The organism is Streptomyces sp. NPDC058221 (assembly GCF_042882365.1).
Lineage (GTDB): Bacteria > Actinomycetota > Actinomycetes > Streptomycetales > Streptomycetaceae > Streptomyces.
On the sequence record NZ_JBHVWF010000046.1, the window covers coordinates 1 to 52,551 of the forward strand.

The following is a 52,551-nucleotide window of genomic DNA, read 5'->3' on the forward strand; positions in this document are numbered from 1 at the left end:
CGACTTCCTCCACAGCTACAACTACCATCGCTGCCACACCGCACTCGGAGGCCAGCCCCCGATCAACCGAGTCAACAACGCTGCGGGTCAATACATCTAGCCGCCGCCTCGGGGCGGCCCGTCACCTCAGGGCGGCCCGCCGCCTCAGGTCAGTCGCCGCCCCGGGGATGTGCCGCTTCACTCCGCTCCCATGCTTCTCCCGGTTCGTTCTGCGTTGATCCACGGGATTGCGGACGGGGAGGATCCACCTGGCCCGGCGGCACGCATACTCGGGGCATGACCGCGTATGACGCCATCGTTCTCGCCGGCGGTGCCGCGAAGCGGCTCGGCGGTGCCGACAAGCCCGGGTTGCAGGTCGGTGGCCGTGCGCTGCTCGACCGGGTGCTCGCGGCGTGCTCCGACGCGGGGACCACGGTGGTGGTCGGGGGCAGACGGCCCACCGTGCGCGCTGTGACCTGGGCGCGCGAGGAGCCGCAGGGCGGCGGCCCGTTGGCCGCGCTCGGCGCGGGGGTCCGGCACACGGCCGCGGAGCGCCTTCTGGTGCTCTCCGCCGATCTGCCGTTCCTCGGAGCGGACACGGTCGGATCGCTGCTGGCGGCTGCCGGGCGGGGGGACCTGGAGGGCGCAGTCTGCACCGATCAGGCCGGCCGTGACCAGCCGTTGGTGGCCGTCTACCGGGCGGAGCCGCTACGCAGGGAGCTGGCACTGCTCGCCGCGGAGCACGGCGGTCTTGCCGGACTGCCCCTGCGGTTGCTGACGCATGAACTGCGGCTTTCCCGGGTGGCGGCGGACCCGCTCGCCTCGTTCGACTGCGACACCTGGGAGGACATCGCTTCGGCCCGGGCCCGGATCAGAGAACATGGGACCGTGCTGGACGAATGGATCACCGCAGTCAAGAACGAACTGGGCATCGAACTCGACGTCGACACCGCCGTCCTGCTCGACCTCGCCCGTGATGCCGCCCACGGTGTCGCCAGACCCGCCGCGCCCCTGACGACCTTCCTGGTCGGCTACGCGGCGGCGAAGGCGAGCGGTGACGGGGGCGGACCCGAGGCAGTGGCCGAGGCGGCCCGCAAGGCCGCCGCGCTCGCGCTCCGGTGGGCGGACGAGACCGGGACGCCATGACGGGCCGCAGCGGCAGTACCGGTCGGCCCCAGGCGCCTGCCCAGGCTGCCCCACCGCCCGCCCGGGCCGCATCGGCCCCTGACCTGCCCGCCGGGGACGGCCGGGGTACAGGGGACTACGGCGGCCGGGGCACGGGAGACGAACGCGGGTCTGCCGATCGGAAGAACCCGGCCGACGCGGCGAACCGGGCTGCCGACGGGAAGGCCCGGGCCCACGCCGACGGGGGGACCGCCGCCGATGCCGCCGCTGCGGACCCGGATGCGACTCGCGCCGCCCGGGAGGCCCGCGCCGTTGCGGCGGCGAGCCGTGCGGCCGAGGCCGAGGCGGACGAGGAGCGAGCCGTTGCGCAGGCCCTCGCGCTGGTCGGCCGGCAGCCGTACCGAGATCCGGTGCCTGAGCCAGGCCCCGGGAACCCCGGCCGGTCACCGGACCTGACGCCGCAGCCGCAGCCGTCCGGCCTGCCGTCGTCGGGTCTGTCCCCGTCGAACCCGCCGCCGGCGGATTCGTCCCCGGCTGACCCCGCCCACCGGGCTGCCCCCACCGTCCCCCAAGCTGACACAGCCCCCTCGGCCAGTGCCGACCGATCCGGCCGAACCGCCCCCTCGGCCAGTGCCGACCGATCCGGCCGAACCACCCCCTCCGGTCAGCCCGGCGCCAGTGAACGCGACACCGCCCCACCCGCGGACCGCCCCACCCGGCGCGATCAAGGCACCCCGGATGACCGTCCCACCCCCCACGACCGCCCCACCCCTCACGACCAGCGGCCCGCGCGTGCGACTCCGTGGGGTGAGGCCCGTGCTGTCGCGGCCCGGGCCGGTCGCGGGGTTCCTCTTCGCAGCGCGCCTCTCCCCCTCGATCACGCGCTCGGACATGTGCTCGCCGAGCCGCTTGCCGCGCTCACCGATCTCCCGTCCTTCGACACCTCCGCCATGGACGGCTGGGCCGTCGCGGGCCCGGGGCCGTGGAACATCCGGGAGAGCGAGGGCGTCCTCGCCGGCCACGCCACGCCCACCGCGCTCCCCGACGGCGACGCTGTACGCATCGCCACCGGCGCCCGTATCCCGGCGGACGCCACTGCCGTCATCCGCAGCGAGCACGCCCACGCCGACGAGGCCAAGGGCGTGCTGCACGCGCAGCGACAGGTGAGTCCGGGGCAGGACATCAGGCCGCGTGGACAGGAGTGCCGCTCGGGCGAACAACTCCTCCCCGTCGGAGCGCTGGTGACACCGGCCGTTCTCGGGCTGGCCGCCGCTGCCGGTTACGACGCGTTGCTCACCCGCCCCCGCCCCCGCGTCGAGGTGCTGGTCCTGGGCGACGAACTGCTCTCGGCAGGGCTGCCCCACGACGGGCTGATCCGTGACGCGCTCGGCCCGATGATCGGTCCCTGGCTGCGCGCGCTGGGCGCCGAGGCCTCCGCGCCCCGGCGCCTCGGTGACGACGCGGAGGCTCTCCGGGAAGCGCTCGTCGCCTCCGATGCCGATCTCGTCATCACCACCGGCGGCACCGCAGCGGGGCCGGTGGATCACGTGCACCCCGTCCTCGCCGGAATCGGGGCCGAGCTGCTCGTCGACGGTGTCGCCGTGCGCCCCGGTCACCCCATGCTGCTGGCTCGGCTCGGTGCCGGAGGGCCGTATCTGGTGGGGCTGCCCGGCAACCCCCTGGCTGCGGTCTCCGGTCTGCTCACGCTTGCCGAGCCGCTGCTCAGCGGACTGGCAGGCCGAATGGCGGAGGAGCTCTACCGGGTCGCGATCCGTGATGATGTGCACGGCCATCCGCACGACACTCGGCTGGTCCCCGTGGTCCATCGCACCGCGGCCCCCCGCGAGTTCACCGGACGAGGCGGGATCGGAACCGACGGCGGGACCGATCACGTCGTACCGCTGCACTACAACGGTCCCGCCATGCTGCGTGGGATCGCCGCCGCAGACGGGCTGGCCGTCGTGGCGCCGGGCGGGGTACGGTCCGGCACCGAGGTGGAGATCCTCGATCTACCGTGGGCCCCGGCGACGCCGGGGGCTGAAGGGTGTTTCACGTGAAACTTCCCGGCCATGACGCGATGGCCAGGCGCGCTGACGAGCAGGTCGTACCCACCCGGGTGATGCTCCCGCGCCGGGTCGTCGCCGGACCGGCGCGCCAGGTCGCCAAGCGGCTGATGATGGCTCTGATGGTGCTTGCCGTCACGGTGCTGATCGTCTGGGTCGACCGTGGCGGCTACCACGACGCGGCCGACGGCAAGGTCGACTTCCTGGATGCGGTGTACTACGCGACGGTCACCCTCTCGACCACCGGGTACGGCGACGTCACCCCCTACGGCGACGCAGCCCGGCTCGCCAATGTGGTGCTCGTGACACCGCTGCGGGTGCTCTTCCTCATCATCCTGGTCGGCACCACTCTTGAGGTCCTCACGGAACGGACCCGCGAGGACTTCCGGCTGAAGCGTTGGAGAACCAACTTGCGTGACCACACCATCGTCGTCGGCTTCGGCACGAAGGGCCGTTCGGCCATTCAGACCCTGTGTGCCACCGGCCTGAAGAAGGACCAGATCGTCATCGTCGACCCGGCGTCCAAGGTGATAGAGATCGCCAACGCCGAGGGGTTCACCGGGGTGCTCGGTGACGCGACGCGCAGCGATGTGCTGCTGCGGGCCGAGCTGCAGAGGGCGCGTCAGGTCATCATCGCCACTCAGCGCGACGACACGGCGGTCCTGGTCGCCCTCACCGCGCGCCAGCTCAACCGCGGCGCGAAGATCGTCGCCGCGGTACGCGAGGAGGAGAACGCCCCACTGCTCCGGCAGTCCGGTGCCGATGCCGTGATCACCAGTGCGAGTGCGGCAGGCCGGCTGCTCGGTCTCTCCGTGCTCAGCCCCAGTGCGGGCACGGTGATGGAGGATCTGATCCAGCAGGGCAGCGGGCTCGATCTGGTCGAACGGCCGGTGATAAAGGCCGAGGTGGGCAAGAACGTCCGGGAGACCGACGACCTCGTGGTCAGCGTTCTGCGCGGTCACCGGCTCCTCGGTTACGACGATCCGGCGGCCAGCCCCCTCCAGCTGACGGACCGGCTGATCACCATCGTGCGGGCCACGAACGAGCCGCCCACGAGCCATACCCCGCCGACAGCCCTGCGCCCCTGACCCGAGCGGCCGTCGGACCCTCGTCGGACCTCTGCCGGACCCCGTCGGACCCCCGTCGGACCTCTGCCGAACCCCCGCCGAACCCCACCGTTCCGTGCCGCACCGGTCCTGCGGCACGGCACGGAGTAGCCTCGCGGCCATGCATGCGATCACGATCCCCGAACCCGGTGGCCCCGAGGCGCTCGTGTGGGCCGAGGTGCCCGATCCCGTACCAGGCGAGGGCGAGGTCCTCGTCGATGTCGTCTCCAGCGCCGTCAACCGTGCGGATGTGCTCCAGCGGCAGGGCTTCTACAACCCGCCGCCCGGCGCCTCCCCCTACCCGGGCCTGGAGTGCGCGGGCCGGATCTCCGCGGTTGGGTCCGGTGTCACCGGCTGGTCGGTCGGCGACGAGGTGTGCGCGCTTCTGGCGGGCGGCGGTTACGCGGAGAAGGTCGCCGTGCCCGCCGGGCAGCTGCTTCCCGTGCCGGCCGGGCTGGACCTGGTCCTCGCCGCGGCGCTGCCCGAAGTGACCGCCACGGTCTGGTCGAACGTGTTCATGGTGGCCCATCTGCGCCCCACCGAGACGCTGCTGGTGCACGGCGGATCCAGTGGCATCGGCACGATGGCGATCCAGCTGGCCAAGGCGGTCGGCGCCCAGGTGGCGGTGACCGCGGGCGGACCGGGGAAGCTGGAGCGCTGTGCGGAGCTCGGCGCCGACGTCCTGATCGACTACCGGGAGCAGGACTTCGTCGAGGAGATCGACAAGGCGACGGACGGGGCGGGAGCCGACGTCATCCTCGACATCGTCGGTGCCAAGTACCTGGAGCGGAACGTGCAGGCGCTCGCCGTCAACGGCCGGCTCGCGATCATCGGTCTCCAGGGCGGCGCCAAGGGCGAACTCAACCTGGGCGCCCTGCTGAACAAGCGCGCCGCCGTCACGGCGACCTCGCTGCGCGGACGCCCGCTCGCCGAGAAGGCCGCGATCGTCGCGGCCGTGCGCGAGCACGTCTGGCCCCTCATCGCCGACGGCGTCGTGCGGCCGGTGGTGGACCGTGCGCTGCCGATGCAGGACGCGGCCGAGGCGCACCGGGTGATGGAGTCCAGCACACACATCGGCAAGGTGCTCCTGCGGTCGCCCGCAGCGGCCTGAGCCTGCTACGCCCGTCCGAACCACGACCGCCACCGCACGACACGGTCGCCACCGCACCACACGGTCCCCACCGCACGACACGGTTGCCACCGCACCACACCCGAAGGGCCCGGCACACGGAGATCGTGTGCCGGGCCCTTCGGGTTCGGGCGTTGGGTCGGTGTACGTGTACGGGGTGACAGGCCCGGGCTACAGGTACGGGCCGGAGCGGATCGCTCCGTGCGGGTCCGCGCCGCCGCCGCCTTCCTCCTCGTCGTGACCGCTGCCGGGCGGAAGGGCGCGGCGCATCTGCTCCAGCTGTGCCCGCGCCGCCATCTGCTGGGCGAACAGCGCGGTCTGGATGCCATGGAAGAGGCCTTCCAGCCAGCCCACCAACTGGGCCTGCGCGATCCTGAGTTCCGCCTCGGAGGGAATCGACTCCTCGGTGAACGGCAGCGAGAGCCGCTCCAGCTCCTCCACCAGCTCCGGCGCGAGACCGTCCTCCAGCTCCTTGACCGAGCTGGCGTGGATCTCCTTGAGGCGTACGCGGCTCGCCTCGTCGAGAGGAGCCGCCCTGACCTCCTCCAGGAGCTGCTTGATCATGCTGCCGATGCGCATGACCTTCGCCGGCTGTTCGACCATCTCCGTCACCGGGACCTCGCGCGACTCGTCGTCAGTGCCACCGCCGCCGATCGCCATGCCGTCCTGCCCCACTACGAGGACCTGGGGGTGCTCCTGCGACCGTTCATTCCTCGGCATCTCCATGCCGTCCATTGTCTCGCACACCTGCCGTACAACACGGTGGTGCCCCCGGGAACGGATGATCCACCGTTTCCGAGGGCACCGATTTCGTACCGAGGCCACCAGGTCAGCCCGTTGCCGGGGCCGCCCGTCCGGTCATCCGGCGCGCCGCGAGAGCGTCAGCCGGGAGCGGGTGAACACCGCCGCCAGCAGCCCGGCCAGCACCGGGACGACCACGGCCAGCATCCCGATGGTCGCCCAGGGCAGCACGATCGGGGTGTACGCCGACTCCATCGGGTCCAGCCGCATCTCCTGAAGGGCCTTGCGCAGGTCGATCAGGCGCAGCGCCACCGCGGGCACCAGTCCCGCCGCCGTGCCGAGCAGCACCCCGGTGAGCGCCACCACCACGCACTGGAACCCGGACAGGCTCCGGCGCACCCGTGGCGGCGCGCCCACCGCGCTGAGCGTCGTCAGATCGGCCTCCGCGTCGGCCTTGGCCAGCCCCGTCGTGATCGCGGCGGCGCCCAGTGTCACCACCCCGGCGAACAGTGTCAGCACCAGCAGCATGATGTCGTCGCGATCGGCGGAGCCGGCGCCGGTCTGCAGGTAGACGTTGCCGCCGGCCTGCTCGATCGCTGCGTCGGTCCGCTGCTCCTCGGCGTCGGTCGGCCGGTGCGGGACGGCGTACACGCTGCCGTACACCGCGGTGTGCAGGCCGATCCGCTTGGCGGTCCGCTCCGGCATGATCATGCGGATTCCGGGTGTCTCCGCGTACTTCGCGTCGGCGACGTACACCTTCATCCGGTCCGTGGTCGTCCTGGCCGCCCCCGGGTGCAGGGCGCGGTTCTTCTTGTCCTCGGGGTTGTAGCGGTGGACCGCCTTGACCGTGACCTGGCCGTCCTTGGCGTACGCCCGGTTGAGCAGCACCGGGATGCCCGCGTCCAGCGCCTTCGCGGCGGCCGGGTCGTCGAGCTTCACGTAGGTGCTCAGCAGAGCTGCGTCGCCCACGACGATGTTGCTCCCGCCGCTGCCGAACGTGTCTATCGTGTAGCGCTCGTCCATGCAGGCGGGGGAGTGCATCATGCTGCGGTGCTCATCGGCGCTCAGCCGCGCGGCCAGCTCCTTGGCGCCCTTGGTGTTGAGGGGGCAGGTGTGGTCCTTGCCGGTGGGCTTGACCAAAGCGATCGAGCCGCAGCTGTCGTCGTCCCCGTAGTAGACGTTGCAGTCGCTGCCCGCCCAGGCCCGGGAGATCCCGGCAGGCTGTCCGACGGGTTTCATGTTCCGCTCCACCGCCGACCGGGCCAGCGGGAGCTCGGCGACGCCCTTGCTCTCCATGGTGGAGAGCACGACGGCGTTCTCGCTGAGCATCGGCGTGTAGGCGTACTCCCCCTCGGCCGACTGGCTGGACATGTATGTGGCGATGGCGACCGATCCCGCGACGGCGGCCATGATCGCCGCGACCGCAGGGGCGGTCCTGCCGCGGTTGCGGGCCGCGTCGCGCAGCGCCATACGGGGCGAGAGCGGGAGCCTGCGGCCGAGCCGGCCGAGCATTCCGACGATCACCGGGATACAGCCGAGAAGGCCGAGCTCGGCGATCACGGAGCCGGCGGCGACCAGCGTGGAGTTGCCGGTGGTGCCGCCGAGTACGGCGATCCCGATGCCGAGGGCCAGGGCGCAGGCGCCCACGATCGGCAGGACCCGGGAGCTGCGGCGGACTCCGCGGCGGCCGGTGAGCGACTCCAGCACGGACTGGCGGCTCGCCACGATCGCCGGGGCGAGCGCAGCCAGCAGTCCGGTGATCAGGCCGATCACGGCGACGGCCAGCAGCTCCTTCGGGTGCAGCGACAGCGAGCCGAACCGGTGTCCGGCCTGTTCCTCGATGAGCGGCCGGAACACCATGGTCAGCACCAGCCCGGCCGCCACGCCCAGCACGGCTCCGGCGCCGCCGAGCACCAGCCCGCTGGAGAGCACCACGGCCCGTACATGGCGCCGGTCCCCGCCGCAGGTGCCGACGAGTCCGAGCTGACGGCGGGACCGGCGCGCACCTACCGCGAAGGCCGGCCCGGCGAGCAGCACGACCTCCAGGACCGCCATGGCGACGACCGTGATGAGGGCCGCGCTCAGCTCACCGGAGTCTCCGGACATGGGGCGGTTGTCGATGATGCGGTTGAGGGGGACCTCGGAGTCCGGCGGCGGGCCGGCGATGACCTGGCGGGAGACGACGAGGGCGCCCTTCTTGTTGGCCGCCAGCACGTCCGGCCAGCTGACGCCCTTTCCGTTGTTCGCCTTCACCAGCCAGGTCGTCTCGCCGGCGTTGGGCGGCAGCACCTTCTTGTCGTGGGCCGCGGTGGCCTTCCACGGGGCGATGACCGCGCCCGGGTCGGCGTAGAGCGCCTTGGCCTTCAGATCGTCCGGCTGTTCCACCGTCCCGGTGATGGTGTACTTCTGCTCCGGTCCGCGCACGGTGAGGCGGGAACCGATGTGCAGGCCGGCCGACTTCAGGAACGGCTCGGTGGCCACCATGTCGCCGGTGCCCTTCGGGAACGAGCCGTCGACGAGGTCGAGCTTGCCCCGCGCCATCTCGTCCGAGGTCCGGAACTCCAGGATGTCGGCGTCCGTGATGCCGTAGTCGGTGGTGACGCTCGCGGGCACGGACTGGATGCTGATGCCCCGCGCACCCTGCGGGAACGCGGTCCGCAGGTCGAGTGGCGGCACGTCCTCGGGCAGCGGGTCGTCCTTGACGGTGCCGTAGTTGTCCCCGTTGACCGACTGGGCCATCGGGCCCGCCCCGGGGTCGCTGAACAGCGCGTCGGCCGAGCCGATCTGGGCCGTCAGCTTCTCGGCAGCGGTGGGCTCCACACTGCGGAACGTGACATCGGCGGCCGTCACCCCGAGCACCGGCAGCGCGATCATCGCGACCACCAGGGCGCTGCGGCCCTTGGCCCGCATGGCATCGCGCCGGGCTATCCGCAGGGCGGCGCGCCAGCCCGTGAAGACGCTCATTCGGCGCCCCCGGCGGCCAGCAGCGAGTCGGCGCCGGCGGTCAGCGTCTGGTCGACGATTGAGCCGTCCCGCAGGAAGACGACCCGGTCCGCCCAGGCCGCGTAGCGCGGTTCGTGCGTCACCATCACACCGGCCGCACCCTGGTCGCAGCGGTTGCGCAGCAGTGCGAGGACGGTCTCACCGGTCTCGGAGTCGAGCGCCCCGGTCGGCTCGTCGGCGAGGACCAGGCGCCGGTCCCCCACCAGCGCGCGGGCAATCGCGACGCGCTGCTGCTGGCCGCCGGACATCTCGTCCGGGAAGCGGTCGGCGATCTCCGTCAGGCCCATCTCCTCCAGTGCGGCGCGGGCCTCCTTGCGCGCCTTGCGCACCGAGACCCCGTCGAGTTCGCGCGGCAGCGCGATGTTCTCGGCGGCGGTCAGGGCGGGGATCAGGTTGTAGTCCTGGAAGACGTAGCCGACGCTGCGGCGGCGCAGCGCGGCCACGCCCTTGCGGCCGAGCGTGGAGATGTCCTGGCCCTCGATGACGACCTGGCCCGAGGTCGCGGTGTCGAGTCCGCCGGCGATCGTCAGCAGGGTGGACTTGCCGGAGCCGGAAGGGCCCATCACGGCGACGAGTTCACCGGCGTGCACCGACAGGTTGATGCCGCGCAGGGCGTGCACCTCGGCGATGCCGGTGCCGTGGGTACGGGTCAGCGCGCGGAGTTCGAGCACGGGCGCATCCACCGACAGGGGTGGGGCGGCTGGGGACGGGACGTGCAGGGACATGACGGTTGTTCCCCCTTGGAACGGTTCTGTGGTCGGTGCCGGGGTGCCTGGTGGCGGCGGCCGGGTGCCGGGCGGGATACCGGCGACGTGCTCCGGGCCGGGCGGGGTTACGAGGGACGTGCTCCGGGCCGGGCGGGTTACGGGCGACGCGCGCCGGGCCGGGCGGTGCGGGCGGGGCCGCGCACCGTCGTGCTCGTCTCCGGCTCCTTCGCGGCGGCCTCGGCGAGACGGACCAGCCGGGCCTCGCAGTGATCCAGCCAGCGGGCCTCGGCCTCGGCCTGGAAGATCAGCTGTTCCAGTACGAGCAGCCAGGCGACCTCGTCCCGGTTGGCGGGCACGTCGGTGAGGGCCTGCGCCTTGAGGCGCGTGTAGTCCTGCATCGCCTTCACGGTGTGGTGGCGCTGGGACTGGATGACGGCCCGGATGTCCACGCCGGGAGCGCCGACGGCCATGGCGAGCTTGATGGCCAGCTCGTCGCGCGGCGGGCTGCTCCGGTCGACGGGGGTCTCGAACCAGTTGCGCAGCTCCGTGCGGCCGTCGTCGCTGATCGAGTACAGGGCGTGGCCCTGGTCGTCCTCGCCGTCCTGGGCGACCAGGCCGTCCCGCTCGAGTCTGCTCAGCGTCGTGTACACCTGCCCGACGTTGAGTGGCCAGGTGGAGCCGGTGCGCGACTCGAATTCGGTGCGGAGCTGGGAGCCGTACCGCGGCCCCCGCTCCAGCAGGGCCAGCAGCCCGTGACGGATCGACATACTGAGTATGTATACCCAGTATGTTGCCGGGCGCAAGTTCCGTGACCCCGGTGCGCAGGGGCCGGGCGGCCGAGGTGGGGTGGTCAGTCGGTGCGGCGCATGCGCAGCCCGAGGAAGCCGAGACCCAGTCCGACCAGGGCGACTCCCACCCCGAGCGACATCTGCCGGACCTGCGCCATGGTCCGTCCGTCGAGGGCCTGCGGCGAGAGCCGGCCGTTCTCGGGCGAGGCGCTCGCGTCAGGGGTGACGGCCGGAGCGACGGCGGGGTCCGTCGCGGCGGACTCCTCCTCGTCCGAGTCGGCGGCCTCGTCCTCCTGCGCGATCTCCTGGGGCGTCAGCTGCCGTCCGGGCCGCTGGTGCCCCTCCCCGGCGGGCAGCCCCGCCAACGGCGACTGCATGTCCTCCGGCCGCGGCGATCCGGCACTCGGCGAAGGCGCTGCGGAAGAGCCGGAGGCATCAGAGGCGTCGGAGGCATCAGAGGCACCAGAGACGTCGGAGGCGCCAGAGACGTCGGACGCATGGGACGTGTCGGACGGGGAGGCCGAGGGCGGGGACGTTGGCGGCGCGGGTGGCGCGGGCGGCGCGGGAACGGCCGAGGCGCCGGCGGATGCGCCGGGCCCGTGCGGGGCGGAAGGACCGGCCGACGGCGGGACCGTGGGAGTGGCGGACGGTGCCCCTCCGGAAGGGGGAGCGGAAGTGGAGCCGGACGGGCCCGGCGCGGTGGCGGAGGGCTCCGCGCCGGCCGTCGCACGCGCCGCCACGATCACGCCGGCCGGTGCAGGTCCCCCGGCTGTCGCCTGCCGGACCGCGTCCGCGTGCGCCTCACCACCCGTCATGACCCCCAGTGCCGCGGCTGCCGTCACTGCCAGGCAGACCGCGCACCGTGAGGGCCGCGAAGGGAGATGTCCTGAAGCCATGTGGTCAGCGTCACATGTGATGGTATGTCCGGCATCTCAGGTGATGCGGACGGATGGCCCACCGTCAGGTGCCGCACCGCCGCGCCGACCGGCGGGGCGCCCGCTGACGGAACGTCCGCCGACAGCCCCCGAACCGAAGGGGCCCGTTACCGCTAAGCCGGGTCGCCCGTCGCGATACGCAGCTCGAAGTGGGCACCCGTCTCCGGCACCGCGGTACCGGACGTCGGGAACTGGTCGACGACCTGGTCCTCCGCGTACGCGTTCCCCGGCACCTTGATCTGCTTGATCGTCCAGCCGGCCGCGTCCGCACAGGCCCGTGCGGAGAGGATGTCCTTGTAGAGGAAGCTCGGGGCGTCGACCTTGTTCGGGTCGTCGTCGTCCTCGCGCGCGTCCGTGCAGTCCTCGGTCTTCATCGTCCGGTTCCGCTCCGGGTCCTTGTGATCCACGGACGGGGACTCGCTCGACGAGGCGTTGGCGCCCCCGTCGTCGCGTCCATTGATCACCTGCACCGTGATCAGTCCGCCGATCGCGACGAGCGCCACCACGATCGAGCCCACGATCACCGGCATGTTCCGCTTGGAGCCGCCGCCGGACGAGTGGGACACCGGCTGCGGCGACATCGTGTACGGCGGCGGGGTCTGCTGCTGCATCGGCGACATCGACGCCGGGGTCTGATACGCCGGGGCCGACTGCGGATAGCCGTAGGACGGGGCGGGCGCCGGGGTCGGCGCGCCGTACGGGCCGGGCTGCTGCTGCGACTGGTACGGGCCGGGCTGGTACGGCGTCTGGACGCTCTGCGGCGCCGAAGTGGACTGGTCGACCGGCGGGAACACCGCCGAACCGACACCCGAGCCGCTGTTCGCGGGTGCGCCGGCGCCGCCGACGATCACCGGGGCGCCCGTCTGACCGCTCGCGCCCAGCACGCGGGTGATCTCGTCCTGCATCGCGGCGGCGCTCGGGAAGCGCTCGTTCGGGTTCTTCTTCAGCGCGCGGGCGACGAGCGCGTCCATCGCCGGGGTGAGCGAGCGGTTGATGGTGGAGGGCGCGACCGGCTCCTCCTGCACATGCGCGTACGCGATGGCCAGCGGCGAGTCCGCGTCGAACGGGATGCGGCCGGTGAGCAGCTGGAACAGCATGATGCCGACCGAGTACAGGTCGGAGCGCGCGTCCACCCCGCGGCCCAGGGCCTGTTCGGGGGAGAGGTACTGCGGGGTGCCGACGACCATGCCGGTCTGCGTCATCGACGTGACACCCGACTGCATGGCACGGGCGATGCCGAAGTCCATGACCTTCACGATGCCGCGCTTGGTCACCATCACGTTGCCGGGCTTGATGTCACGGTGGACCAGGCCCATCTCGTGGCTGGTGTCCAGGGCGGCCAGCACATCGGCCGTCACCTTGAGCGCCTTGTCGGCGGGCATCGCACCGTGGTTGGTGATGTCCGCCTGGAGCACGGAGCCCAGCGGCTGTCCCTCGACGTACTCCATGACGATGTACGGCATCAGCGCGCCGCCGAGCTCGTCCTCGCCGGTGTCGAAGACGGAGACGATGTTGGTGTGCTGCAGCTTGGCGACCGCCTGCGCCTCGCGCCGGAAGCGCTCGCGGAAGGACTGCTCGCGCCCGAGCTCCGTGTGCAGCGTCTTGATGGCGACCTGCCGGTCGAGCGCGGAGTCGTACGCCAGATATACGGACGCCATCCCGCCTTCGCCGAGCAGGTCACGCAGCTGGTAGCGGCCGCCGGCGACCGAACCGCCCGCGTAGCGACCCTGGGCCCCTTGTGCGCCGTCCTGGCTCATGACTTGCTTCCCCCTCGGGCCGCGCTGCTCACGCGAAGATCCGTATTACGCGCCAAGTCTGCCCGAGGGGTACGACACGTCAAGCCGGGTGCCCGTTCCGTGACCCTACGCACAAGAAGCGTCTCGGAAGCGTTACAGGAACAGCATGTAATTTGCGCGGGCGGTGCGCATGCCGGTTGGATGGCCGGTCCCTCTCGAAAACGGTGTGTCCGACGAAGGCTGTAGCGTGACGTGGCAATGCAGCGGGGGTCTTCCGAACGAGAGGCCCCGGACACCGTGAGAACCCGCGGACGCGCGGACAGATACGACGGCGAGGACTGATGGCACCCGAACCCGAAGCAAACGGCGGCGGAGTTCCGGATGGCACCGACTCCTGGGGCATCGGCGGTGTTGTCGGCGACGGACGGTACCGGCTGACCCACAGGCTCGGCCGGGGCGGAATGGCCGAGGTCTTCGCGGCCGAGGACGTCCGGCTCGGGCGGACGGTCGCGGTGAAGCTGCTGCGCTCCGATCTCGCCGAGGACCCGGTCTCCAAGGCCCGGTTCACGCGGGAGGCCCAGTCGGTCGCCGGGCTCAACCACCATGCGGTCGTGGCGGTGTACGACTCCGGCGAGGACACCGTCGCCGGCCAGACCGTCCCCTACATCGTGATGGAGCTGGTCGAGGGCCGCACCATCCGTGACCTGCTGCTCAACGCCGAGGCTCCGCCTCCGGAGCAGGCGCTGATCATCGTCTCCGGGGTGCTGGAGGCGCTCGCCTACTCGCACCAGCACGGGATCGTGCACCGGGACATCAAGCCGGCGAACGTGATCATCACGCACTCCGGTGCGGTCAAGGTGATGGACTTCGGCATCGCCCGCGCACTGCACGGCGCGCAGTCGACGATGACCCAGACCGGCATGGTCATGGGGACGCCGCAGTACCTCTCCCCCGAGCAGGCGCTGGGCAAGGCCGTCGACCACCGCTCCGACCTGTACGCCACCGGCTGTCTGCTGTACGAACTCCTCGCGCTGCGGCCCCCGTTCACGGGTGAGACGCCGCTCTCCGTCGTATATCAGCACGTTCAGGACATTCCGGTCCCGCCGTCCGAGGTGTCGGACGTGGTGCCCGCGGAGCTCGACGGCCTTGTCATGCGCTCGCTCGCGAAGGACCCGGACGACCGGTTCCAGAGCGCCGAGGAGATGCGCGGGCTCGTCCAGTACAGCCTGCAGATGCTCCAGGTGCAGGGCGGTCACACCGGTACGTGGAACACCGGCCCGGTCATGCTGCACGAGGGTGGTGCCACCCCGCCGCAAGGTGTGACCGGCGCCAACCGTACGACGGGATACCCGCAGTACGGCGACACCTCGCAGGGCCCGATCCTGCCGCCGATGAACCCGGACGACGGCGGTTACGACGGCGGCGGCAGCAGTCGACGGGGCGGCGGCGGTGGCCGCGGCAAGCTGTGGCTGTTCGTCGTGCTGGCGCTGATCGCGATCGGCGCGGGCGTGGCCATCGCGCTCAACGCGGCGAAGGGCGACGGCGACAAGCACGAGAAGACGCCGACGTCGACGTCCAGCTCTCCCTCCCCGACGAAGAGTTCCCCCTCGCCGACCGAGACGGAGACCGAGGACACCGAGCAGCCGGGCAATTCGACCGGCGATCAGCAGGAGACCCCGAACCAGCCCTCGTACACCCCGTCCCCCACCCCGACCGAATCCGACGAGCGCCCCTCGCCCACCCAGTCCGAGACGGATCCCGGCACCTCGACGGACGGCGGCACGGGCAGCGACGCGGGCGGCGGTGCGGCGGACGGCGGCGCGGGCGGTGACGACACCGGCGGCACTCCGCCCGACGGCGGGACCGGCGACGCCACGGGCGGCACGCCGCCGACCGGCGGAGCGGACGGCGGCAACCCGGGCGGCGCCGCCCAGGGCGCCAGCACCGGAACCACCGCCGGCACGGCGGCGGGCCCCACCACGTAGGGCCTGCCCGGCGGATCAGGGCCGGACAGCCCCGGTCCGCCCGCACCCTCACCCCGTGAAGGCCTCGCACACCGCCTCGTACTCACGGGTCCACCAGACCGCCAGGGCCGACACCGCAGGGAACTGCGGGTCGGCCCTTCGGTCGTTCAGGCAGTAGCGCCAGCGGAGTATCCAGAAGTCGTTGAGCCGCTCCCACCACACCCGGTGCACCGCGGCGGCCAGTTCGGCGGCCCCGGCCCCCGCCGCCGCCCGGTACGCCCGCGCGTAGGCCCGCACCTTCGCCAGGTCCAGCTCACCGGCCGGCCGGACGAAGAAGATCGCCGCCGCCCGTACGGCCTCCTCCGCCCTGGGCTGCACGCCCAGCCGGTCCCAGTCGAGGATCGCCACCGGGTCGGCGCCCCGGTAGAGCACGTTCAGCGGGTGGAAGTCACCGTGCACCCAGCCGGTCGCGGGGACCCCGGGCGGCGGCGGGCGGTTGTCCGCGTGCCGGTCCAGCAGGGTGCGCCGTTCCAGGAGCCGGTGCTCGGCCAGCTCGTCGAAGGAGTCCCGGGTCCGCCGGCCGCGCGCCGCGGCGAGCAGCTCGTCGATCAGCGCGAAGGTGTCGGCGGGATCCGGACTCGCGTATCCGGGACCGGCCGGGGCCCCGGGGCCCGACTCCATCACCTGTTCGAGGCCGGTGTGTACGGCTCCGAGGAGCGTCCCGAGCCGGACCGACTGGTCGACGGTGAGTTCGGCGCCGGCCCGGTGCAGCCCGTCGACCCAGGGGTGCAGGGCGTAACAGCGGCCGCCGATCTCGGTGACGGTGCCACCCTCGGTGTCCTCGACGGGCGGAGCGACGGGCACACCGAGTGACTGGAGCCGCTGGGTGGCCCGGTGCTGGCGGACGATCGTGGCGCGGTCGCCCGTGGAGTCGTCCAGATGGTGCTTGAGGAAGTAGGAACCGCGGGTGGTGGAGACCCGGTAACCGTGGTTGAGCAGGCCCTGGTCCAGCGGCTTGCAGGTGAGCGGCTCACCCGCGTCCGGGTAGCGCCGAAGCACCTCGCCGACCGGAGGAACAGGCGGAAGGGTTACAGATGAGCGCGGCACTCACCAGATGTTAGATCACGCTGTGTTGCGGGCCGTACGAGTTTGCGTGGAAGCCCAGAGTGTGCACGCTGACGAAATGCGGGTCGAGCCGGAGGTAGGCCGGAGTGAAGGGCTCCCCGTTCACCTCGACGGGCAGCGGGCCGAAGAGCTCGCGCTGGGCGCAGGTCGGTTCGACGGTCTCCGCGGGCCCGGTGAACTGCACGGACCACAGGTCGCGCCCGCCCGCCGACGCGGCCGCGTTGAAGTTGTCCGCCCCGTAGGCCACGACCGTGCCGTTGCAGGCGTCGTGGTAGCCGAGGCCGCTGTGCATCCGCAGAACGACCCGGCCGTCGATCACGACGTGCCGGGCCACGGTCAGGAACGGAAGGGCTCGCATGCTCGTCGCCAGCCGGCCGTACGGGACCCGGCCGAGCAGGTCGATTGCGCGGAGTTCTTCCTCGGTGGACATGAGCTCCACTGTCCGTCACCACGGAGGACGGAAGAAGAGGCCGCCGCCCCGGGCTGTACGGGACCAAAGTCCCGAGAAGATCCCGGTCGTCGGGTTCAGCGCTTTTCGGCCTGCAGTCGCGCCACATAGGCGGCTGCCTGCGAGCGGCGTTCCATTCCGAGTTTCGAGAGCAGGCTGGAGACGTAATTCTTGATCGTTTTCTCGGCGAGATGCAGCCGCTCCCCGATCACCCGGTTCGTCAGCCCTTCCCCGATCAGATCCAGGATCTTGCGTTCCTGCTCCGTGAGTCCGGCGAGTTTGTCGTCGCCGCGGCCCTTCTTCCCGTCGCGCAGCCGCTCCAGCACCCGCGCCGTGGCCACCGGGTCGAGCAGCGACTTCCCCGCCGCCACGTCCCGTACGGCGTTCAGCAGCTCGTTGCCGCGGATCGCCTTGAGCACATATCCGGAGGCGCCCGCCATGATCGCGTCGAAGAGCGCCTCGTCATCGGCGTACGAGGTCAGCATCAGGCAGTTGATGGACTCGTCGCGGGACCGGATCTCCCGGCAGACCTCCACCCCGCTGCCGTCCGGCAGCCGTACGTCCAGGACGGCGACATCGGGCCGGGTCGCGGGGATGCGGACCAGCGCGTCCTCGGCCGTGCCGGCCTCGCCGACCACCTCGATGTCGTCCTCGACGGAGAGGAGCTCATGGACTCCGCGGCGGACGACTTCGTGGTCATCCAACAGAAAAACGGTGATTTTTCCTTCTTTGCGCACAAACGCAGTCTCACACACTCCCCCCTTCCCTGCCGCTGTCGGGCGGGATAACGTGCCGTTGTTCCGGCGGCCTGCAAGGCTGTTACCAGTGCTGTGACCAGCGAGTGTTCCCGAATTCCTCGATTTACTTGGATATCCAAGCAAAATCGCAGGTCAGATAGGGTTTCGCAGTTACGCGAGGCACTGGGTAACGTGCCTCGTACAGGGCGCTCGCCGGGGCACCTGTCACGCCTGTTCCCGGACCGAGCGGCACCCACCCCGTGCACGGGTACGGACACAGGCGAGCCGCACTGGTCTCCCGGCAGACCCCGGGGGCCGGACCGACGGAGGAGCACGCACGTGACCGTGGAGAGCACTGCTGCCGCGCGTAAGCCGCGACGCAGCAGCAAGCGGACCAGCGCCGCGAAGACGCCCGCGAAGACGCCGGAGACATCCGGTCCCGAGCTCGTACAGCTGCTGACGCCCGAGGGCGAACGCGTCGAGCACCCGGACTACTCGATCGACCTGACCGCCGACGAGCTGCGCGGTCTGTACCGGGACATGGTCCTGACCCGCCGCTTCGACGCCGAGGCCACCGCGCTGCAGCGCCAGGGCGAGCTGGGCCTGTGGGCCTCGCTGCTGGGCCAGGAGGCCGCCCAGATCGGCTCCGGCCGGGCACTGCGTGACGACGACTACGTCTTCCCGACCTACCGCGAGCACGGCGTCGCCTGGTGCCGCGGGGTCGACCCGACCAATCTGCTCGGGATGTTCCGCGGTGTGAACCACGGCGGCTGGGACCCGAACACCAACAACTTCCACCTGTACACGATCGTCATCGGCTCGCAGACGCTGCACGCCACCGGTTACGCCATGGGTGTGGCCAAGGACGGCGCGGACTCCGCCGTGATCGCGTACTTCGGAGACGGCGCCTCCAGCCAGGGCGATGTCGCCGAGGCCTTCACCTTCTCCGCGGTCTACAACGCCCCCGTGGTGTTCTTCTGCCAGAACAACCAGTGGGCGATCTCCGAGCCGACCGAGAAGCAGACCCGGGTGCCGCTCTACCAGCGCGCCCAGGGCTTCGGTTTCCCCGGCGTCCGGGTCGACGGCAACGACGTGCTGGCCTGCCTGGCCGTCACCAGGTCCGCCCTGGAGCGGGCCCGCCGCGGCGAAGGCCCCACGCTCGTTGAGGCGTTCACCTACCGGATGGGCGCGCACACCACCTCCGACGACCCGACGAAGTACCGGGCCGACGAGGAGCGCGCCTCCTGGGAGGCCAAGGACCCGATCCTGCGTCTGCGGACGTACCTGGAGAAGCAGGGCGCCGCCGACGAGGCGTTCTTCACCGCCCTCGACGAGGAGAGCGAGACCCTCGGCAAGCGGGTGCGTGAGGCGGTACGTGGCATGCCCCAGCCGGACCGGATGGCGATCTTCGACCACGCCTACGCCGACGGGAGCGCCCTCGTCGACGAGGAGCGCGCCCAGTTCGCCGCCTACCAGGCATCGTTCGCCGAGGAGGGCAAGTAACCATGGCCGTGGAAAAGATGTCGATCGCGAAGGCGCTCAACGAGTCGCTGCGCAAGGCCCTCGACACCGACCCCAAGACCCTCATCATGGGTGAGGACGTCGGCAAGCTGGGCGGGGTCTTCCGGATCACCGACGGTCTCCAGAAGGACTTCGGCGAGGGCCGGGTCATCGACACCCCGCTCGCCGAGTCCGGCATCGTCGGTACGGCGATCGGCCTGGCGCTGCGCGGCTACCGGCCGGTCGTGGAGATCCAGTTCGACGGTTTCGTCTTCCCCGCGTACGACCAGATCGTCACGCAGCTCGCGAAGATGCACGCCCGCTCGCTCGGCAAGATCAAGCTGCCGGTCGTCGTGCGGATCCCGTACGGCGGCGGGATCGGCGCCGTGGAGCACCACAGCGAGTCGCCCGAGGCGCTGTTCGCGCATGTCGCGGGCCTGAAGGTGGTCTCGCCCTCCAACGCGTCGGACGCGTACTGGATGATGCAGCAGGCCGTGCAGAGCGATGACCCGGTCATCTTCTTCGAGCCGAAGCGCCGCTACTGGGACAAGGGCGAGGTCGACACCGAGTCCATTCCGGGCGGGCTGCACCGGGCGTCCGTCGCCCGTACCGGCACGGATCTCACGCTGGTCGCGTACGGGCCGATGGTGAAGGTCTGTCTGGAGGCCGCCGCGGCCGCCCAGGAGGAGGGCAAGTCGGTCGAGGTCGTGGACCTGCGCTCGATGTCCCCGATCGACTTCGACGCCATCCAGGCCTCGGTGGAGAAGACCCGCCGGCTGGTCGTGGTCCATGAGGCGCCGGTGTTCTACGGCTCCGGCGCGGAGATCGCCGCCCGGATCACCGAGCGCTGCTTCTACCACCTGGAGGCACCCGTGCTCAGGGTCGGCGGCTATCACGTCCCGTACCCGCCGGCCCGGCTGGAGGACGAGTACCTGCCCGGTCTGGACCGTGTGCTCGACGCCGTCGACCGCTCGCTGGCGTACTGAGGACTGGGGCGTGACAACGATGACCGATACTTCCAACGCTGTTCGCTTCCGTGAGTTCAAGATGCCCGACGTGGGCGAGGGACTGACCGAGGCCGAGATCCTCAAGTGGTTCGTCCAGCCGGGCGACACCGTCACCGACGGCCAGGTCGTCTGCGAGGTCGAGACGGCGAAGGCGGCCGTGGAGCTGCCCATCCCGTTCGACGGCGTGGTCCACGAACTGCGCTTCCCCGAGGGCACGACCGTCGACGTCGGCCAGGTGATCATCGCGGTGGACGTGGCACCGGGTTCCGGTGACGCGGTGCCGGCGGAGCCGGCGGTGGAGCCGGAGGCCGCACCGGCCGCCGAGCCGGAGCCGGAGGCCGAGGCGCCGAAGGGCCGTCAGCCCGTGCTGGTCGGCTACGGCGTTGCCGAGTCCTCCACCAAGCGGCGCGCCCGCAAGGGCACCGAGGCGGCGCCCGCCGCCGCGTCGGCCGCGATCCAGGGCGAGATGAACGGCCACGGCACGGCTGCCGCCCCCGAGGCCCGTCCGCTGGCGAAGCCGCCGGTGCGCAAGCTGGCCAAGGACCTGGGCATCGACCTGGCGACGGTCACCCCGACCGGTGACGGCGGCATCATCACCCGCGAGGACGTGCACGCGGCGGCGACGCCGGCACCGGCGCACGCGCCGGTGCAGACCGAGGCCCCGGCCCCGGTCGTGGCCCCCGTCCCGGTGGCGGCGGGTGCACGCGAGACGCGTATCCCCGTCAAGGGCGTGCGAAAGGCCATCGCGCAGGCGATGGTCGGCAGCGCGTTCACGGCGCCGCACGTCACGGAGTTCGTCACCGTCGACGTCACGCGCACGATGAAGCTCGTGGCGGAGCTCAAGGAGGACAAGGAGATGGCGGGGGTGCGGGTCAACCCGCTCCTGATCATCGCCAAGGCCCTCCTCGTCGCGATCAAGCGCCACCCCGAGGTCAACGCCGCCTGGGACGAGGTGAACCAGGAGATCGTGCAGAAGCACTACGTCAACCTGGGCATCGCCGCCGCGACCCCGCGCGGACTGATCGTCCCGAACATCAAGGACGCGCACGAGCAGACGCTGCCGCAACTGGCCGCGTCCCTGGGCGAGCTGGTCTCCACCGCCCGCGAGGGCAGGACGTCTCCCGCCGCGATGGCGGGCGGCACGGTGACCATCACCAACGTCGGCGTCTTCGGCGTCGACACCGGCACCCCGATCCTGAACCCGGGCGAGTCCGCGATCCTCGCGGTCGGCGCGATCAAGCTCCAGCCCTGGGTCCACAAGGGCAAGGTGAAGCCCCGTCAGGTGACCACGCTGGCCCTGTCGTTCGACCACCGCCTGGTCGACGGCGAGCTCGGCTCCAAGGTCCTCGCGGACGTCGCCGCGATCCTGGAACAGCCGAAGCGTCTGATCACCTGGGCGTAGCTGTGTGCGAGGGGCCCGCGCTGTGCTTGCGCGGGCCCCTCGGCATGTCCGGGGAGGTGTGAAAAAGAGCCGATGAGCCACGGGCCGTCCCGTCGGCCGTCTACTCTGCGGACACCCCGCGCTGCCCGTCGCAGCCACCCGAGGAGGCCCCGGTGTCATCCAGTTGCGATCCCCAGCACGCTCCCGCCGGTGATGTGGGTGCGGCGCTCATGATGATCGACTCCCGGCTCAAGAGCGTGTACGACGGCAGTCCTGGGCCCGACCCCGAACAGCAGGCGCTGCTCGAGCAGTTCATCGCCTCGTTGGGTCCCGGGGGCGCCGATGAGGTGGTGGACGGCACGTGCACGCTCATCTATATGTTCATGACGTGGCTGCGGCAGGCGCATGAGTCCCACGACAAGGACGTCATCGAGTACGTGGTGCCGACCCTTGTGGCTTCGATGCGCATGATGCCCAAGAGCATCCCCGTCGAGGTCATCCCCACGATGTCCGGCCTGGTCGTCGCCGCGGGCACGGGCCTCAGCCCCAACCTCTGGCGCAAGCAGTACGGAGACTGGACCGAGGCGGAGCTGACGCCCCTCGAAGCCACCGCGTTCCTGCTCGCGGAGCAGATCAACCGCATCGCCGACGACCGCGACTTCGCCACCCGCATGATCGCCGAAGCGCTGACCAGCGCGGACGAGAGCTGACGAGGGCTGACGAGGCGCGTCCCTTCCGGCTCGGTCTCCGGCGTCACTTGGTGAGGACGAGGCTGACGTTGTGTCCGCCGAACCCGAACGAGTTGGCCAGCGCACCGGACCACCGGCCGACGCGAGGCTCGCCGCGCACCACGTCGAGCCCGATGCGCGGGTCGAGTTCGTCGAGGTTGCGCGTGGCGGGAAGCATGCCGTCCCTGAGCGCGAACAGGGCGGCCAGGGCGCCGATCGTTCCGGACGCGCCCAACATGTGACCGGTCATCGACTTCGTCGCCGTCACCGCGGCGTGGCTGCCGATCACCCGGCCGATCGCCTCGGCCTCCGCCAGGTCACCGGACTCCGTCGAGGTGGCGTGGGCGTGTACGACCCCGATGTCAGCCGGGGTCAGACCGGCGTCGCGCAGGGCCAGTTCCATGGTGGAGGCCTGGCCTTCCGCGTCGGAGGCCGTGATGTGGTCCGCGCTCGAACTCACGGCGCTGCCGGCCAGCGTGCCGTAGGCGCGTGCTCCACGGGCCCGGGCGAACTCGGTGCGTTCGAGCACCATCATCCCCGCGCCCTCGCCCATGACGAACCCGGACCGCTGGACGTCGAACGGGCGGGACACGGCCTCAGGGTCGAGGGACCGCGTCGACAGGGCCTTCATCTGGGCGAACGCCGCGAGGGTGAAGGGGTGCAGGCACGCCTCCACGCCACCTGCGACGACCACGTCCGCCCGCCCGCTGCGGATCAGATCCTGCCCCAGGGCGAGGGCCTCCGCCCCGGACGCACAGGCACTCACCACAGTCCTGGCGCCGCCCTTCGCCCCGAGGTCCATGCTCACCCAGGCAGCGGGGCCATTGGGCATCAGCATGGGGACGGTGAACGGCGACATACGGCGGATCCCGGCGCGTTCGAAGACATCGTCCTGCGCCAGCGTGCTGAGGACGCCACCGGTCCCCGTACCGATGACGACGGCGAGCCGTTCCGGCTCGACCTGCGGAACGCCGGCGTCCTGCCAGGCTTCGCGCGCACTGAGTATCGCCACCTGCTCACCGCGGTCCAGCTTCCTGGCCTCGGTCCTCGGCAGCAGGGAGGCAGGGTCCACGGTGAGCCAGGCCGCCACGTGCACGGGAAGGTCGGCGGTCCATTCCTCCTCCAGGAGACGCACCCCCGACCTGCCGTCCAGCAGCCCCGACCACGACGACGGAGCATCGGCTCCCAGCGGCGTCATCGCACCGACGCCCGTCACCGACACATGCCCCTTGCGGATCACACGAGCCTCCTTGGGTTGTATGGATACAACATGGGGTGTGACTTGCCCTGCGGAGATCATTCCAGCGTTCAGAAGGGAATTCAGGGCGAGAGCTGACCGATTCGAGAGTGTGAGTTTGTGCTATCTCAACAATGGCGTGCGGGTGGGTGGCCAGGGCGCCCGGCACGTCAACGGGCGGGTCTTCCGACGGTGAGTTCGGCGAAGACGGTCTTGCCGACGGTGCGCGGCTCGACGCCCCAGCGGTCGGCGAGCCGGGCGACGATGAGCAGCCCGCGCCCGTAGCAGTCGTCGGCGCCCGCTTCGCGCAGCCCGGGCAGCCGTTCGCCGCGCGGATCGCTGACCTCGATACGGAGGACGGCGGCGGTGAGGATGAGGTGGACCCGGAAGAGCCGGCCCCGCATGCAGCCGTGCAGTAACGCGTTGGTCGCCAACTCGCTGACCAGGAGGGCGGTTTCGCCTGCGAGGTGGGAGTGTCCCCAGTCGGTGACGAGGCGTGCGGCACGTCGTCGGCAGAGGGTGACGCTGCGGGCGGTGGGGGTGTAGTCGAGGCGGTCCTCCTGGAGTGGAGGGTCGGGCTCTGTGGCCTCTTGGGCTGCGGTCATGGTCGCGTGCCTCTCGGTGGGGGCGGTGGCAATGCCGGACCTGCCCGGGCAGGGCGGTGCGCTTCCGCCGCGCTGACGCTCTTACGTAGGCGACGGAGTACCGAACGTAGCGATCCAGGAGACGTCGCACAATCTCTCAGGGATAATTATCCCCAGACGTGTGATTGTGACCGTCTGATCCACCGATGCAGACTGGGCCGGACTCAGGAGGTGTTGAACGGTGCCGAAGGTGCGCGCGGACTTGGGGAATCGCGTTTCTACTGTCCTTGCTCGACAGTTGGGCGGTCAGTTGCTGACTTTCCGCGAGGCTGCGGGGCTGAATCAGACGCAGGCGGCGGGTGCCCTCAGCGCCCAGGCGGCCAAGGTTGCCAAAATGGAGCGCGGCTGGGTGCCGTTCCGCGATCCGGACATTGTGGCTCTGTGCCGCTTGTACGGGATTGACGGCCCTGAAGTGGTCGATGGGCTGCTGCGGTTGGCCAAGCTCGATCGCGAGAGGCGGAGGGCGAAGGGCTGGTGGGCCAGCCCGCTGACTGCCGGCAATCTGCGCGAGTACATCGCCATGGAGGACGTTGCTCTCAAGGTGCGAACGTGGCAACTCGCCCTGATCCCGGGCCTCTTCCAGACGCCGGAGTACACGCGGTCCCTGGCAGTGGCAGCCGTGTCACCCGATGAGATCGACGAGGTTGAGCGCATCGTCGAGGTCCGGTTGCGCCGTCAGCGCCGCCTCGGAGGTGCGACCCCGCTCCGTGTGCACGCAGTGATCTGGGAGGCCGCGCTGCGGCAGATGATCGGCGGGCCCCAGGTCATGCGACAGCAGCTGGAGCATCTGCGCGAGCTGGCCGAGGAGCCCACCATCGACGTGCAGGTGCTGCCCTTCCGGGCCGGGGTGCACTCCTGCGGTGGTGGTTCGTTCAATATCCTTACGTTCGCCGAGGAAGGCGCCATGGATGTGGTGCACATGGACGGTCTGCGCAACACCAACTGGGTGGAGGGTGTGGAGGAGAGTGCCTCGTACACCGAACTGTTCGCGCGCACCTGCGCCCTCAGCCTGTCGCCGTACGACTCGATGCGGGTCGTCGAAAGCATTGCCAAAGGGATGAACGAATGACTGCTTTCCGCTTCACGAAGTCCAGCTACAGCGAGCCGAACGGCGAGTGCGTCGAGGTCGCCCGCAACATCCCCGGCACGGTCGCCGTTCGCGACTCCAAGGCCCCCGACACCGTCCTGGTGGTCGCCCCCGCCGCGTGGAACGCCTTCCGGGCCGGGCTGCGCCAGGCATAAACGCAGGTCAGGGGCATCGTCCTGACGGCCCGTCGGGCCGATCCGGCTCGTTGCGTGTGTAACAGCCGTGTCTTAGCCCGGGGACAAGCGGAACGGCCATGTGCTCCGGGCCGCTCCTGTTGGTCAGAAGCGCTCGCTGGTACCGACCCGTACCGAGTGGGCCGGTACTGACCAACCGATGCTGAGGACGAAACCATGCGCGCTCGTAAGCTCACCTTCGCTGCTGTGGCCCTTGCCGCGGGCCTCTCGCTCACGGCCTGCCAGAACGACGACAACGCGATGGGACAGACCGACCCGTCGGCCGGTTCGTCCGCGTCGTCCGCGTCCTCCTCCGGCGGTGGCTCGGCCTCGAACGTTGCGGACCAGGGCGGTGTCAAGGAGTCCGCCGCCCCGGACTCCGTCGGTTCGACCTCCGGTGGCTCGGCCTCCGGCGGGAGCGGGAGCGGCTCCGGTGCAAAGACCGGCAAGTGCACCACCGACGGGCTGGAGATCACGGCGAAGAACGACTACATCGACGGCGACCCCGACGGAACCGTCGTGGTGCGGCTGACGAACGGCAGCGGCGCCGACTGCGTGATCTCCGGGTTCGCGGGCGTCGACCTGGAGACCAGCGCGGGGACGATCAACGCCACGCGTAAGGGCGACCCCGGCGACCCGTACACCCTCAAGAACGGTAAGGAGATCGACTTCTACGTCAGCTACCCGCTCAACAAGACGGGCGGCTCCGGCGTCAGCATCACGGGTCTTGTGGTGACCCCGCCGAACGAGACGAAGTCGGTCACCCTCGACTGGCCGGGCGAGAGCTCGCTGCCCGCGGGGGACAGCGGCAACGGTGACCAGGTGCTGGTCGGCCCGGTCGGCAGCGCCGGCCAGGGCGGCTGACCGGAGCGACGCGCGCAGAGGCGGACCTCATGCGGCGGGTTCCCGTGCCGTCGATACGGCGGCCGACGGGGCCGCCAGGACCTTGCGCGTGACGCGTTCGGCGATGGCGGCGACCAGGGTGCGGGGGCGTCGGGGTGTGAGGTGGGCGCCGAGAGCATTGCCGAGGCCGGGGGCGATGTAGCCCCGGTCGCGGTCCAGCGCACGCAGGGCGGCCCGTACGACGGGCTCCGGCGTGGTCATGGAACCGGTGACGGCCGCCTTGCGGGTGCCGATGGTGTCGAAGAAGGCGGTCTCGACCGGTCCGGGGCACAGCGTGAGCACGCGGATGCCGCGCCGGCGGTACTCCTGGCGCAGGGCGAGACCGAAGTTCAGGACGAAGGCCTTGGCCGCCCCGTAGACGGCGAAGTACGGGGCGGGCTGGAAGGCCGCGTTGGACGCGACGTTCACGACCGCTCCGGCACCGCGCTCCAGCATGCCGGGCAGGAGCAGGTGGGTGAGGTCGACGAGGGCGACGACGTTGACCATGAGCTGGTCGTGGTCGCGGGCCCAGGAGATCTCCTCGAAGTGGCCGCAGGTGCCGAAACCGGCGTTGTTGACCAGCAGATCGACGCGCAGCCCACGGGCCGTCAGCTCGTCGGCGACGCGGCGGCCCGCGTCCGGCTCCGCGAGGTCCTGGACCAGTACATGGGCGCGGACGCCGTGCTCGGCGGTCAGGCGCTCGGCGAGCTCGGCCAGCCGGTCGCCTGACCGTGCCAGCAGGATCACCTCGTGCCCACGGGCGGCGAGCTGCTCGGCGAACTCCGCGCCGAGGCCGGACGAGGCTCCGGTGATGAGGGCGGTGCTGTCCATGAGTTCCTCCATCGATCGACGGCAACTGGAACAGGACAGTACTGGAATTTCATCGAAGTGCAACAGCCTTGATGCAGCTATGGTGGCGACTGCATCGTGCTTGTACTGTGTTTCGGGACAGGTGGGCTGGTTGGAGGCGTAATGGGTGAGACGGCGGCGCGAACGTTGCGGGCGGACGCGGAGCGCAGTGTGCGCGCTGTCCTGGAGGCGGCCGAGCGGGTGCTCGCGGCGGATCCCGGCGCGTCCATGGAGCAGATCGCCGCGGCTGCGGGGGTCGCCCGGACGACGGTTCACCGGCGGTTCGCCAACCGGCAGTCGCTGATCGAGGCGCTGGCGCTGTCCGCGGCCCGGCAGCTGGCGCAGGCGGTGGACGACGGCAGGCCGGACACCGCGCCGCCGCTGGTGGCGATGCACCGGATCACGGCCAACGTGCTCCAGGTCAAGGGCGCTTGGGCATTCGCCCTGGAGCTGCCGGCCGGCCCGGGCAGCGAGGCTGCCGCCCTCCAGCAGGACATCGACGGCCGCTGCGTCGACGTGCTGCGGCGGGCCCAGGCCGACGGGCTCATCGACGGAGCGGCGGACCTGGAGTGGGTGCGCCGGGTGTACTACGCCCTCATCGGGGAGTCGCTGCGCGGTGGCAGCGGCGGTGCCGGCCCGGACGCACTCGCCGCCCGCATCATCGACACCCTGCTGCACGGCGCCGGGCCGCACGCCTGAACCGGGAGCCGGCGCCCGGCCGGGGCGGTACGCGAAAGTGCCCGGCAGGTGCGGGACCGCACGCGCCGGGCACCTTCGTACCGCGGGGCTACTTCTTGAAGCCGTAGTCCATGAGCTTCTTCGCGTCCGCCGTGCGGTTCGCCTCCGAGGTGGAGGTCAGGACCGTACCGATGACCGTCTTGCCCTTGCGGGTCGCGGCGAAGACCAGGCAGTACTTGGCCGCGGGGCCGGAGCCGGTCTTCACGCCGATCGTGCCGCTGTAGGAGCTCAGCAGCTTGTTGGTGTTGGTCCACGACATGTAGCGGTAGCCACCGCTCTTCGTGGTGGTCTTCTGCTTCGTCGACTTCGTCTTCACGACCGTGCGGAACGTGGAGTACTTCAGCGCGCTGCTCGCGAGCTTCGTCAGGTCACGCGGGGTCGAGTAGTTGGACCCGTTCCCTATGCCGTCGAACGAGTCGAAGTGGGTGTTCTTCAGCCCGAGCGTCTTGGCGGTGCTGTTCATCTTGCCGATGAACGACTTCACCCGGGCCGCGCGCGTGGAGCCGGAGCCGAACTTGTCGGCCAGCGCGTACGCGGCGTCGCAGCCGGACGGCAGCATCAGGCCGTACAGCAGCTGGCGGACCGAGACCTTGTCGCCCACGATGAGGCGGGCCGAGGACGCACCCTTGGAGACGATGTAGTCGCTGTAGGCCTTCTGGACCGTGACCTTGGAATCAAGGTTGAGGCCCTTCTGCGCCAGGACCACCCGGGCCGTCATGATCTTCGTGGTGGAGCCGGTGGAGCGGCGGGTGTCCGCGGCCTTGGTGAAGAGGGTCTTCCCGGTGCCGTTGTTCATCACGAAGCCGCCCTTGGCGACGATCTTCGGAGTCGGCGGCGTGGCGGCCTGTGCGGTGGACGCGAACGCGCCGCCCGCGACGACGGCACCTGCGGTGAGGGCCACCGTGGCGGATACGGAAACACGCCTTATGCCCTTAATGCCGAGTTTCAAGTTGAACGCTCCAAATGCCCCTGGATTGCGGCTACATGAGGGTGCCGCGCGCTGATGAGACTGATGAACGCGACGAATGGTTGTGGTGTGCGAGGAGTGATTTTTTACGACATCGGTGAGGGGGACGGCGGGGCGTCGCCGGCCGGGTCATCCGGGGGGCCGCGATGCCGCCGCCTCCCGGCGTCCGAGCTCCACCTCCGCCCGGTTCAGGCGTCCTGTGGAGCGGCGGATGAAGAGCGGCTGAAGGAACTGAAGCGTTCCGGCGACCAGCAGGACAGCGGCCTGCCAGATGGGTCCGTCCAGGAGCTGCCACGCCGCGCCCGCCACGAATGCCATGGCCAGCGCCCGGTGGGCCCAGCGGAAGCGGGCCAGCTTCGCCACGCTTGTGCGCTGATGGGCCAGTACGCGGCTCATCGCAGCCCGCTCCTCGGGGCTGTCGGGGATGTCGGCGCGCTGGATGCGCCGCAGGAGCGGGCGAAGGCTCTTCGCCGGTACGTCGATCTGCCGTGCCGTGGACCGGCCGGCGTGCATCCCCAGCACCGTTCCGACGGCGACGGTGAGGAGGACCAGGGCGGCTGCCGTCAGCGCCGGGTGCTCTCTCCAGCTGAACGCCGTGCCCGCCCCGACCGCGCCTCCTGTCATGCCGATGACGACGATGTACACCGTCAGCCCGGTCCTCGGCCGGTCGTGACGCCGTCTCTTGCCGGTGCCGGTCTTCGGCATGGTCCCCGCCCCTGACCTTGTGGGGCGCTCTCTCGGCGCCCCGGAGCCTTCCGTGTACCCGCGTTCGGCGGGCGTGCACGGAAGGTGCGGGTCGTGCGCCCCCGGCGCGGTCCAGTATCCGGACGCGCCGTTGTCTGCATCCATGTTGTATCTATGCTGTGTGCATGCCTGCCCCAGCCTCGTCGCCCGTCCGCCCGCCCGCGAAGCAGCCCCCAGCCGCCGAGCGCGTATACACCCACATCAAGGACGCGGTCCTGGACCGCCGCTACGAGGGTGGGACGCTCCTGACCGAGGGCGATCTCGCGGAGGCCGTGGGGGTCTCCCGTACGCCCGTGCGCGAGGCGCTGCTGCGGCTGGAGGTCGAGGGGCTGATCAAGCTCTACCCGAAGAAGGGCGCCCTGGTGCTCGCCGTCTCCGCGCAGGAGATCGCGGACGTGGTGGAGACCCGGCTGCTCGTCGAGGAGTTCGCCGTGCGCAGGGCCGTGCCCGCGTCGGCGAAGCTGATCGCCCGTCTCGAGGAGCTCCTGGAGGAGCAGCGGCAGATGTCGGAGGCCGGTGATCTGGCGGCCGTCTCCGTGAAGGACCGCTGTTTCCACGCCGAGATCGTCCGCAACGCGGGCAACGAGATCCTGTCCCGGCTCTACGACCAGCTGCGCGACCGGCAGCTGCGGATGGGTGTCGCCGTCATGGAGGCCCACCCCGGCAGGATCGCCGCCAACATAGCCGAGCACGGCGAGCTGCTGGAGGCCATCAGGACCGGTGACGCGGATGCTGCCGCGCACGTCGTGCGCCGCCATGTGAGCCGGGTCAAGGTGCTGGTCAGGGGTGAGGACCGGTGACTTCCGCCGCCCCCACCCTGTCCCTGCCCGGTGATCCGCCCGGCGGCCGGCGTGCCGCCTGGGTCTGGGGCATCGGCGTCGCCGTCTACTTCGTCGCCATCATCTTCCGCACCAGCCTGGGCGTCGCCGGACTCGACGCCGCCGACCGGTTCGACGTCAACGCCTCGGCGCTCTCCACCTTCTCCATCCTCCAGCTGCTCGTCTACGCGGGCATGCAGATACCCGTCGGCCTGATGGTGGACCGGCTGGGCACCAAGAAGGTCCTCACCATCGGCGCCATCCTGTTCACCCTCGGGCAGCTCGGCTTCGCGCTCTCCCCGACGTACGGCACGGCACTGGCCTCGCGCGCCCTGCTGGGCTGCGGCGACGCCATGACGTTCATCAGCGTGCTGCGCCTGGGCACGCGCTGGTTCCCGGCCCGGCGCGGCCCGATGATCGGGCAGGTCGCCGCGCTGTTCGGGATGGCGGGCAACCTCGTCTCGACGCTCGTGATCGCCCGGTCCCTGCACAGCTTCGGCTGGACCACCACCTTCGTCGGCAGCTCACTGGCCGGGATCGTGGTCCTCGTCCTGCTGCTGCTCTTCCTCAAGGACCACCCCGAGGGCCACGCGCCGCCGCCCGCCGAGCACGCCGGCGGTGTGTACGTGCGCCGGCAGATCGCCGCCGCCTGGCGGGAACCGGGCACCCGGCTCGGGATGTGGGTGCACTTCACCACGCAGTTCCCGGCCATGGTGTTCCTGCTGCTGTGGGGCATGCCGTTCCTGGTGGAGGCGCAGGGGCTCAGCCGGGGGACCGCCGGCGAGCTGCTCACCCTGGTGGTGCTCTCCAACATGGCCGTGGGGCTCGTCTACGGACAGGTCATCGCCCGCCACCACGCGGCGCGCATCCCGCTCGCGCTGGGCACCGTCGCGATGACGGCCCTGCTGTGGGCATCGGCGATCCTGCACCCGGGGGACCACGCGCCGATGTGGCTGCTGATCACGCTGTGCGTGGTGCTCGGTGCCTGCGGGCCCGCCTCGATGATCGGCTTCGACTTCGCCCGCCCGGCCAACCCGCCGGAGCGCCAGGGCACCGCTTCGGGCATCGTCAACATGGGCGGTTTCGTCGCCTCGATGACCACGCTGTTCGCCGTCGGTGTGCTGCTGGACGCGACCGGCGACAACTACCGCATCGCCTTCGCCTCGGTCTTCGTCCTAGAGGCGATCGGAGTCGTACAGATCCTGCGGCTGCGGGCCAGGGCCGCGCACCGGGAGCGCGAGCACCATGTGATCAGCCGCGTGGAGGCCGTACACGTACCGGCGTGACCGTGGAAACGACGGCGGCGCGCCCGTCCCCCGCGGGGGTGGGCGCGCCGGTGCCGTGACTACGGGGTGACCGCGAACTTGTGCAGGATCGCGGCGGCCAGATCCTGGTCGCCCTCGACCTTGATGGTGTCGCTGACCGCGCTCGCCCGGACCCGGCCACAGGCCAGCCGGACGTACGTCTCCCAGTCCATCGCCAGCGTCGCCGCAGGACCCAGCGACGGCGCACCGTCCACCGAACCGCGGCCCTCCGCGTCGACCCGGACCGTGCGCAGGAACTCCACCGGACCGTGCACATCCACCACGACCGCCGAGTTGGGCGGTGCGCCCGCGTCCTTGGCCACCACCTTCGGCAGCGCGGCCAGCAGGGTGTCCCGGACGACGGCTGCCCCGGGGGAGTCCAGATTGCCGGGCTTCCCCAGCGTCGTCCGCAGATCCTGCTCATGCACCCAGACGTCGAAGGCGCGCATCCGCAGCGCCAGTTCGAGGGTCTGCTCGGCGCCGAGCGGCGCCCGTGTCATGGTCCCCGGGTCCCGCGTCTCGTTGCGCAGCTGACGGGACCGCCGGATGATCGTGTACTCCAGCTCGGAGGTCATCTCCGGTGCGGTGTGATGGCGCCGCACGTCGACCTGCATCTCCATGTAGCGGGCGAACTCGCTCTGCACATGGTAGAGATCGCGCGGCAGTGTGTGGATGGGGCGCGGGTCGCCGAGCTGCTCGCACTCCATGCCGATGATGTGCGACACGATGTCACGCACCGACCAGTTGGGACATGGAGTACGGCCGTTCCACTCCCCCTCGGTGAGCGGGCTCACCAGCTCGGCTATCGACTCGATGGAGTGGGTCCAGGCGTCGGCGTAGGTCTGGAGGCTGGGATGGACGGTCACGGGACCCCTCGGGCGGTTCTGCGGTGCATGGGCTGGAGAGAGCTGGGCGCGGACGGCGGGCTGCGAGCTGCGATGAGGTTCGGTCGGTCCAAGTTACGCTGCGAGCAGGCACCCCGGCAGTGCTTTCGTGTGACGATCGTAGGCCCGTGTTGACGGCTCATATGCCAGGACGGTGGTAGTGTGCGCGCCTCTCTCATCCAGATCGCAGTAGACCCGGACGAATCAGTCAATTCCCGCAGAGGGCGTGCGGCTTCGCTGATCGCGGCCCAACGGGGCGCGGATCTGGTCGTCCTGCCCGAGCTCTGGCCGGTCGGAGCCTTCGCCTATACGGAGTTCGAGGCCGAGGCCGAACCACTGCTCGGCCCCACGCACGAGGTGATGGCCAAGGCGGCCGCCGACGCCGGGGTCTGGCTGCACGCAGGCTCCTTCGTCGAGCGCGCCGATGACGGCACGCTCTACAACACCACGCTCGTCTTCACCCCCGAGGGCGAGCGGGTCGCCGCCTACCGCAAGATCCACCGCTTCGGCTTCGACAAGGGCGAGGCGGTCATGATGGGCGCCGGCGACGAGCTGGTCACCCTCGCCCTGCCGGGGACCACGATCGGCCTCGCCACCTGCTACGACCTGCGCTTCCCGGAGATGTTCCGGGGGCTGGTCGACGCGGGCGCCGAGACCCTGGTCGTCGCGGCGGGCTGGCCGGAGCGCCGTCGGGCCCACTGGACGCTGCTCGCACAGGCGCGTGCCGTGGAGAACCAGGCCTATGTGCTGGCCGTCGGCTCGGCCGGCACCCACGCCGGAATCCCGCAGGCCGGCCACAGCATCGTCGTCGACCCGTGGGGCGAGGTGCTCGCCGAGGCGGGCGCGGACGAAGAGGTGCTGGAGGTGGAGTTCGACCCGTCCCGGGTCGCCACCACCCGGGACCAGTTCCCGGCCCTCAAGGACCGCCGCCTCGGCCTCGCCCCGCCGACGGTCCTCAGGTAGGCGGCCCGTTCGGGCCGGTGCCTGTTTCACGTGAAACTGGCACCGGCCCGCTCAGTCCTCGTGCTCCTTCTCCGCCAGCACGATCACGCACACCGCGACCGCGATCAGCAGCGAGGTGTCGGCGTCCTCCCGCACGACGTCGATCCCGTATGTGTCCCGGATGGTCAGCCATCGTCGCGAGATCTGGGCCAGCAGCTCCCCGTCGTACTCCACCCCGAACTCGCGGTCCAGGATCTTGCCGCTGACGTCCAGCTCGGTGCCGTCCACCAGCGTCACGCGGTAGTGGTTGCGCAGCAGCGACAGCCGTTTCCGCTTGACCTTGGCCAACTGCTCGCCGTCCCGCTCGATGAGCATGGTGTCGCGCAGGCTGATCAGTTTCTGCTTGATCTCCACGAGGATCCGGCCCTGCGCGTCCTTCAGCTCGAAGGTGTCGCGCACGCGCATGGCCTTGCCGTCGACGAGGAAGACCTTGCGGCCGTCCGCATCCTCGATCCAGTAGTCGTCGCCGATGCCGAACACTCGTTCACGCACAAGAAGTCTCATGGCTCACAGGTTCCCCGAGGGACCTGTGGAATGCGTGGACGCCACGGTGATGTTGACTGTTGGCATGGCAACACGTGCGCGCGTCAGGGCCCCCGAACTGATCGGCAAGGGCGGCTGGCTCAATACAGGCGACCAGCAATACACCCTCGCTGACCTGCGAGGACGCATTGTGATCTTGGATTTTTGGACGTTCTGCTGTGTGAACTGCCTGCACGTCCTCGATGAGCTGCGCGAGCTGGAGGAGAGGCACCGCGACACCGTGGTGATCATCGGCGTGCACTCGCCGAAGTTCGTCCACGAGGCGGAGCACCAGGCCGTGGTCGACGCCGTCGAGCGGTACGAGGTGCACCACCCGGTGCTGGACGACCCCGAGCTCGCCACCTGGAAGCAGTACGCCGTACGCGCCTGGCCGACGCTCGTCGTCGTCGACCCCGAGGGCTATGTCGTCGCCCAGCACGCGGGCGAGGGGCACGCCCACGCCATCGAGAAGCTCGTCGAGGAGCTGGAGACCGAGCACGCCGCCAAGGGGACGCTGCGGCGCGGCGACGGGCCCTATGTGGCGCCCGAGCCGGTGGCCACGCATCTGCGGTTCCCCGGCAAGGCGCTGCTGCTCGACGACGGCGGCTTCCTGGTCTCCGACACCACCCGCCACCGGCTGGTCGAGCTGGACACGGACGGCGAGACCGTGCGCCGGCACTTCGGCACCGGTGACCGCGGGCTGACGGACGGCGGGCCCGAGGAGGTCCGCTTCAGCGAGCCGCAGGGTCTTGCGGTGCTGCCCGACGGGCGGATCGCTGTCGCCGACACGGTGAACCACGCGATCCGCGCGCTCGACCTCACGACGGGTATGACGACCACCCTGGCCGGCACCGGCCGCCAGTGGTGGCAGGGGGCGCCCACCAGTGGCGCGGGCACCGAGATCGACCTGTCCTCACCGTGGGACGTCGCCTGGTTCGACGGCCGGCTGTGGATCGCCATGGCCGGTGTGCACCAGCTCTGGACGTACGACCCGGCCGACGGCACCGTGCGGGTCGCGGCCGGCACGACGAACGAGGGGCTGGTCGACGGTCCGGGCGAGGAAGCCTGGTTCGCTCAGCCGTCCGGGCTCGCGGCCACCGAGGACCGGCTCTGGATCGCCGACTCGGAGACGTCCGCACTGCGCTACGTCGACCGGGATGGCGCCGTCCACACCGCCGTCGGCACCGGGCTCTTCGACTTCGGGCACCGTGACGGCGCCGCCGGTCAGGCACTGCTCCAGCACCCGCTGGGCGTCACCGCGCTGCCCGACGGATCCGTCGCCGTCTGCGACACGTACAACCACGCCCTGCGCCGCTATGACCCGGCGAGCGGTGAGGTCACCACGCTCGCCACGGATCTGCGCGAGCCCAGCGACGCGGTGCTGGTGGACGGCGACCTCGTGGTCGTCGAGTCCGCCAGGCACCGGCTGACCCGGCTGCGGCTGCCCGAGGAAGCGGTACGCGTCGCCGGCCGGGCACACCGCACCCAGCGCGTGGCCACCGAGATCGCCCCTGGCACGCTCCGGCTCGACGTCGTCTTCCAGGCGCCCGCCGGGCAGAAGCTGGACACCCGCTACGGGCCCTCGACCCGGCTGCTGGTCTCCTCGACCCCGCCCGAGCTGCTGGCCGGGGGCGACGGGGCGGGCACCGATCTGTTCCGTGAGCTGGTCCTCGCGGACGGGGTGACCGAGGGCGTCCTGCATGTCTCGGCGATGGCCGCGTCCTGCGACGACGACCCCGCGAACGAGTACCCGGCCTGCCATGTCCACCAGCAGGACTGGGGCGTCCCCGTCCGGCTCGGCGAAGGGGGCGCGTCCCGGCTGCCGTTGGTCCTCGCCGGGATGGACGAACAGGGCTGACGGGGTTGGGGTGCGCCCGGTCTGCGGGGCGCACCCGTCCTGGTCACAGGTGGCGTTCGTCCTCGGAAACCACCGTGGTGGTGGGGGCCGCGACCACGCGCCGGCGTCGCATGACGCTCGCGTAGACGAAGACCCCGATGACGCCGACGATCATCATGATCCAGCCGACCATGTCGACGTTGACGCTGTCCAGTTCCCAGTCGGTCGCGAAGGCGAGTATCGCCCCTGCACCGATGAGGATGATGCATCCTCCGAGTCCCATGAGTTCTGCCTCCTCGACGGACCGGAAGCTCCGGACCGTGTACGGACCGGGTACCCGGCGGGATAACGGCCATGCGTCCGGGGCCGGTTCGGCGGCAACCGACAACCGCACGCACCCCCGGCTGCCGGGGCCGGGGGTGCGGGGTGATCACACCGCGGCGGTGCGCCCGGTGATCGGGCAGGCACCGGCCGCCGCTCCGACGGAGGCGGCGGTGCGGGCGCGGGGGGCGGTTCCGCCGATCTGCTTGAGGATCTCGTCCGAGAGCAGGTCCTCCTCGCCCTTGAGAGCGTCGGCGACCTTCAGATCGGTGTTGAAGACCATCTCGGCGGCGACGTTGTCCTGGACGATCCGGGCCAGGTTGTCCAGCGCGACGAAGATCGGGTCCGACGGGGTCTCCACCGTCGGCAGGTCGATCAGGTGGGTGTCCACCTTCACCTGGTTCATGGTGCGACGGATGATGATCGAGGCCTGGTTCAGATCCGACGTGGTCCAGATCGACAGCACGGTGACGTACAGGTCGCTCCACGCCTCCTCGCCGAGCAGCGTGCGCCACCGCTTCATCAGGGCTTCGAGGCCGTTGATCTGGGCGGTGGCCGCGAAGGTCATGTTGACGCGGATGGCCGGGTAGACGGTGGCGGCGAATTTGTTGAACGACACCATGTCGAAGGTCCGTGCCCCGACGGAGGTGTCGATGAACAACATGGCCTCCCGCAGGATCGTGTCGCAGGAGGCCTCCAGGTCCGGCGGGAGATTGGCCGTGCCCAGCTTGGTGAGCGCCGTGTTCAGCGTGGCCCGGTAGGCGTTCAGCGGGGTGATCCAGCCCGTGTCCCCGGGGGCCTTGAAGACGATCATGTCCAGGTCGTGCGGGTCGATGCGTTCCGAGTTGGCGATGTTGGGGACCTGGTCGCTGAGGTAGGGCGCGAGCACCGAGTACATGCCCAGGGGTATGTGGGCGATGGACTTGGCCAGTTCGAAGTACTCGGGGACCGGGTCGACCGTCTCGATCTGCCGTCCCTCGTTGATCAGGGTGAAGCGCCCGCCGACGGCGTTGTTCTGGACGACGACGACCGGGCTGAGCTGCTTGATCAGTTCCGATTTCAGGGACGCGTAGTTCGTGCGCATCGCCGCGTTGACGTTGCGTATCGCGTCCCGGGCCGCCTTCTCGTCGGTCGCGGTGATGGCCGCTGCCGGTGCGGCCGACGCGCTGGTGGCCGACTGTGTGCTGGTGAGTAGCGTGGCCGCCCCTACGGCCGACGCGGTACCCAGGAAACCTCTACGTGTGGTCATGCCCCGTCTTCCTGCTGAGTTACGTGCTTCCTTTGCGGTGTGGGGGGAAGTTCAGGGGTGGGGGGAATCTGGGGGGAGGGAGTGCCTGGGGGGAGGGAGCGCCCGGCGGTGCGGCGGGCGGGAGAGGCTCTCTAGGCCAGGGACTTCTGCGTCGGTACGACGACTCCGTAGAGGTCCTGGACCGTGGCGAGAGCGGCCTCGTGGAGCTGTTTCGCCGGAATGCCGTTCGGCTTGCCGTTCAGCGGCAGCGGCCGGGTCGCGGAGGCGTCGGCGACCACGGTCGGCTTGTTGCCGTTGAGGAACGCGCCCTGGGTGGTGAACAGGGTGCACATGTTCGTCATGAACCCGGCGATGATGACGTTCTCGTGGCCGGCCTTCTTGACCTGTGCGGCGAGGTCGGTGCCGTGGAAACCGTCGGGGACGCTCTTCTCGACGACGGGTTCACCCTTGGCCGGCTTCAGCGCCGGGATGATCCGGCCGCCCTCCGACTTGAGGTCGTAGCCCTTGTCGACGATATGGATGACAGGGGTACCCGCCGCGCGGGCTCGCTTCAGCAGGGCTTCGGCGTTGTTCACCGCCGGCTTCCAGCCGTCGAGCTCCATCACGCCCTTGGTGTAGGTGTTCTGGTAGTCGACGAGGATGAGTGTCGAATCGGCGAGCGTGGCCGGGGTCTCGCCGAGCTTGTTCAGCTCCCGCAGCGTGGTCGTGTCCCTCGCTACGTTTCCCTCCGCGGCCTCCTTCCTCGCGGTGGCCGCGGACGGCTTGTCCTCGCGTGAGGCGGCCTCGGAGCTGCCGCACGCGGTGGCGGTGGCGGCGAGGACGATGACGGCGCCCAGGGCGACGGCGGTACGCGCCGGCTTCATCAGACGATCTCCTTCTGCGTCGGAACGACGACCCCGTACAGGTCGGCGATGGTGGCCAGCGCGCTGTAGTGCACCTGGCGGGCGTCCAGTTCGGTGCCGGCGACGGGCAGCGCACGGGTGGCGCTGGCATCGGCCACGACGGTGGGGCGGTTGCCGCGAAGGAAGGCGCCCTGGGCGGTGAACGCGACGCACATGTGGGTCATGAACCCGGCGATGACGACGTCGTTCCTGCCGGCCGCTTCGACGTGGTCGGCGAGGTCGGTGCCGTGGAAGGCGTTCGGCGCCTGCTTGACGACGACGGGCTCGCCCTCGACCGGTGCGACGCGCGGATGGATCTGTCCGATCCCGGCCCGGATGTCGTACGGGGTGCCTTCGCCGCCGTCGTTGATGACGTGGATGACCTTGGTGCCCGCCCGGCGGGCCCGTGCCAGGAGCTCGGCGGCGGCGTCGAGCGCGGCCTGCCAGCCGTCCAGCTCCATCACGCCGGTCGTGTAGGTGTTCTGGTAGTCGACGAGGATCAGGGTCGAGTCGGCGAGCTTCGCGGGGGTCTCGTCGAAGCCGTTGAGCTGTCGCAGCGTCGTCCGGGGCATGGCTGTGTCACCTGCGCGTTTCATGTCGGGGATGACGGGCCCACCGGTTCCGCTGGGCCGCACTCAAGACGCTATGGCCCACCCCGGTGTGTCGGCAATGTCGTCTAACATGCAGAAACCGACACCGGGCGGTGTGCTGGCAGGGAGGCCCATGAGTACCGTCGACCGACTGATCGTCATCGTTCTCTTCGAGGGCGTCGACCTGCTCGACGTCACCGGACCGCCCGAGGTGTTCTCCCTCGCGCGCCGCGAGACGGAGGAGGCGGCGGGCTACGACGTGGTCCTCGCCGCCGAGACGCCGGCCCCGGTCACCACTGCCGCCGGGGTCCGGATCCTGCCCGATCTCACCTTCGGCGACCTCGCGGCGAGGAGCATCGACACCCTCCTCGTGCCCGGGGCGGTGGAGACCGACGACCAGGGGCGCGTGCACCCGCTCACCGACCCGGCCGTGGTGCGGCGGGTGGAAGAGCTCGCCGCGCGCACGCGCCGGGTCACGTCCGTCTGCGTCGGCGCGCACATCCTCGCCGCCGCCGGGCTTCTCGACGGCAAGCGGGCCACCACCCACTGGTCGACGGCACAGCAACTCGCCGCGGATCACCCGCTGGTGGAGGTCGACGCCGATCCGATCTTCATCCGCGAGGGAGACGTGTGGACGGGGGCGGGGATCAGTGCCTGCCTCGATCTGTCGCTCGCCCTCATCGCCGACGATCTGGGCGAGGCCATCGCGCTGCGGGTCGCCAGACAGCTCGTGATGTACCTGAAGCGGCCGAGCGGACAGAGCCAGTTCAGCGTTCCGCTGGAACAGGTCTCCACGACCCGGCGCATCGAGGATCTGCGGCACTACATCATGCGCAACATCGGCGAACCGCTCACCGTCGCGGACCTCGCCGGGCACGGTCACGTCGGCGACCGTCAGCTGACCCGGATCTTCAAGAACGAACTCGGTACGACACCGCACGCCTACATCGAGTCGGTCCGCGTCGAGCGGGCGCGCAACCAGCTCGAATCCACCGACGCCACTCTCGAACGGATCGCGTCCACCTGCGGGTTCGGCACAGTCGACACCCTGGTCAGGGCGTTCCGCCGCAGGCTCGACACGACACCGACCGAGTACCGCCGCCGGTTCAGGACTGGCCCGGAATGACAGCGGTCCCCCTGCCGGACGTCGGCAGGGGGACCGTCAGGAGTGTTGTCAGCCCGCCAGGAACGCCGCCAGCGCGGTCGCCAGCAGATGCGGGTCGTCGGCGCCGCACAGCTCACGGGCGCTGTGCATCGACAGGATCGCCACGCCGATGTCCACGGTCTGGATGCCGTGCCGGGCGGCGGTGATCGGGCCGATCGTGGTGCCGCACGGCATCGAGTTGTTGGAGACGAACGTCTGCCACGGGACGCCCGCCTTCTCGCACGCCGCCGCGAACACGGCCCGGCCGCTGCCGTCGGTCGCGTACCGCATGTTGACGTTGACCTTGAGGATCGGCCCGCCGTTGACGACCGGGTGGTGCGTCGGGTCGTGCCGCTCCCCGTAGTTGGGGTGGATCGCGTGGCCGGTGTCGGAGGAGAGGCAGACGGTGCCGGCGAAGGCGCGGGCACGGTCCTCGTACGTGCCGCCGCGGGCGAACACCGAGCGCTCCAGGACCGTGCCGAGCAGCGGTCCGTCCGCGCCGGTGTCGGACTGCGAGCCGTTCTCCTCGTGGTCGAAGGCGGCCATCACCGGGATGTACGGGAGGTCCGAGTCGGACTGCCCGGCGACGGCGCCGAGCGCGGCGGTCGCCGCGTGCACCGAAAGGAGGTTGTCCATGCGCGGACCGGCCACCAGCTCGCGGTCGCGGCCCAGGTAGGACGGCGGCTCGACGGGGTGCGGCATCAGGTCCCAGCCGGTGATGTCCTCGGCGTCGACACCCGCCTCCTCGGCGACGAACCGGATGAGGTCGCCCTCCTCGACGTCCCCGAGGCCCCAGATCGGCTGCATGTGCTTCTGGCGGTCGAGCTTGAGGCCGTCGGCGTTGGCCGAGCGGTCCAGGTGTACGGCCAGCTGCGGAACGCGCAGCAGCGGCCGGTCGATGTTGACGAGCCGGTGCGTGCCGTCCCGCAGCGAGATCCGTCCGGCGAGGCCGAGATCCCGGTCGAGCCAGGTGTTGAGGAGCGTGCCGCCGTAGACCTCCACGGCGATCTGCCGCCAGCCGTACGCACCCGTGTCGGGCAGCGGCTTCACGCGCAGGTTCGGAGAGTCGGTGTGTGCCCCGACGATCCGGAACGGGGTGTGCGCCTCGGCGCCCTCGGGCACGTACCAGGCCACGATCGCGCCGCCGCGCAGGACGTACTTCCCGCCGCTGGAACCGTCCCAGGCCGCCGTCTCCTCGACCTGCCGGAAACCGGCCTTCTCCAGCCGCGCCGCGGCAGCCGCCACGGCGTGGTACGGGGAGGGGCCGGCCATCAGGAAGGCCATCAGATCGTCGGTGTGCCCGCGGTCGAAGCGGAGGGAAGAACTCATGTTCTTCACTGTAACCAGGCCCGTGACCGGGATTTCACCGTCGTCCACCGGTGCCACGTGACTATCGTCCCGTCAGTGTCGCGGACGGTTTGTCGCCGTCCTGTGCCTGCTGGGCGCGCTCGGCGAACATGGCGGCGAGTGCCTCGACCTGTTCGTCGGGGAGGGCCTTCCGGCCCTGGCTGCCGGTGCCGAAGCCGAGCACGGTCGTCCCGACCCGGATCTGTGTGATGGTGCCGGGCCCGCCCATGCTGCCGACCTCGGCGCGGTTGGCGGTCCGGTCCTGGCCGGGCTCCCCGATCGGCACCGGCACCGCGCCCACGCCGACCCGGTCCCCGCCGTAGTACTCGGCGAGCGCGTCATAGGCGGCGTCGGCCGTCTTCTCGTCCTTGTACGCGAGCGCCCAGAAGTTCAGCGAGGCCGCGTCGGACGTGCGTGCGTACCCCGAGACGCCCCAGAACGTGATCCGGTCGCACGTCGCCGCGTGCTTCTTCTTCGACTTGGTCAGGCAGACCGGCGGCGGGACCTCCGGGTTCCTCGGCAGGGCCGACGGCTCCAGCACGCTCCGCCAGCCCGGCACCGCCTTCGCGTCCGGCATGACCGAGGTGACCTCCGCCTTGCCGAGCGCCTTCGCGTGGCTGTCCCCGCCGGCCTTGCCGCCGCCGCTCCCGTTGCCGGCGCCGCTTCCACTGCCGCAGCCCACGAGCAGCAGCGCCGCCGTGCCGGCCGCCGCGCTCCGTATGCCCCACCGCTTGCCCCGACGACCCATGCGTCAGCCTCCCCCTCGGAACGGACGGCTCAGCGTACCCAGCGGATACGACAGCACCGCCACCCGGAAACCTTCCCGGGTGGCGGTGCGTGGTGAATCCGAGTGCGAGGTCTCAGAACGAGGCCTCGTCCAGCTCCATCAGCGAGTTGTCGACGGCCTCGGCGAGCGCGCGCTCGGCGCCGACGCCCGGCAGGACGTTCGCGGCGAAGAACTTCGCGGCGGCGATCTTGCCCCGGTAGAAGGCGACGTCCTTCGCGGCGGCGGCCGGCAGCTTCTCGGCGGCCACGGCCGCGCCCTTGAGCAGCAGGTAGCCGACGACGACATCGCCGGAGGCGAGCAGCAGGCGGGTGGTGTTCAGGCCCACCTTGTAGATGTTGTTCACGTCCTCGCCGGTCGCGGTGAGGTCGGTGATCATCGTGCCGACGATCGCCTCCAGGTCCACGGCCGCCTTGGCGAGCGAGTCCAGCGCGCCGGACAGTTCCTCGTTGCCCTGGGCGCCCGCGAGGAACTTCTTGATCTCCTCGGAGAGCGTGTTGAGCGAGGCGCCCTGGTCGCGGACGATCTTCCGGAAGAAGAAGTCCTGGCCCTGGATGGCCGTCGTGCCCTCGTACAGCGTGTCGATCTTGGCGTCACGGATGTACTGCTCGATCGGGTACTCCTGGAGGTACCCGGAGCCGCCGAACGTCTGGAGCGACTGCGCCAGCTGCTCGTAGGACTTCTCCGAGCCGTAGCCCTTCACGATCGGGAGCAGCAGGTCGTTCAGGCCGTGCAGCGCCTTGGCGTCCTCGCCCGCGGCCTCCTTCTCCTGGATCGCGTCCTGGACGGAGGCGGTGTAGAGCACGAGGGAGCGCATGCCCTCGGCGTACGCCTTCTGCGTCATGAGCGAGCGGCGCACGTCGGGGTGGTGCGTGATGGTGACCTTGGGGGCCGTCTTGTCCATGAACTGCGACAGGTCGGTGCCCTGGACGCGCTCCTTGGCGTACTCCAGCGCGTTGAGGTAACCGGTCGAGAGCGCCGCGATGGCCTTCGTGCCGACCATCATGCGGGCGAACTCGATGATGCGGAACATCTGGCGGATGCCGTCGTGCTTGTCGCCGATCAGCCAGCCCTTGGCGGGGTGCTGGTCGCCGAACGTCATCTCGCACGTGTTGGACGCCTTGAGGCCCATCTTGTGCTCGACGTTCGTCGCGTACACGCCGTTGCGCTCGCCCAGCTCGCCGGTCGTCCAGTCGAAGTGGAACTTCGGGACCATGAAGAGCGAGAGGCCCTTGGTGCCCGGTCCGGCGCCCTCGGGGCGGGCCAGCACGTAGTGGATGATGTTCTCGGACATGTCGTGCTCGCCCGAGGTGATGAAGCGCTTCACACCCTCGATGTGCCAGGAGCCGTCCTCCTGCTCGACGGCCTTCGTGCGGCCCGCGCCGACGTCGGAACCGGCGTCCGGCTCGGTCAGCACCATCGTCGAGCCCCACTGCTTCTCGACGGCGATCTCGGCGATCTTCTTCTGTGCCTCGTTGCCCTCGTCGAAGAGGATGCCGGCGAAGGCCGGGCCGGAGGAGTACATCCACACGGCCGGGTTGGCGCCGAGCAGCAGCTCCGCGTAGCCCCAGATCAGGGAGCGCGGCGAGGTGGTGCCGCCGATCTCCTCGGGCAGGCCCAGGCGCCAGTACTCGGAGTCCATGAAGGCCTGGTACGACTTCTTGAAGGTGTCCGGGACCGGTGCGGTGTTGGTCTCCGGGTCGAAGACCGGCGGGTTGCGGTCGGCGTCGGCGTAGGAGTCGGCGAGCTCGTTCTCCGCGAGGCGGGCGACCTCGTCGAGGATGCTCTTCGCGGTCTCGACGTCCATCTCCGCGAACGGTCCGGTGCCGTACAGCTTGTCGCGCCCGAGGACCTCGAAGAGGTTGAACTCGATGTCGCGGAGATTCGACTTGTAGTGCCCCATGGGAAGGCTCCGTAATCAATAGCAGTGGCGCGCAGCGCCCCGTGGAGGGGTGGCCCGGACTTATCAGCTGACCCCTACGATGATGCTACCCGTCAGTAATAAGACGCAACCCCTCAAGGCACAGATGTGTCCGATTACTCTTTGCCTCATGTACGGCTACGACCAGAATCAGGGCGCACAGCAGCCGATGGGTGGCGGCTACGGCGAGCAGCCGCTGTATCCCGAACCCTCGCCGCCCTCGCTGGGCGACGCGGTACGGGCCTTCACGACCGGCTCGCTGGCCGCCGAGGACTTCCAGCAGATCTTCGCGACGTCGAAGGTCTACTGCCCGCGCGGCGACAATCCGGGCTTCCTCGCGCTGCACAACACCCAGCAGCCGGTGATCCCCATGTTCAGCACGCTCAAGGAGCTGCGGCTCTACGCGGGCAAGGAGTCCAAGTACTTCGTGATCACCGGCGCCGAGGTGATCGATCTGCTGCCCACCGGCTACGGCTTCGTCCTCGACATGGAGGGCGAGCACCGGATGGTCTTCGACGCCAAGGCCGTGGAGCAGATGGTCGACTTCGCGATGCGCCGTATGTACGGCTGACCGTCGCCCAGATCCCTCGGAAGGGGCCCGTACCGCTCGGCGGTACGGGCCCCTTTGCGCTGCCGTGGGCGGCGCGGGAATGGAAGCCGCCTTGCGGGATGTTCACCATTCAACTAAATTGATCGCAGGACGATCCCCGGAGGTGGCTCCCATGCCCGCAGTGACTGTCGAAAACCCGCTGACCCTGCCCAAGGTCGCCGCCTCGGGCGACGCCGTGGCCCGGCCCGTGCTCGCCGTGACCACGGCGCCGAGCGGATTCGAGGGCGAGGGATTCCCCGTGCGCCGCGCCTTCGCGGGGATCAACTACAAGCACCTCGACCCGTTCATCATGATGGACCAGATGGGTGAGGTGGAGTACGCGGCCGGTGAGCCGAAGGGCACGCCCTGGCACCCGCACCGCGGCTTCGAGACCGTCACCTACCTGATCGACGGCACCTTCGTGCACCAGGACTCCAACGGCGGCGGCGGCACCATCCAGAACGGCGACACCCAGTGGATGACGGCCGGGTCCGGGCTGCTCCACATCGAGGCCCCGCCGGAGTCGCTCGTCATGTCGGGCGGCCTCTTCCACGGCCTCCAGCTCTGGGTCAACCTGCCCAAGGCCGACAAGATGATGGCCCCGCGCTATCAGGACATCCGCGGCGGCCAGGTCCAGCTGCTCGCCTCCCCGGACGGCGGCGCGCTGCTCCGGGTGATCGCGGGAGAGCTCGACGGCCACGAGGGCCCGGGCGTCACCCACACCCCCATCACGATGATCCACGCCACCGTGCGCCCCGGCGCCGAGGTGACCCTGCCGTGGCGCGAGGACTTCAACGGTCTCGCCTACGTGCTCGCGGGCCGCGGCACCGTGGGCGAGGAGCGCCGGCCCGTCCACATGGGCCAGACCGCCGTCTTCGGTGCCGGCTCCTCGCTGACCGTCCGCGCGGACGAGCAGCAGGACGGCAACGCCCCGGAGCTGGAGGTCGTCCTCCTCGGCGGGCGCCCCATCCGGGAGCCGATGGCCCACTACGGGCCGTTCGTGATGAACAGCCAGGCCGAACTGAAGCAGGCCTTCGAGGACTTCCAGGCCGGCCGCCTCGGCACCGTGCCCGCCGTCCACGGCATGTGAGCCCCGCCGCCGTCGGGTGACGGTTCGTCACTCGTACGGCGGCGCAGGCGGGACACCGCCCCCGCGGCGTGATCGGGTGGGAGGGTGCAGAACCGGAAGCCCCTCCTGCCCATCGGCGCACGGCGCCTGGCCGCCTGGTGCGGTGTCGTCCTGCTGGTCGCCGGTGTCGCCGCCGTGGTCATCTGGCTGTGCATCGCCCTCAAGACCGCCGTCACCCCCGTCCTGCTCGCGCTGCTCGGTACGGCGCTGCTCGGTCCGGTCCACCGCAGGATGACCGCGCACGGGGTGAACCGCTCGGTGGCGGCCGGCCTCACCTGCGCCCTGCTCGTCGCGGTGGTCGGCGGCGCCGGCTACATCGTCGTCACCGCGCTCATCGACACCGGCGACCAGATCGTCCAGTCGCTGAAGGACGCCGGCCAGTGGGTCGTCGACCACTTCGGGGTCGCGGGCAACACGAACGTGGACGACCTGGCCAGCAACGCCAAGAAGCTCGTCGAGAAGTTCGGCGCGAGCGCCGCGGGCGGGCTGCTGACCGGCATCAGTCTGATCGGTTCGCTCGTCGCCACGAGCGTGCTCGCACTCCTGCTGACCTTCTTCTTCCTGCGCGACTCCGACCGGGCCGCGCACCTCGCGCACGCCATCGCGCCGCGCGGCGCCGGCGATCTGGTCGAGGCCATGGGCCGGCGGGCCTTCGAGGCGGTCGAGGGCTTCATGCGCGGGACGACGTTCATCGCGCTCATCGACGCCGTCTGCATCACGGTCGGTCTGCTGATCCTGCGGGTGCCAGGTGCGGTGGGTCTTGGCGCGCTGGTGCTGGTCGGCGCCTACATCCCGTATCTCGGGGCCTTCATCTCCGGCGCCGTGGCGGTACTGGTGGCGCTCGCGGACCGGGGTTTCGTGATCGCGCTCTGGGCGCTCGGAGTCGTGCTCGCCGTGCAGGTGCTGGAGGGACACGTCCTGCAGCCGATGATCCAGAGCCGTACGGTCCAGATGCACCCCGCCACCATCATGATCGCGCTGACGGCGGGGGCGAGCGTGGCGGGGCTGCTGGGGATGCTGCTCGCGGTCCCGGTGTGCGCGGCGGCCTTCGGCATCCTCGGCGAACTCCGCAACGGCCGGCTGCCCCCGACGGGCGAGACGGAACCCACCCAGGACCCGCCCCCGCAGCCCGCCTGACCCGCCACCGATCCGGGCATCCCGTCGATCCGGGCATCCCCTCCAGCCTGTACGGCGTTTGAGGACGGAATCCTTGTGCCCGGGGGCCCGCGCAGACCGCCCCCGTAACGCCCGGTCCCCCGGCTACGGCTCCGGGAAGCGAACCGGGTCCACCTCCGTCACCTCGGCCAACTCCACCGGCTCCGCCGACTCGTACAGCTCGAACCAGATCGACTTCCCCTCCCCCCGCGGATCCACCCCCCACGCATCGGCGAGCATCTCCATCAGCACCAGCCCCCGCCCGCTGGACGCCATCTCGCCGGGCCGCCTTTTGTGCGGCAGCTCGTCGCTGCCGTCGGCCACCTCCACCCGCAGCCGCCGCTCCCCGTGTTCCCCGCTGACCTGCGCGATCAGCAGCGCGTCGCCGTCCGTGTGGACCAGCACGTTCGTGGCCATCTCGGAGATCATCAGCACCGCCGAGTCGACCTGCTCCGGGTCCGCCCAGTCGTGCAGCATCTCGCGCACCTGCTGCCGGGCCGCCGAGATCCGCTCCGGCTCGGCCTGGGCGATGGTCAGCGCGGTCCGCCGCGGCGCGGTGTGCCGGGTCGCGGCGGCCTCGCGGCGCAGCAGCAGCACCGCGATGTCGTCCTCGCGCCGGTCCGCGAGCGGGCCCGTCGTGTAGTGCGAGGTCGGCCCGTGCACCGCCTGCACGAGCGCGTCCGCGAGCTTCTCCAGGTCACTGGTGTGCCGCTCCAGGATCGGCCGCAGCCGGACCCAGCCGGTGGCCAGGTCGTGGCCGCCGGTCTCGATCAGCCCGTCCGTGCAGAGCATGATCGTTTCTCCGGCCTCCAGTACGACCCGGGTCGTCGGGTAGTCCGTGTCCGACTCGATGCCCAGCGGAAGCCCGCCCGCGGTCTGCCGGATGACCGCGGTGCCGTCGGCGGTCATCACCACGGGGTCGGGGTGCCCGGCCCGGGCGATGTCGAGGATTCCGGTGTCCGGGTCCGCCTCCGCGTACAGACATGTCGCGAAGCGTGGTCCCGTGTGCTCCCCGTCCTCGTGCGCGTCGGTCAGCCCGGAGAGGAAGCGCGAGGCCCGCGAGAGCACCGCGTCCGGGCGGTGCCCCTCGGAGGCGTACGCGCGCAGGGCGATCCGCAACTGGCCCATCAGCCCCGCGGCCCGCACATCGTGCCCCTGGACGTCACCGATGACCAGGGCGATGCGGCCGCTGGGCAGCGGGATCATGTCGTACCAGTCGCCGCCCACCTGGAGTCCGCCCCCGGTCGGCACATAGCGTGCGGCCACCGTCATCCCCGGGAGGCCGGCCACCAGGGACGGCATCATCGTGCGCTGGAGCCCCTCGGACAGCTCCCGCTCGGTCTCGGCGACCCCGGCCCGGGCGAGCGCCTGCGCGAGCATCCTGGCCACGGTCGTCAGGACCGACCGCTCGTCCGGCGAGAACGACACCGGATGCCGGAAGCCGGCCATCCAGGCGCCCATCGTGCGCCCCGCGACGATCAGCGGCAGAAAGGCCCAGGAGCGGCGCCCGAACCGCCGGGCCAGCGGCCAGGTGGCCGGGTAGCGGCGGTGGTAGTCATCGGGGCTGGCCAGATAGATCGCCCGGCCGGTCCGTACGACCTCCGCGGCCGGGTAGTCGGTCTCCAGCGGCATGTCGGTGAACGGGCCCTCGTCCCCCGTGTTGTGCCCGTGGTGCCCGACGATCGTCAGCCGTTCGCCCTCGACCCCGAAGACCGCCAGCCCCTCCGGCGAGAAGCCCGGCATGGAGAGCGAGTAGGCCACCCGCAGCACTTCCTCCGTCGACCGCGCCTCGGCCAGTGCCCGCCCCGCGTCCAGCAGGAACGCCTCCCGGGACCGCCGCCAGTCGCCGGTGATCTCGGTGTGCGCGCCGGTGGTGCCGGGCTGTGGCTCCGCGACCTCCTGGAGCGTGCCGACCAGGAGGTAGTCCACATCGCTGCCGTCGGCCGGCGGGAGCGGCTTGGAGCGGCTCCGTACGGTACGCAGCACCCGCCCGCGTTCGTCCACGATCCGCAGCCGGGCCTCGGCGAGCGTGCCCTCGGCCACGGCCAGGTTGACGACCCCGTAGACCTCGTTCCAGTCGACGGGGTGGAAGCGGGAGCGCACCTCCGACTCACGGAAGACGCCTGCCGCGGCGGGCAGCTCCAGCAGCCGGGCCGCCTCCGCGTCGAGCGTGACCGTCCCGGCCCCGTTGTCCCAGCGCCAAAGACCGGTCGCGGTCGCGGCCAGGACATCCTCGGTGCGCATTGCCCCACTTTAGGAAGATGTACGCCGCAAACGCCACCGAGGGCCATGCCCGCCCGGGCCTCTTGACGATCTTTCCGGGGACCATGGCAATGAAACGGTCCGGTCGCGGGCGGTAGCCTGGGGTGGCTGTGACCGCCCCCAACCGCGAAGACTGGATGAACGACGATGCATCGGTACAGGTCCCACACCTGCGGCGAGCTCCGCGCCTCTGACGTCGGCACCGACGTCCGGCTGAGCGGCTGGCTGCACAATCGCCGAGACCTGGGTGGCATCCTCTTCATCGATCTGCGCGACCACTACGGCCTGGTGCAGCTCGTCGCCCGCCCCGGCACCCCCGGCAACGACGCCCTGGCGAAGCTCACCAAGGAGACCGTCGTACGGATCGACGGCAAGGTCTCCGCCCGCGGCGCCGACAACGTCAACCCGGAGCTCCCGACCGGTGAGATCGAGATCGAGGTCACCGAGGTCGAGGTGCTGGGCGAGGCCGCCCCGCTGCCGTTCACGATCAACGCCGAGGACGGGGTCAACGAGGAGCGGCGCCTGGAGTACCGCTTCCTCGACCTGCGCCGCGAGCGCATGCACCGCAACATCATGCTGCGCTCCTCCGTGATCGCCTCGATCCGCTCGAAGATGGTCGCCCTCGGTTTCAACGAGATGGCGACGCCGATCCTCACCGCGACCTCTCCCGAGGGCGCCCGTGACTTCGTCGTCCCGTCCCGGCTGAACCCCGGCAAGTTCTACGCACTGCCGCAGGCCCCGCAGCAGTTCAAGCAGTTGCTGATGATCTCCGGCTTCGACCGCTACTTCCAGATCGCGCCGTGCTTCCGCGACGAGGACGCCCGCGCGGACCGGTCGCCCGGCGAGTTCTACCAGCTCGATGTCGAGATGTCGTTCGTCGAGCAGGAAGACGTCTTCCGCCCGATCGAGAAGCTGATGACCGAGCTCTTCGAGGAGTTCGGCAACGGCCGCCACGTCACCTCGCCGTTCCCGCGCATCCCGTTCCGCGAGTCGATGCTGAAGTACGGCAACGACAAGCCGGACCTGCGCGCCAAGCTGGAACTGGTGGACATCTCCGACGTCTTCGCGGACTCGGAGTTCAAGGCCTTCGCCGGCAAGCACGTCCGCGCCCTCCCGGTGCCGGACACCGCGGGCCAGTCCCGGAAGTTCTTCGACGGCCTCGGTGACTACGCCGTCGAGCACGGCGCCAAGGGCCTCGCCTGGATCCGGGTCGGCGAGGACGGCAAGCTGGCGGGCCCGATCGCCAAGTTCCTCACCGAGACGGACGTCAAGACGCTCACCGAGCGGCTCTCCCTCGTCCCCGGCCACGCCGTCTTCTTCGGCGCCGGCGAGTTCGACGAGGTCTCCAAGATCATGTCCGTCGTCCGTGTCGAGGCCGCCAGGCGTGCCGGTCACTTCGAGGACGGCGTCTTCCGGTTCTGCTGGATCGTCGACTTCCCGATGTACGAGAAGGACGAGGACACCGGGAAGATCGACTTCTCGCACAACCCCTTCTCGATGCCCCAGGGCGGACTGAAGGACCTGGAGGAGAAGGACCCGCTGGACATCCTCGCCTGGCAGTACGACATCGTCTGCAACGGCATCGAGCTGTCCTCCGGCGCCATCCGTAACCACGAGCCCGAGCTGATGCTCAAGGCCTTCGAGATCGCCGGTTACGACCGCGAGACCGTCGAGCAGGAGTTCGCGGGCATGCTCCGCGCCTTCCGCCTCGGCGCCCCGCCGCACGGTGGCATCGCCCCGGGTGTCGACCGCATCGTGATGCTGCTGGCCGACGAGCCCAACATCCGCGAGACGATCGCCTTCCCGCTGAACGGCAACGCTCAGGACCTGATGATGGGTGCGCCGACGGTGCTGGACGAGACCCGCCTGCGCGAGCTGAACATCCAGCTCCGCAAGCCGGCCGCGCCCGCGAAGGAGAAGGCCGAGGCCACGGACTCGGTGGTGCGGGACACCGGCGCGAAGTAGGCGTCAGCGGTTCCTCCTCGGTTCCACTTCGGTTCCACGTGAAACAGCCCCCGGCCGACCGGCCGGGGGCTGTTTCACGTCCTGGCGGGAGCTGCCCACGTCTGGGCTGCGGGCATACAAGTACACGAATCACCTGAACGGGTACAGCCGGATGGCCCCGGCGCCGGATTGGCCGGTCCCGGCTGCGGCAAAGACTGCCTGGGCCGACATCGGTTCAGCGGACCCCAGCCCAGGCCGTGTCCGCCAAGCCCCCGCGGCTTCGCCACCGACTGCTGAGGAGCTCCTCCGTGTCCGTGCCCCGTTCGTGCGTGCCCCTGCGGCTGCCGTACGTCGTCTGTGCCGTCCTCGTCCTGCTGCTGACCGGGTGCGGATCGGGCGGCATCTTCGGTACGGGGGACAGTGCCGCCCGCAAGGGGACCTCGGGCGCCTCCGGCGTCCCCGGCCCGCCCGGGGCCGTGGCGTCGCCGCCCGTGGCGTCCCCCGTGCCGTCGTCGGCCGGACCGGCTGCCGCGCGGCCCAGACCGTCGCCGGCCCCGCCCCGTGAGATCCCCGGGCTCGGCCCGCGGACCAGGGCGGCGATCCCGGCCGGCACCCGTCAGGCGTTCGTCGTCACTGGGGAGTCCGTGGACTCCAACCAGTCCACCGCCGTGCTCTACACACGCAAGGGGCCCGCCGCGGACTGGCGGGCCGCCATGGCTCCCTGGCCCGCCCACAACGCCCTGAACGGCTGGACGGCCGAGCACTGGGAGGGTGATCTCCGCTCACCCGTGGGCGTCTTCACGCTGACCGCGGCGGGCGGCCGGCTCGACCCCCCGGTCACGGCGTTCCCGTACGACCTGAACCGGGACTTCAAAGTGGCGGGCGAGGGCTTCTACGGGGAGCCGCTGGAAGGTTCCTTCGACTACGTGGTCGCCATCGACTACAACCGCGTCCCCGGCACCTCCCCCCTGGACCACACCCGCCCGCTCGGCCCGGAGCGCGGCGGCGGCATCTGGATCCACGTCGATCACGGGGGCCCCACCCAGGGCTGCGTGTCGATCACCGAGGACCGGATGAAGGAGCTGCTGGGCCTGCTCGACCCGGCCCAGGACCCCGTCATCGTGATGGGGGACGCGGCGTCGCTCCTGCGCTGACAGGGCCCGGGGGCCGTCACCCCGGACCGGGGTGCGGGGTTCCGTCCTCAATCGCCGGACGGGCTTGATTTGGTGCCCCGTGGGGTGCGCCTTGCCCGGTGGGTGGGGGGCGGTGCCCCTCCGGGGCGTCTCCTCAAAAATGGCGTGTTCACCCGGGTCCGAGAGGGACCCGGGTCGTACGCCATTTCCTG

General features: G+C 70.6%; 47 protein-coding genes and 1 pseudogene. 24 read left to right on the forward strand and 24 right to left on the reverse strand.

Translation table 11 applies throughout. The features are described 5' to 3' along the window. The 5 genes and pseudogenes from ACFVW8_RS16900 to ACFVW8_RS16920 all read left to right on the forward strand — a co-directional run. Positions 1-100: pseudogene (locus ACFVW8_RS16900) on the forward strand (IS481 family transposase); the annotation flags it as partial. Positions 101-276: 176 nt separating this feature from the next. Beyond that, the gene (locus ACFVW8_RS16905; RefSeq protein ID WP_389690573.1) at positions 277-1,125 is read left to right on the forward strand and encodes an NTP transferase domain-containing protein; all 849 of its coding nucleotides are present in this window, start codon (positions 277-279) and stop codon (positions 1,123-1,125) included. A 431-nt stretch (positions 1,126-1,556) separates the two neighbouring features. Beyond that, positions 1,557-3,161, forward strand: a complete 1,605-nt coding sequence (locus ACFVW8_RS16910; protein WP_389690661.1) for a molybdopterin-binding protein — start codon at positions 1,557-1,559, stop codon at positions 3,159-3,161. 20 nt (positions 3,162-3,181) lie between these two features. Further along, positions 3,182-4,255, forward strand: coding sequence for a potassium channel family protein (locus ACFVW8_RS16915; RefSeq protein WP_389690663.1), 1,074 nt, complete (start codon positions 3,182-3,184; stop codon positions 4,253-4,255). 139 nt (positions 4,256-4,394) lie between these two features. After that, positions 4,395-5,384 (forward strand): NAD(P)H-quinone oxidoreductase, encoded by a 990-nt coding sequence (locus tag ACFVW8_RS16920; RefSeq protein WP_389690575.1) that lies wholly within the window; start codon positions 4,395-4,397, stop codon positions 5,382-5,384. A 189-nt stretch (positions 5,385-5,573) separates the two neighbouring features. Here the strand turns inward: ACFVW8_RS16920 and ACFVW8_RS16925 are convergent, their stop codons facing one another. The 6 genes from ACFVW8_RS16925 to ACFVW8_RS16950 all read right to left on the reverse strand — a co-directional run bounded on the left by ACFVW8_RS16925 (position 5,574) and on the right by ACFVW8_RS16950 (position 13,333). Further along, complete coding sequence (locus tag ACFVW8_RS16925) at positions 5,574-6,128, reverse strand: bacterial proteasome activator family protein (protein WP_389690577.1); 555 nt, start codon at positions 6,126-6,128, stop codon at positions 5,574-5,576. Positions 6,129-6,260: 132 nt separating this feature from the next. Further along, complete coding sequence (locus ACFVW8_RS16930; protein ID WP_389690579.1) at positions 6,261-9,107, reverse strand: FtsX-like permease family protein; 2,847 nt, start codon at positions 9,105-9,107, stop codon at positions 6,261-6,263. Further along, positions 9,104-9,871, reverse strand: a complete 768-nt coding sequence (locus ACFVW8_RS16935) for an ABC transporter ATP-binding protein (protein ID WP_389690581.1) — start codon at positions 9,869-9,871, stop codon at positions 9,104-9,106. Before ACFVW8_RS16935 ends, ACFVW8_RS16930 begins: the two co-directional genes overlap by 4 nt. 137 nt (positions 9,872-10,008) lie before the next feature. Next, a complete protein-coding gene (locus ACFVW8_RS16940; protein ID WP_389690583.1) occupies positions 10,009-10,620 on the reverse strand; it encodes a PadR family transcriptional regulator in 612 nt (203 codons plus the stop codon). An 83-nt stretch (positions 10,621-10,703) separates the two neighbouring features. Beyond that, positions 10,704-11,018 (reverse strand): hypothetical protein, encoded by a 315-nt coding sequence (locus ACFVW8_RS16945; RefSeq protein WP_389690585.1) that lies wholly within the window; start codon positions 11,016-11,018, stop codon positions 10,704-10,706. 671 nt (positions 11,019-11,689) lie between these two features. After that, a complete protein-coding gene (locus ACFVW8_RS16950) occupies positions 11,690-13,333 on the reverse strand; it encodes a protein kinase (protein WP_389690587.1) in 1,644 nt (547 codons plus the stop codon). A gap of 320 nt (positions 13,334-13,653) precedes the next feature. On the opposite strand from ACFVW8_RS16950, the gene ACFVW8_RS16955 reads away from it, so the two are divergent. Then, positions 13,654-15,297 carry a protein kinase gene (locus ACFVW8_RS16955; protein ID WP_389690589.1) on the forward strand — a complete coding sequence of 548 codons (1,644 nt, stop codon included), beginning with the start codon at positions 13,654-13,656 and terminating at the stop codon, positions 15,295-15,297. Between the two features lie 48 nt (positions 15,298-15,345). Here the strand turns inward: ACFVW8_RS16955 and ACFVW8_RS16960 are convergent, their stop codons facing one another. From ACFVW8_RS16960 to ACFVW8_RS16970, 3 genes are all read right to left on the reverse strand, one after another. Next, entirely contained in the window at positions 15,346-16,335 is a 990-nt protein-coding gene (locus ACFVW8_RS16960; protein ID WP_389690591.1) for a phosphotransferase enzyme family protein, read from the reverse strand. Between the two features lie 58 nt (positions 16,336-16,393). Next, positions 16,394-16,831 carry a pyridoxamine 5'-phosphate oxidase family protein gene (locus tag ACFVW8_RS16965; protein ID WP_389690593.1) on the reverse strand — a complete coding sequence of 146 codons (438 nt, stop codon included), beginning with the start codon at positions 16,829-16,831 and terminating at the stop codon, positions 16,394-16,396. Between the two features lie 95 nt (positions 16,832-16,926). After that, the gene (locus tag ACFVW8_RS16970) at positions 16,927-17,586 is read right to left on the reverse strand and encodes a response regulator (protein WP_389690595.1); all 660 of its coding nucleotides are present in this window, start codon (positions 17,584-17,586) and stop codon (positions 16,927-16,929) included. 339 nt (positions 17,587-17,925) lie between these two features. Between ACFVW8_RS16970 and pdhA the strand changes: the two genes are divergently transcribed. From pdhA to ACFVW8_RS16990, 4 genes are all read left to right on the forward strand, one after another. Further along, positions 17,926-19,089: a pyruvate dehydrogenase (acetyl-transferring) E1 component subunit alpha gene (gene pdhA / locus ACFVW8_RS16975; RefSeq protein WP_389690597.1), complete on the forward strand. Its 1,164-nt coding sequence runs from the start codon at positions 17,926-17,928 to the stop codon at positions 19,087-19,089. 2 nt (positions 19,090-19,091) lie between these two features. Further along, on the forward strand, positions 19,092-20,072 hold the full coding sequence (locus ACFVW8_RS16980) for an alpha-ketoacid dehydrogenase subunit beta (RefSeq protein WP_389690599.1): 981 nt from the start codon (positions 19,092-19,094) through the stop codon (positions 20,070-20,072). Positions 20,073-20,082: 10 nt separating this feature from the next. Continuing rightward, complete coding sequence (locus tag ACFVW8_RS16985) at positions 20,083-21,495, forward strand: dihydrolipoamide acetyltransferase family protein (protein ID WP_389690601.1); 1,413 nt, start codon at positions 20,083-20,085, stop codon at positions 21,493-21,495. Between the two features lie 152 nt (positions 21,496-21,647). Next, the gene (locus ACFVW8_RS16990) at positions 21,648-22,184 is read left to right on the forward strand and encodes a hypothetical protein (RefSeq protein ID WP_389690603.1); all 537 of its coding nucleotides are present in this window, start codon (positions 21,648-21,650) and stop codon (positions 22,182-22,184) included. A gap of 43 nt (positions 22,185-22,227) precedes the next feature. Here the strand turns inward: ACFVW8_RS16990 and ACFVW8_RS16995 are convergent, their stop codons facing one another. Both ACFVW8_RS16995 and ACFVW8_RS17000 read right to left on the reverse strand, forming a co-directional pair. After that, positions 22,228-23,439 (reverse strand): beta-ketoacyl-[acyl-carrier-protein] synthase family protein, encoded by a 1,212-nt coding sequence (locus ACFVW8_RS16995; protein WP_389690665.1) that lies wholly within the window; start codon positions 23,437-23,439, stop codon positions 22,228-22,230. A gap of 170 nt (positions 23,440-23,609) precedes the next feature. Continuing rightward, positions 23,610-24,044 (reverse strand): ATP-binding protein, encoded by a 435-nt coding sequence (locus tag ACFVW8_RS17000; protein ID WP_389690605.1) that lies wholly within the window; start codon positions 24,042-24,044, stop codon positions 23,610-23,612. 220 nt (positions 24,045-24,264) lie between these two features. On the opposite strand from ACFVW8_RS17000, the gene ACFVW8_RS17005 reads away from it, so the two are divergent. From ACFVW8_RS17005 to ACFVW8_RS17015, 3 genes are all read left to right on the forward strand, one after another. Next, positions 24,265-25,152, forward strand: coding sequence for a helix-turn-helix domain-containing protein (locus tag ACFVW8_RS17005; RefSeq protein WP_389690607.1), 888 nt, complete (start codon positions 24,265-24,267; stop codon positions 25,150-25,152). Beyond that, positions 25,149-25,325, forward strand: coding sequence for a DUF397 domain-containing protein (locus ACFVW8_RS17010; RefSeq protein WP_389690609.1), 177 nt, complete (start codon positions 25,149-25,151; stop codon positions 25,323-25,325). Before ACFVW8_RS17005 ends, ACFVW8_RS17010 begins: the two co-directional genes overlap by 4 nt. Positions 25,326-25,520: 195 nt before the next feature. Next, complete coding sequence (locus tag ACFVW8_RS17015; RefSeq protein WP_389690611.1) at positions 25,521-26,207, forward strand: DUF4232 domain-containing protein; 687 nt, start codon at positions 25,521-25,523, stop codon at positions 26,205-26,207. A gap of 27 nt (positions 26,208-26,234) precedes the next feature. On the opposite strand, the gene ACFVW8_RS17020 is transcribed toward ACFVW8_RS17015, so the two are convergent. Further along, positions 26,235-27,056: an SDR family NAD(P)-dependent oxidoreductase gene (locus ACFVW8_RS17020; RefSeq protein ID WP_389690613.1), complete on the reverse strand. Its 822-nt coding sequence runs from the start codon at positions 27,054-27,056 to the stop codon at positions 26,235-26,237. Between the two features lie 141 nt (positions 27,057-27,197). On the opposite strand from ACFVW8_RS17020, the gene ACFVW8_RS17025 reads away from it, so the two are divergent. Continuing rightward, positions 27,198-27,773, forward strand: coding sequence for a TetR/AcrR family transcriptional regulator (locus ACFVW8_RS17025; RefSeq protein ID WP_389690615.1), 576 nt, complete (start codon positions 27,198-27,200; stop codon positions 27,771-27,773). Between the two features lie 88 nt (positions 27,774-27,861). Here ACFVW8_RS17025 and ACFVW8_RS17030 read toward each other — a convergent pair whose 3' ends face one another. Continuing rightward, the gene (locus ACFVW8_RS17030) at positions 27,862-28,761 is read right to left on the reverse strand and encodes a D-alanyl-D-alanine carboxypeptidase family protein (protein ID WP_389690617.1); all 900 of its coding nucleotides are present in this window, start codon (positions 28,759-28,761) and stop codon (positions 27,862-27,864) included. Positions 28,762-28,908: 147 nt separating this feature from the next. Next, entirely contained in the window at positions 28,909-29,484 is a 576-nt protein-coding gene (locus ACFVW8_RS17035) for a hypothetical protein (protein WP_389690619.1), read from the reverse strand. A gap of 164 nt (positions 29,485-29,648) precedes the next feature. On the opposite strand from ACFVW8_RS17035, the gene ACFVW8_RS17040 reads away from it, so the two are divergent. Both ACFVW8_RS17040 and ACFVW8_RS17045 read left to right on the forward strand, forming a co-directional pair. Next, positions 29,649-30,323, forward strand: coding sequence for a GntR family transcriptional regulator (locus ACFVW8_RS17040; protein WP_389690621.1), 675 nt, complete (start codon positions 29,649-29,651; stop codon positions 30,321-30,323). Further along, a complete protein-coding gene (locus ACFVW8_RS17045) occupies positions 30,320-31,627 on the forward strand; it encodes a nitrate/nitrite transporter (RefSeq protein WP_389690623.1) in 1,308 nt (435 codons plus the stop codon). The genes ACFVW8_RS17040 and ACFVW8_RS17045 overlap by 4 nt, the downstream gene beginning before the upstream one ends. A gap of 59 nt (positions 31,628-31,686) precedes the next feature. Here the strand turns inward: ACFVW8_RS17045 and ACFVW8_RS17050 are convergent, their stop codons facing one another. Then, positions 31,687-32,511, reverse strand: a complete 825-nt coding sequence (locus tag ACFVW8_RS17050; protein WP_389690625.1) for a maleylpyruvate isomerase family mycothiol-dependent enzyme — start codon at positions 32,509-32,511, stop codon at positions 31,687-31,689. 180 nt (positions 32,512-32,691) lie between these two features. Here ACFVW8_RS17050 and ACFVW8_RS17055 point away from each other — a divergent pair, with 180 nt between their 5' ends. Beyond that, positions 32,692-33,492: a carbon-nitrogen family hydrolase gene (locus ACFVW8_RS17055; protein ID WP_389690627.1), complete on the forward strand. Its 801-nt coding sequence runs from the start codon at positions 32,692-32,694 to the stop codon at positions 33,490-33,492. Positions 33,493-33,543: 51 nt separating this feature from the next. On the opposite strand, the gene ACFVW8_RS17060 is transcribed toward ACFVW8_RS17055, so the two are convergent. Further along, positions 33,544-34,035: an LURP-one-related/scramblase family protein gene (locus ACFVW8_RS17060; protein WP_389690629.1), complete on the reverse strand. Its 492-nt coding sequence runs from the start codon at positions 34,033-34,035 to the stop codon at positions 33,544-33,546. A gap of 64 nt (positions 34,036-34,099) precedes the next feature. On the opposite strand from ACFVW8_RS17060, the gene ACFVW8_RS17065 reads away from it, so the two are divergent. Continuing rightward, on the forward strand, positions 34,100-35,911 hold the full coding sequence (locus ACFVW8_RS17065) for an NHL domain-containing thioredoxin family protein (protein WP_389690631.1): 1,812 nt from the start codon (positions 34,100-34,102) through the stop codon (positions 35,909-35,911). A gap of 43 nt (positions 35,912-35,954) precedes the next feature. Here the strand turns inward: ACFVW8_RS17065 and ACFVW8_RS17070 are convergent, their stop codons facing one another. The 4 genes from ACFVW8_RS17070 to ACFVW8_RS17085 form a co-directional block, all read right to left on the reverse strand. Then, complete coding sequence (locus ACFVW8_RS17070; protein WP_389690633.1) at positions 35,955-36,173, reverse strand: DUF6458 family protein; 219 nt, start codon at positions 36,171-36,173, stop codon at positions 35,955-35,957. A 147-nt stretch (positions 36,174-36,320) separates the two neighbouring features. Continuing rightward, on the reverse strand, positions 36,321-37,460 hold the full coding sequence (locus ACFVW8_RS17075; protein ID WP_389690635.1) for a hypothetical protein: 1,140 nt from the start codon (positions 37,458-37,460) through the stop codon (positions 36,321-36,323). 131 nt (positions 37,461-37,591) lie between these two features. Then, positions 37,592-38,323, reverse strand: coding sequence for a cysteine hydrolase family protein (locus ACFVW8_RS17080; RefSeq protein WP_389690637.1), 732 nt, complete (start codon positions 38,321-38,323; stop codon positions 37,592-37,594). Next, complete coding sequence (locus ACFVW8_RS17085; RefSeq protein ID WP_389690639.1) at positions 38,323-38,913, reverse strand: isochorismatase family protein; 591 nt, start codon at positions 38,911-38,913, stop codon at positions 38,323-38,325. Before ACFVW8_RS17085 ends, ACFVW8_RS17080 begins: the two co-directional genes overlap by 1 nt. A gap of 151 nt (positions 38,914-39,064) precedes the next feature. On the opposite strand from ACFVW8_RS17085, the gene ACFVW8_RS17090 reads away from it, so the two are divergent. Next, on the forward strand, positions 39,065-40,057 hold the full coding sequence (locus ACFVW8_RS17090) for a GlxA family transcriptional regulator (RefSeq protein WP_389690641.1): 993 nt from the start codon (positions 39,065-39,067) through the stop codon (positions 40,055-40,057). A gap of 48 nt (positions 40,058-40,105) precedes the next feature. On the opposite strand, the gene ACFVW8_RS17095 is transcribed toward ACFVW8_RS17090, so the two are convergent. The 3 genes from ACFVW8_RS17095 to ACFVW8_RS17105 all read right to left on the reverse strand — a co-directional run bounded on the left by ACFVW8_RS17095 (position 40,106) and on the right by ACFVW8_RS17105 (position 44,109). Next, positions 40,106-41,404, reverse strand: coding sequence for a M18 family aminopeptidase (locus ACFVW8_RS17095; protein ID WP_389690643.1), 1,299 nt, complete (start codon positions 41,402-41,404; stop codon positions 40,106-40,108). Positions 41,405-41,465: 61 nt separating this feature from the next. Next, the gene (locus tag ACFVW8_RS17100) at positions 41,466-42,170 is read right to left on the reverse strand and encodes a hypothetical protein (RefSeq protein WP_389690645.1); all 705 of its coding nucleotides are present in this window, start codon (positions 42,168-42,170) and stop codon (positions 41,466-41,468) included. Positions 42,171-42,282: 112 nt separating this feature from the next. Further along, complete coding sequence (locus ACFVW8_RS17105) at positions 42,283-44,109, reverse strand: acyl-CoA dehydrogenase (RefSeq protein WP_389690647.1); 1,827 nt, start codon at positions 44,107-44,109, stop codon at positions 42,283-42,285. Positions 44,110-44,257: 148 nt separating this feature from the next. Here ACFVW8_RS17105 and ACFVW8_RS17110 point away from each other — a divergent pair, with 148 nt between their 5' ends. From ACFVW8_RS17110 to ACFVW8_RS17120, 3 genes are all read left to right on the forward strand, one after another. Continuing rightward, positions 44,258-44,698 (forward strand): SseB family protein, encoded by a 441-nt coding sequence (locus ACFVW8_RS17110; protein WP_389690649.1) that lies wholly within the window; start codon positions 44,258-44,260, stop codon positions 44,696-44,698. Between the two features lie 151 nt (positions 44,699-44,849). Continuing rightward, entirely contained in the window at positions 44,850-45,806 is a 957-nt protein-coding gene (locus tag ACFVW8_RS17115) for a pirin family protein (RefSeq protein WP_389690651.1), read from the forward strand. A gap of 84 nt (positions 45,807-45,890) precedes the next feature. Then, positions 45,891-46,982: an AI-2E family transporter gene (locus tag ACFVW8_RS17120; protein ID WP_389690653.1), complete on the forward strand. Its 1,092-nt coding sequence runs from the start codon at positions 45,891-45,893 to the stop codon at positions 46,980-46,982. A 123-nt stretch (positions 46,983-47,105) separates the two neighbouring features. Here ACFVW8_RS17120 and ACFVW8_RS17125 read toward each other — a convergent pair whose 3' ends face one another. After that, positions 47,106-49,244 (reverse strand): SpoIIE family protein phosphatase, encoded by a 2,139-nt coding sequence (locus ACFVW8_RS17125; protein WP_389690655.1) that lies wholly within the window; start codon positions 49,242-49,244, stop codon positions 47,106-47,108. A 165-nt stretch (positions 49,245-49,409) separates the two neighbouring features. Between ACFVW8_RS17125 and aspS the strand changes: the two genes are divergently transcribed. Further along, the gene (gene aspS, locus ACFVW8_RS17130) at positions 49,410-51,227 is read left to right on the forward strand and encodes an aspartate--tRNA ligase (RefSeq protein ID WP_389690657.1); all 1,818 of its coding nucleotides are present in this window, start codon (positions 49,410-49,412) and stop codon (positions 51,225-51,227) included. A gap of 287 nt (positions 51,228-51,514) precedes the next feature. Further along, on the forward strand, positions 51,515-52,360 hold the full coding sequence (locus ACFVW8_RS17135) for a L,D-transpeptidase family protein (RefSeq protein ID WP_389690659.1): 846 nt from the start codon (positions 51,515-51,517) through the stop codon (positions 52,358-52,360). Positions 52,361-52,551 lie beyond the last annotated feature (191 nt).

Bases quoted from the DNA above. Each gene is read 5' to 3' on its own strand.
- ACFVW8_RS17035 (WP_389690619.1), bottom strand. From the start codon at position 29,484: ATGCCGAAGACCGGCACCGGCAAGAGACGGCGTCACGACCGGCCGAGG.
- ACFVW8_RS16940 (WP_389690583.1), bottom strand. From the start codon at position 10,620: ATGTCGATCCGTCACGGGCTGCTGGCCCTGCTGGAGCGGGGGCCGCGG.
- ACFVW8_RS17090 (WP_389690641.1), top strand. From the start codon at position 39,065: ATGAGTACCGTCGACCGACTGATCGTCATCGTTCTCTTCGAGGGCGTC.
- ACFVW8_RS17040 (WP_389690621.1), top strand. From the start codon at position 29,649: ATGCCTGCCCCAGCCTCGTCGCCCGTCCGCCCGCCCGCGAAGCAGCCC.
- ACFVW8_RS16905 (WP_389690573.1), top strand. From the start codon at position 277: ATGACCGCGTATGACGCCATCGTTCTCGCCGGCGGTGCCGCGAAGCGG.
- ACFVW8_RS17010 (WP_389690609.1), top strand. From the start codon at position 25,149: ATGACTGCTTTCCGCTTCACGAAGTCCAGCTACAGCGAGCCGAACGGC.
- ACFVW8_RS16925 (WP_389690577.1), bottom strand. From the start codon at position 6,128: ATGGAGATGCCGAGGAATGAACGGTCGCAGGAGCACCCCCAGGTCCTC.
- ACFVW8_RS16920 (WP_389690575.1), top strand. From the start codon at position 4,395: ATGCATGCGATCACGATCCCCGAACCCGGTGGCCCCGAGGCGCTCGTG.
- ACFVW8_RS16955 (WP_389690589.1), top strand. From the start codon at position 13,654: ATGGCACCCGAACCCGAAGCAAACGGCGGCGGAGTTCCGGATGGCACC.
- ACFVW8_RS16950 (WP_389690587.1), bottom strand. From the start codon at position 13,333: ATGAGCCAGGACGGCGCACAAGGGGCCCAGGGTCGCTACGCGGGCGGT.
- ACFVW8_RS17020 (WP_389690613.1), bottom strand. From the start codon at position 27,056: ATGGACAGCACCGCCCTCATCACCGGAGCCTCGTCCGGCCTCGGCGCG.
- ACFVW8_RS16945 (WP_389690585.1), bottom strand. From the start codon at position 11,018: ATGCAGTCGCCGTTGGCGGGGCTGCCCGCCGGGGAGGGGCACCAGCGG.
- ACFVW8_RS16980 (WP_389690599.1), top strand. From the start codon at position 19,092: ATGGCCGTGGAAAAGATGTCGATCGCGAAGGCGCTCAACGAGTCGCTG.
- ACFVW8_RS17000 (WP_389690605.1), bottom strand. From the start codon at position 24,044: ATGACCGCAGCCCAAGAGGCCACAGAGCCCGACCCTCCACTCCAGGAG.
- ACFVW8_RS17070 (WP_389690633.1), bottom strand. From the start codon at position 36,173: ATGGGACTCGGAGGATGCATCATCCTCATCGGTGCAGGGGCGATACTC.
- ACFVW8_RS17085 (WP_389690639.1), bottom strand. From the start codon at position 38,913: ATGCCCCGGACGACGCTGCGACAGCTCAACGGCTTCGACGAGACCCCC.
- ACFVW8_RS17125 (WP_389690655.1), bottom strand. From the start codon at position 49,244: ATGCGCACCGAGGATGTCCTGGCCGCGACCGCGACCGGTCTTTGGCGC.
- aspS (WP_389690657.1), top strand. From the start codon at position 49,410: ATGCATCGGTACAGGTCCCACACCTGCGGCGAGCTCCGCGCCTCTGAC.
- ACFVW8_RS16930 (WP_389690579.1), bottom strand. From the start codon at position 9,107: ATGAGCGTCTTCACGGGCTGGCGCGCCGCCCTGCGGATAGCCCGGCGC.
- ACFVW8_RS17015 (WP_389690611.1), top strand. From the start codon at position 25,521: ATGCGCGCTCGTAAGCTCACCTTCGCTGCTGTGGCCCTTGCCGCGGGC.
- ACFVW8_RS17075 (WP_389690635.1), bottom strand. From the start codon at position 37,460: ATGACCACACGTAGAGGTTTCCTGGGTACCGCGTCGGCCGTAGGGGCG.
- ACFVW8_RS16965 (WP_389690593.1), bottom strand. From the start codon at position 16,831: ATGTCCACCGAGGAAGAACTCCGCGCAATCGACCTGCTCGGCCGGGTC.
- ACFVW8_RS17025 (WP_389690615.1), top strand. From the start codon at position 27,198: ATGGGTGAGACGGCGGCGCGAACGTTGCGGGCGGACGCGGAGCGCAGT.
- ACFVW8_RS17060 (WP_389690629.1), bottom strand. From the start codon at position 34,035: ATGAGACTTCTTGTGCGTGAACGAGTGTTCGGCATCGGCGACGACTAC.
- ACFVW8_RS17100 (WP_389690645.1), bottom strand. From the start codon at position 42,170: ATGGGTCGTCGGGGCAAGCGGTGGGGCATACGGAGCGCGGCGGCCGGC.
- ACFVW8_RS17065 (WP_389690631.1), top strand. From the start codon at position 34,100: ATGGCAACACGTGCGCGCGTCAGGGCCCCCGAACTGATCGGCAAGGGC.
- ACFVW8_RS16915 (WP_389690663.1), top strand. From the start codon at position 3,182: ATGGCCAGGCGCGCTGACGAGCAGGTCGTACCCACCCGGGTGATGCTC.
- ACFVW8_RS17110 (WP_389690649.1), top strand. From the start codon at position 44,258: ATGTACGGCTACGACCAGAATCAGGGCGCACAGCAGCCGATGGGTGGC.
- ACFVW8_RS16935 (WP_389690581.1), bottom strand. From the start codon at position 9,871: ATGTCCCTGCACGTCCCGTCCCCAGCCGCCCCACCCCTGTCGGTGGAT.
- ACFVW8_RS17105 (WP_389690647.1), bottom strand. From the start codon at position 44,109: ATGGGGCACTACAAGTCGAATCTCCGCGACATCGAGTTCAACCTCTTC.
- ACFVW8_RS17080 (WP_389690637.1), bottom strand. From the start codon at position 38,323: ATGAAGCCGGCGCGTACCGCCGTCGCCCTGGGCGCCGTCATCGTCCTC.
- ACFVW8_RS17115 (WP_389690651.1), top strand. From the start codon at position 44,850: ATGCCCGCAGTGACTGTCGAAAACCCGCTGACCCTGCCCAAGGTCGCC.
- ACFVW8_RS17095 (WP_389690643.1), bottom strand. From the start codon at position 41,404: ATGAGTTCTTCCCTCCGCTTCGACCGCGGGCACACCGACGATCTGATG.